Genomic DNA, 55,363 nt, shown 5'->3' with positions numbered 1-55,363 from the left:
GCACCGAGCCCCCGAGGGTGAAGCGTACGTAGAATTTCATACGCCTCTTGGTGAACGGGATTATCACTTACAAATGGTGTTTGTGTTTTTGATTCTAGATGGTTGGCAGGATGGAATCCGAGCGATTGGAGTGTTTCTGGAGATAAAAATCCATCGTCATCGAGGTTTTCAATTAAAAGTTCGAGATATTCGCGCACCTCACCATCGACGTCTGTCAATTGTTCTTGTAACAATTCCTGAAAAGAGGGCGGCTGTGCGATGGCGGCAAGGTAGGCCTGCGAATCCGTTCCTGAGGAAGCGGTGTGGTCTTTTGGCGAAGAGCCATCAGTATATGTATAGTCTTGAGGCGTTTCAGAGGGCGAATCAGAAACGCGCTCGAGTAGGGGATTTTGAGCGATCTCGCGATCGACCCATTGCTCCAACTCAGGGGCGGAGAGCTGCAACACCTTGAGCGACTGTAGCATCGCAGGCGAGGCCTGTTGTGTTTGCGTCTGCTGTAACTCGTGGTGTAGCGACATGTGCCCTCCAGGATGGATTTCCTTTAATGCGATACGATACCGATACGATCGGTTCCGACGAAAGCTTGGAGCACTTCGGGCAGCAACACCGTTCCATCTGCCTGGAGATTGTTTTCTAAAATTGCAGCGAGAACACGAGGTACGGCGAGACCAGATCCATTGAGGGTATGTACAAAGAGTGATTTTCCGGTAGCCCGTTCGCGGAATTTAATCCCGGCGCGACGTGCTTGGAAATCGGTAAAATTACTGCAGCTTGAGACTTCGAGCCAGTGTTTTTGCCCACTGGCCCAGACTTCGAGATCGTACTGTTTGCTGTGCGGAAATCCGATGTCCCCGGTACAAATCGATAACACGCGGTAGGGGAGTTGGAGTTTTTGTAAAAGTCCCTCGGCGTCATGGCGAAGTTTTTCGAGTTCCTCGAAGCTTTGATCGGGGTGCGTCCACTTCACGAGTTCGACTTTATCGAATTGGTGTAGGCGGTTGAGGCCGCGAACATCCTTGCCCCAACTTCCCGCTTCGCGACGAAAACACGGTGTATACCCACAACGATATATCGGAAGATCGGATTCGTCAAAAATCTCGTCACGGAAAAAATTCGTTACCGGGACCTCGGCCGTCGGGATCATATAAAAATCCTCGACCTCGGCATGGTACATCTGTCCCTCTTTATCGGGGAGTTGTCCCGTAGCTGTCGCGCTTTCGGCGTTCACCATAATCGGTGTCATGAACTCGGTGTAGCCATTCTTTTTCGCCTCATTGAGAAAAAACGTTACTAGGGCACGAACGACACGGGCGACGTCGCCGACGTAAAATGGGAAACCTGCACCGGTGACCTTAGCACCGCGTGGAAAGTCGATGAATTTCGAAAACCAGGGAATGTCATAATGGGGGACCGCGTATGGAGAAACCGCTTTTGGATCACCCCAAGTCGCAATGGTGACATTATCTTTTTCATTTTTACCGATGGGAACCGATTCATGGGGGACATTGGGGATCGCGAGATAAAGGGTCTTCCACTGTTGTTCAATCGCCATTAGCTCTGTTTCGAGTTGCTTCACCTCATCCGAAAGCTTTTTAAGTTCCTGAATCTTATTTTGAAATTCCGGCGACTTTTTATCGAGCTGTTTAATCTCGTCACTATGCGCATTTTGGTTCGACTTCAACGTTTCGATACGCGTAATCAACTGACGACGCTGTTCGTCGATGGCAAGAAAAGCATCGATATCGCACGCGAACTTTTTTTTCGCGATCCCGCTTTTAACCGCCTCACGGTGCTCACGGATCCATTTTAAATCTAACATGCTTTATTCCTCTGAAAAATTTTTAAGGGTCTTTTTACTCTTAACGCCCAGTTTCTGCAACTCATCGCACTGCGATAATAGACCGCCGCGACCGTTGATTTTGGGTAAGACCGCGCTCTCAAACTGCTCATGAACGCGATGAAAGAGCCCGTAAAGCGAGCGCAACTCATCCAACAGCCCGCAAAATTTATCATAGAGCCGACCGCCGCGCTCCGCAATCTCCTGGGCATTGAGATTTTGTTTTTCGACCTGCCAGATCGCTTGGATTAACCGTAGTGTCAAAAATAAGGTCGATGGATAAACGATAATCACGTTTTTCTGTCGTGCGTACTCCGCGATTTTCTGAGTCCCTTGATGGCTCGCAAGCGCGGCCGTATAGGCGCCTTCGATGGGGATGAACATCAACAAAAACGGGCAAATATCGATCGCATTTTGGATATTGTGATACTTTGCGACCTCATCGATATGTTTTTGAAGCGAATGGATATGCAGTGCTAACTGGCGTTCTCGTTCTTGAGAATCTTCGGCGTTAACCATGCGTTCGTAGGCCGAAAGAGACACCTTAGCATCGATCAAAATCCACTGCGATTTGGGAAGTTTAACGAGAAAATCGGGCTTCGCCGCGCCCTCCTCGAGGTGTAGATTAAGACCCTTCCCTTGTTTAATATAGTCACCGTGTTCTTCAGAGAGCCCCGCTTGTTCCAGGAGGTTTTCGAGCTGTACCTCTCCCCAATCGCCCTGCGTTTTAGAATTACTCCGTAGGGCATTGGTGAGTTGCGTTGTTTCCGTATGCATTTTTTCGAGATTTGACAACAGCGATTGCAAATGGGTTGAGAGCTCGATACGAGACTTTGTCTCGGGCGAAAAGATTTCGTTTTTGAAAGCGGTAAACTCCTGTTGGAGATCGGCGACGAGATGGCCCACTTCTTTCTGCGTCTCTTCGGAAAACTTTTGGCGCTTAGCCTCGAGAATTTCCTGTGAAAGTTTAGAGAGTTCGAGCTTCATCTGTGCGCGGTGGTTTTCGATCTCATCCCGCGCGGTCGTTAATGCGACTTTTTCCGCTAATAGCTGCTGATACCGCTCAAAGAGCTCCGTAAATTCCCGCTGTTTTTGTTGAAATTGTGCCTCCAGAACCGCCAATTTCCCCTCGATAACTGATTTCGCCGCGAGTACATCATTATATCGCCGCCGGAGCTCCTCTACCGTCTTCAACAAGATTTCCTCTCGACCATACGCCCACAACGCGACCACCACCAGCAAACTTCCGCAAATAAGACCCAGGGCGATCATCATCTAATAGGCAAGCGATGTGCCCTAGGATTCCAATCCCAAAATCGTATCCCAGTGACAAACGTTCTTCTGCTTTGGCAGGTGATTATGAGCAGCATAATCGAGCAAAAAAGTCTTGCAAATTGATAAAATGTATGATTCCCTGCCGGTGATTTTTTCGAAAAGGAAAAATATGATGAAGAAACAGAATATTATAAAAATGATCGCGATGACGCTGTTTGCGAGCGTTCCATTCGTACTCAGCGCAAGCGGACCCGAAGTGGGGGATGTCTCGGATCAAGCGAGTTTCAATGAAACTGATGATAGGCAAAATCTCATAGAAGAGTTGAACGCAATACTGGGTGAAAACATACAGAAGTTCTATGATGTCGCAATAATCGTCACCGATACGTCTGACCAATATGCATTTAATGTGAATTCAGCGGCAGGCTCGATACGGGATACTTATTGCCAATTGCGAAATGTAATGGGGGATGGGTTTACGATCAATGGGGAGAATTCCAAAAAGATTCGTGCTTTAATTGATGCATTGAGTAGCAGAGAGGGGTTGACAGAAGAGCAAAAAGAGTTGTTAGGGGAGAAGCTTGATTTGTTGGAAGAAAGCTATCTCAAGGAGCACGGGACGGAGTTAAGTCCCAGGGAGATTGAGGAAGCTCCGAATGCTTTAGTGCAAGTCAATAATAAAGAAGAGTGGACAGCGTTCCTCATGAAGCGTGTGAAGAAGTTTTTAGAGTTTGTTTTGATACATCCTGATATATGTGAAGATAATGATGTAATTAAAGTTCGCAAGGAAGGGTGCCATGACGTTAGGGATCCAATATTTTGGACTATCCGTACGGCGGAAAAGCTTGGTATTGCATTTGATGAAAGTGCCTTAGGAGGACTGTATAATAGAATGCAAAGATTGTCCACACGAGGTGATTTATCGGAGAATCAAAGAACGTGCATAAGCAATTGCTATGTGGACCTCAAAAAAGCAATAAGGGATGACAATGACTCCGTAGATGATACAGAAGACGCGCGTGAAGAGCTGAGCACTCTTTTTGAGGAGTTTGGAGGAAAGTTTTTGAAATCCGCTGTTTCCCAATCTCATTGGTACGAAGATGTGCGTCAGAAACTGCTCAGTACTTTAGATATAGCACAGCGAAAGGGAGTTGAGATTGAAGACGGAAGTTTTCGAACATTCTTTAAGCGTTGTTTCAAGGTGTTCAATTATTTAGATCGACCAAAGTTTGTTTTCACGGCGGGGACTACCTTAAAGATCCTAAAAAGTGATATCCGAGAAATGCTGGATGCTATTTCTGAAGATCAGAGCCTGAGACTAGGTGATGATTATACGAAAATCCGAGATTTGTGTCCGGAATCGTGAGATATGCCCACTATCGTGAGGCTTAATCGGTATCGATAGAATATAGTTTTTTACGACTATCAATCACGGCATCCATTCGAGGATGTTGTTTTTATTTTATGGTATTTATTGAAAATGGAAGAGGAAATTTTTTTCATGACGTTGAGTTGGGTGTGAGTTAAAATTTTTTTCAAAAAAGTTCTTGCAATCTGACAAAATGGCTGCTTAGCTACCGAACGATATGAAAAACAGGGTTTTAAAAGAAATCACTTTATCAGTTTTGACAATAATGGCGAGTTTCCCTATTGTTGAAGCCAGCGGTGTCAATTCTGAGGGACAGATCCCATTAGTAAAGGTCAGAGATCGGAATAGTAGTAGGGCCCGTATGTCTGAGAAGAACCGTCAAAGCGCTTCGATCCGGAAAAATCATTCCTCAAAGCGTGTCCTTGATATTCAGTGGTGCATTCAGCAGCTCGAGGAGCCACAACGGAAAACAATGCAAGAAACGTTGGAGAAAATATATTTCGTGCTGCTTTTGGCGCCAGAAGTTGATAGCGAAAGCGCGATGAAGATTTTCGATGCACTCCCTCAAGCGTACAAGTGTATTCCTTACAATAGACGTTGGGAAGCGAGCACGATCGTTCTGAAAATTGGGAGGATTATAACCGCTAAAATCCAAAATCCAGAAGATCAACAGAGCGCTGAGGAAAAATCAGATGCGTTGCTCTGGACTGTCTTATCGAGTCCGATGTACGGTGACGGGAAAAATTCTCGGAAAAACACGCCAGGCTCGTGCAATGAGAAAAAGCTGTGTATCTAAGGCCTCTGAAATTTGAGAGGTAACTTCTGATATTCAGTACTCCATTGGGCACTCTCAATGGAGTGCCTCTGGTGTATTTTGAAGAAAAGGTCCGTGATTTTTTTAGCATCTTTGTAACGTCGATATAAATTTGAATGATTTTTCGAAAAAGATCTTGCTTTTTAGGAAAAACACTGATTGCCTACGGACAATAATGAGTCAGAAAGTCTTACGAAAGATTGCGGCAGTCGTAGTTGCGCTCATAGGAATGATTTGCGATGCAGACGCAGGCGGTGGAAGTCGCAAGAAGTCCGCGGGCGTTAAGCCCAGCGCGAGTTGCGCAACTAGAAGGGGAGATAGAAAGGGAAATCCCCGGACAGCTTCGGAGCGCGATCGCGAGGTTAGCCCCTTAGGTCAGAGCCTCGGGCGATTAGAAAACGCGCAGCCGGGAGAAATATTAGAGGCAATGAAGAATACGCATAATGTACTTATATCAATGTGTAAATCTAAAATCAAAATGGAAAGCGTAGATCTGTGGCGTATGTTCGATGTGTTGGCTCAAGTTTTTCCCCATATTAGCCGACGAGGACTGGAGCGCTACAACGCCGTTGGAGTTATTTCAGATATTGAAAGAACCGTTGTACCCAAACTTGCGACTATATCTCAGGTTCGGGATAAAGCTAAACAAAAGGTAGACAATTTGTCTTGGGTTATTGGGCGCAGCTATATCCCGATGCCGAAGCAATTTCGGAAACCTGAAGATCCCAAAAGAGCTCGCGAACAGGAAGAACGCGCGCACGAGAATCTTCTCAGAAAGGTCCAATGGCGTTCTTTTGTAGCCGATGAAAAAGCTTCACCGACTACGACTCAGAAGAAGGCGACTATTCAAACAAAAACAACCCCAAAGCCACCAAAACCTCGGAGTTCAAACAAAAAGTCTTAACAGAATATCGATCTCGTTTTTACTTTTTGAGAATTTTTTTGAGCTGATCGAATGCCTTTGGAAGTCGGGCGATACAGGCGAATTGTTTGAGAGCACTTTTGAAGTCTGTTGCCGGAGAGCCGAGCAATTTAGAATCTTTTTCTGTGTCTTGCGCGACACCAGACTGTGCGCCGATTTGGGTGCCATCGGCGATATGAAGATGGCCTGCGATGCCGACCTGGCCTCCAACAACGACGTGGTCGCCGAGTGTTGTGCTGCCGGCAATTCCAACTTGAGAAACGATGACGCAGTGTTTCCCGATTTTGACATTATGGGCGATTTGAACGAGGTTGTCAATCTTCGTGCCTTGACCGATAATCGTTGAGGCGAAGCGCGCACGGTCGATTGTTGTGTTAGCGCCAATGTCGGTATCATCTTCGCAGATCACGTTGCCGATTTGTGGAATTTTTTCCCACTTTCCAGCAATGGGTGCAAAACCAAAGCCATCGGATCCGATGACGGCACCCGAGTGGATCGTAACGCGTTTACCGAGAACAGTATCGGGCATGATGCTTACATTTGGAAATAGTCGCGAGTGTTCATTGATCATAGTTCTCTCGCCGATGAAGCAACCTGCACCAATTGTGACATGACTGCCAATATGAACTTCGGCTTCGACAACAACGTTAGGACCGATTGCAACGTCTTCTCCGAGAATTGCCGTTGGATGAATCACCGCCGTCGGATGAATCCCAGGTTCGTGTTTCGAGCTTTGAAGTTCCAATGCGTGACAAATTTTTGCAAGCGCTACGGAAGCATCCTGGCAGAAGAGGACTCGTTGATCTTTTTTCGGCGTATAGGCAAAGCTTGCAGGCAGTAATAAAACTGAGGCACATGATGTTTCGACTTCGTGGGCATATTTCGGATTGCCGAGAAATGATAGTTCACCAGGTTGGGCCTCGGAGAGTCCGGCGATTGCCGTAATTTTGCCATCAAACAAACCGTCGGTGCGGATTGGGTTTACAATTGCCTCGATTTCTGGGATGGATAACGAGAAACGCATCCGGAGAGCTTTCCGGTACGGTATCGTTTGTCAAGCGGATTGCCTGATTTATTCATGTGTGGCGATGAGCGATAGAAGTTCCCCTACGGCATCGGCTTCAGCAATATTTGTCTTCACACACTGTCCATGGGCGTAAAGGTTGACATGACCGGGGCCAGCGCCAACGCAACCAAAGTCCGCGTCCGCGAGCTCGCCAAGTCCGTTGACAACGCAACCCATAATGGCAATTTTAATCCCTTGAAGCGTTGCTGTTTGTGCTTTGAGTTCGCTTAAAACACGTTGGATATCGAAAGAAGTCCTGCTACAGCTCGGACATGCGATATATTCCGTTTGTGAAATACGTCGTTGTGTCGCCTGGAGAATATCGTAAGCAACCGCGATTTCTTGAACCGGATCTTCGGTTAAGGAGACGCGTAATGTGTCACCGATTCCATCCAACAGTAAGCCGCCAATCCCGATCGCCCCCTTGATTCGGCCCATAACGCCATTGCCCGCTTCGGTGACACCGAGATGGAATGGAAAGTCGTAATCCGTTGCATCCAGCTTTTCAACCAGCTGACGAATAATGGTCACGGTCATCGGAACGTTACTGGCTTTAAACGACAGAACGATGTTCTGAAAATCAATTTCGTGCGCGGCTTCTAGAAAGGGCAAAAAACTCTGATAAACCGTCTCAGGGGAGTGTCCCCATTGGGCGATCAGCGTGCGATCAATCGATCCCCAATTAGCCCCCAGTCTTATTGCTTTTGCTTCCTGTTTTGCTCGAGTAAATAATTTTTTAAGAACATCGCGATTCGGATGAAAATTACCAGGATTGATTCGTACTTTGTCGACAAAGGGGAGGCAAGCGAGGGCGATAGTCGGGGAAAAGTGAACATCGGCGACCAATGGAATGTTGGCGGATCGCTTGCGAATTTCAGCTAATGCCTTAACTGAATTTAGGTTTGGAACCGCAATGCGAACAATCTCGCATCCCGCGTCAACTAACTGGTGAATTTGGCGGACTGTAGCTGCAACATCTTCCGTTGGCGTATTGGTCATCGATTGGACGAGGATCGGATTGTTTTCTCCAATCACAAAATTCCCAATTCGAACCGGACGTGTCACCCGACGTTGCATAAAAATAATAAAGGCGCGTGGAATCCTCCGGCAAGCGCAATATTACCGTTGACTAGCCGGGAAACTTCGCACGCTCAAGTGGGTAAGTTCCTGTAGTTCAATGGATAGAACATCGGTCTCCGGAACCGAAAATTCGAGTTCGAGTCTCGGCAGGAACGCCAGGAATTTTTGTTTTACCTGTGTGGGAATTATCGCACGGTCGCCATATGGAGCAAACGGTCTACATCAAGACGTACGGCTGTCAGATGAATGAACGTGAGTCGGAAGCGCTAGCGGCTGTCTTACGGCAAGCGGGGTATCAACTCGTCGATCGGGAGACCGATGCGGCTATTATTTTACTGAATACTTGTAGTGTTCGCGAGCAGTCGGAGCTCAAGGCCATTGGGAAATCGAATCTCCTTGGGCGTACAGCACGTGCGCCGGTGATTGGGATTTTAGGTTGTATGGCACAAAACTTAGGTGCTTCCTTATTGAAGAAAATTCCTCAAGTACGTTTAATTGTGGGGCCGAGTAATATCGCAAAGGTTCCGGAGCTCTTAGCGGAACTAAAGCGTCATCCGGAGCAACGCTTTGTCGAAACGGATTATGGCGAGATTGATGCGGTATTTGTACAAGCCCACGATCCGGAGCACGTTCCCATATCGGCGTATGTTTCGATTATGCAGGGGTGTAATATGCATTGCGCGTACTGCATTGTGCCGAAAACACGTGGGCCAGAGCGGTACCGTCCGAAGGAGGAGATTCTTCAGGAAATTCGATGGCTTGCGGAGCGTGGGGCAAAGGAGGTGACGCTTTTGGGGCAGATTGTCAATCATTACGGTGGATCTGTTGGACGTGGGAAAAGTCCGTTTGTACAGCTCTTAGAAGGTGTACAGGAAATTGCGGGAATTGAGCGCATTCGTTTTACGTCGCCGCATCCACAGGGTTTTCGCGAGGACCTGATCGATGCCTATCGGGATCTTTCGAAGCTTTGTCCTTACGTACATCTACCACTACAGAGTGGTTCGGATAAAATTCTCCGTACGATGCGACGGCCGTATACGCAGCGTTCATTTTTAGCGATTGTTGAGGCGTTGCGAGAACGCGTTCCGACGATTTCGATTTCGACGGATATTATTGTTGGGTTTCCCGGGGAGACCAAGGAAGATTTTCAGCAAACCTGTGAGACCTTCGATGCAGTGCGTTTCGATATGGCCTATCTCTTTAAGTACAGTATTCGTCCTGGGACAGTTGCGGAAACCCTCAAGGATCAAGTGGAGCAAAGTGTTAAAGAGGCACGACACCAAATTTTACAGCAAAAGCTCGAACAATATTCCCGCGCGTACCACCGGGCGATGGTGGGTAAAACTTATCAAGTGCTCGTTGAAAAGCCGGCACGCCGGGGGCAAGATCGTCTCGAAGGGCGGACGCCTGAACATAAAAAGGTCATTTTTGAGGGGCCTCAAGCACTCATAGGCCAGGTTATACCGGTCCAAATTACGAGTGCTTCGATTTCGACGCTCGAAGGAATTATTCCTGAAGCGGTTTAAGCGTAGGATAAAGAATGGTATCGCGGATGCTTTCTGCACCGGTGAGGAGAATGACCAGGCGATCGATGCCGATTCCCATACCGCCAGCGGGTGGCATACCGTATTCGAGAGCGGTCAAGAAATCATTATCGAGATTTTGCTGTTCTTCGCCGACTTGGGCTTCAAACATTTCTCGCTGCACAAAGGGATCGTTTTGTTCTGAGTATGCCGGCGCAATTTCTTGGCCGTTGATACACAATTCAAATACGTTTAAAAACCGTGGATCCTGTGGGTTAAGTTTTGCGAGCGGGCAGAGTTCTCGGGGAATTTGCAGAACGAATGTCGGGTTGATGAGATTGGGTTCGACGAGTTTGCTGTAGACGGCGTTTGTGACTTCAAAATCTTCTGCTTCAGGTGAAACTTCGATAGCCCGTTCCGCACAGATGGCGAGCTTCTCTTCTCGTGATTTTGAGAACCAATTGGGGTCGTTGAGCGCATCCATAACGAGATCGCAATAATTGGCTTGCTTCCACTCCCCGTCGAGATCGATTTGTAGACCGTCGTAACGCGTGATCACCCGGGAACCGAGCACCGTATCACAGAGATGAAGGATGAGACTTTTGACGAGTTCCATCATCCCCAAATGATCGGAATAGGCCTGATAGAGTTCGAGCATGGTAAACTCGGGGTTGTGTCGGCGTGACAGACCTTCATTGCGAAACATTCGACCCATCTCAAATACGCGATCGAAGCCAGCTACGAGCATACGTTTCAAGTACAGTTCTGGTGCGATTCTTAAATAAAAGTCGTGATCGAGCGCATTCATATGTGTCATAAACGGTTTAGCCGCAGCACCCCCTGCGATTGCACTGAGCATCGGGGTTTCGACTTCTACAAAGTCACGGTTCCAGAGAAATTCCCGAATTTTTTGAACGATTTTCGTACGTTGAAAGGCACGTTTCCGCGATTCTGGATTGACGATGAGATCGAGATAGCGCTGGCGATAAATCTGATCATCATTGACGAGTCCATGCCATTTTTCGGGAAGAGGTCGGAGTGATTTACTGACGAGCGTATAGGATTTTGCGCGAACGGTAATTTCACCTGTGTTGGTTTTAAAAAGAGGACCTGTTACACCAATGATATCCCCAATATCGAGCTTTTTGAATGATTGATAGGCGGCTTCACCCAGATCATTTTGTGAAACATAGACCTGTACCAACCCATCTCGATCGAGTAACTTAGTGAATGTCGCTTTCCCCATCGCTCGAAAAACAACAATCCTCCCCGCAACAGAAAATAGTTTTTCAGAGCCTTCTTCATAGGATTGAAGTACCTGGGCACTTGTCGCGTCTTGCGTACAGTTCTGCTGAAAAGGATCGTAGCCGTCGGCGCGCAGCTGGGATAATTTGTGTTTGCGAACGGCATAAACGTCGCTCGTATGGGTAATTTCATTGGGTTCGCTCATGACCGACGTCTTTACTTGAAAAATTCTCTACCGAGTAAAGCAAATTGCATTGCGTTCTCTAGGGAAAGCGTAAGCTGAGTTGTGATGGGCCAAAAGGGAAGGCGACGTGCATTTACATTGATTGAGATCGTTTTTGTGATTTCGATCCTCGGCGTCCTGATAGCGCTTGCGTTACCAGGCTTTCAGTCGATTCGTACCAAAGCACGTAAGACGCAGGACATGGCGAATTTAAAAAAGATCGCCGAAGCCTGGCAGATATTTTCGGAAAGCCGGGGGATGATGCCGCCGTACACGGGGTGTAACGATCGGGTAGAGTTCGCGGCGATTTTAGCGGGGCTTGATGGCTCGAAGCGCGGGAGTATTTTAAACGACGCTAATGTGTATTGTTCCTCGGGGGATAAGTATGCTTCGCCGTTGACTTCGGATATCATTGGTTATGTCGATGTCCAAGGAAATGAATACTATGCGCGGCCTTGGGAGCGAGTCGATAATGCGCTCTGTACCAACCACAATGAGGTATTGAGCTATGGCCTTATTCAGGGCGTGAATCCGAATCGTCCGCGGGAAACTCTACCAATTGCTTTTACGCGAGGTCTCAAGGAAAATGGTCTCTGGGATGCAAAGTATGGAGTGTATGGCTCCGAGGGCGGATTTGTTGCCTATGCCGACGGACATGTGACGTGGTACGATGGCAACCAACCGGTATCATTTTTACGCCCCGATCAGAGCGATTATACCCACAACCTGCGCGAGCTTTTTGATTCCGACGTATGGATTAGCTGCGGAAGCGGGGATTTTAGATCGATTGTCGGTGAGGATCAGTCACCCCTCATATTATCAGCATCGGGGACCGGTGCGCGCTGGCGTGCCGGCAATTAGCGTCTCAAGAATACAGTTTCAGCGGTGATCGAATTTTCAAAATAAAGTTGTCTTTGAAAATAAAGTTTGTATCGCGCTAGAGACTGTAACGCCGATGAGCCGCCATGCCTAACGCTATTCACAGCCACGCCGCCGCCCGAAAACTCGCGCAGTATTCGCTCGAGGAGCTGATGGTTTTTGCGGACGGTGCGCTCGATCAGATTGATCCGATCAAGCTTTCCAATACATCGCCCTACGAGGTCGGGTGTTTTCTCGAACGTCTTTCGCCAGAGGACCAGCAGTTTTTACTCAAAAAACTCTCATCGTCGGATGCATCGGAAGTCTTAGCGGAAATGATGCCATGCGACTCCGCAGAAATTCTGACGGAGATGCGGGATCATCGGGCGGTTAAAATCCTTCAAGAATTAGAGCCTGACGATGCGGTTGATCTTTTACTGAACGTCGAAATTAAAGATCGCGAACGCCTCCTCAGTAAATTACCCAAGGACTTTGCCGATACCATCCGCGACCTGATGTGTTATGATCCCAATACCGCAGGTGGGGTCATGACGCCTTATGTGACGACGATTCGGGATACGATGACGGTTGACGATGCGATCCAGTATGTGCGGCGGGAAAAGAATGAGACGGAAAATACGGACCAGCTTTTTGTTGTCGATCAACACCGGTGTCTCGTCGGCAGTACAACCGTTCGAAATCTCATTTGGGCGAAATCTCAACAGCGCGTTGCCGATATTATGGAGCGCGATATTCCGGGAATTTGTAAGCCTGATGAATCGAAGCAGGACGTTGCGCTCGCGATGACCGAGAGTCACGCACAGATTCTACCTGTTGTGGACAATCAGGGGCGCCTTCTCGGTATTATTACTCACGACGACGTTATTGATATTCTCCATGAAGCTGCGACCTCAGATATGCAAAAGCTCTGTGGTGCGGGTGGTGACGAACATGTAACGGATAGCGTTTGGTACAGTGTAACGAAACGGGCTCCCTGGCTCATTGCGAATCTCTTTTTATCCCTCGTGAGTACGGGAATTATTTCGGATTTTTCAGATCGGATTGCCGAAGCAGCGCTCTTGGCGGCCTTTTTAAATCTTGTGACGGTTCTGAGCGATAATGCAGGTTCTCAATCGTTAGCGGTTTCCATCCGAGCGCTTGCCTTAGGGGAACTCTTACCTTCGGATATTAAACAAATTTACGCTAAGGAGGCGATTAAGGGTCTCTTAAATGGTATTATCATTGGAGCGGTTGCAGCGATTGTAGCAGTGATTTGGACGAAAGACGGGATGATGGGGTTACTCGTCTTTTTAGCACTCGTCATTACAGTTGTTTTTGCCGGTATTTTAGGCGCTTTTGTTCCAATTGCGCTGAAAAAGCTCAAGCTCGACCCGGCTAATAGTTCTGCGATTATTTTAACCGCGCTTGTTGAACCGGTGACGATTCTCATCTTCCTCTGGCTCGGAACGCGTCTAGTTTGTCCGCCTGCAGCTTAGGCGTTACGTTTATGCAGTGCGTTTTTTAAAAACTGCTTCATCGTATCGAGATCGGGATTGGATAACTGAGGAGCGATTTTTTTAATTTCTTTAACCGGTAAATCCCACCAACGATATTCCAGTAATAGTTGAATCAGTTCATCGTCAAAGCGCTTCCGAATCTCCCGTGCGGGATTTCCGCCGACAATGGTATAAGGTGGTACATGGCGTGTTACCGTGCTGTTGAGACCAATAATCGCACCATCCCCAATATGAACACCTGGTAGAATCGTAACATTTTGCCCAATCCAAACATCATTACCCACAATTGTATCACCTTTGTAGGGAAAGTTATCGGGTGCAGGCGGTTGTTGTTCCCATTCCGGAAAAATAAAAAAGGGAAATGTCGAAACAGCGTTCATCTGGTGGTTCGCACTGTTCATCACAAACTCAATTCCTTGGCCAAGTTGGCAGAATTTTCCGATAATTAGTCGATCAGTTGAAAAGTCGTAGTGGTGTGTGACGTGTTGCTCGAAATCCGGGTCGCTAAAATACGTAAAATCTCCAACAATAATTTTGGGATTCCGAATCGTCGGTTGGACGTGAACGACATTGTGTACGTTGGGAATAGGGTAAATCTGAGTCGAATCCGGCATGGGGCGAGTACGAAAAAGCGGATTATTTTCGCAAGGATTTTTTCGGGAAAAGGTTTGACAAGCGGTGCGATCGACCTAGGTTGGCGGCGTTCATCACGAATGAAAACGACTTTGGTCCAAAATGAAGCAGTACAGCAACGCGCATGGAGAATCGTCGATGCGTCTGGGGTCGTACTCGGTAAGCTCGCGGTAAAGGTTGCGGATGCCCTACGCGGTAAAGATAAGCCCACCTTTACGCCGCATGTCGATACGGGCGATTTCGTCGTTGTTGTCAATGCCGACAAAGTCAAGCTAACGGGTAAAAAAGAGACGCAAAAACAATATATGTTTTACTCGCAGTATCTCGGTAATGAACGCTATGAGAGTGTCGAAAAGATGCGTGCGCATCGTCCCGAATTTATTATCGAGCATGCGGTTAAAGGTATGCTACAGCGGAATCGTCTTGCACGTGCTATGATACGTAAGTTAAAAGTTTATGCGGGATCCGAGCATCCGCATGCGGCTCAGCAACCCAAGCCAATGATCATCGAATAACCATGGAGCAGATTGTAGAGTTTTTAGGAACAGGACGTCGGAAGACGGCCGTTGCACGTGTACGTCTTTCACCGGGAACGGGTCGAATTTCCATTAACGAGAAAGAATTTAGTGATTACTGTGCCCAAGACGAAGTTCAGAAGATTGCACTCTCTCCACTCCATACGGCCAGTATGGCGGGGAAGGTTGATATTCGTGTCAATGTCTTTGGGGGTGGTGTTTTAGGCCAAGCGGGCGCGATTCGTCTTGGTGTTGCGCGTGCGCTTTGTGTGATGGACCTCAACTTCCGTTCTTCCCTAAAGAAAGCAGGTCACTTAACACGAGATGGTCGTAAAAAAGAGCGTAAGAAACCGGGACAGCCGGGGGCGCGCAAACGTTTCCAGTTCTCGAAGCGCTAGGAATTTCCATAAGAATCTTTTTCATGGTGCAGAGGGGTGCTCTTCGGGGCGCCTCTTTTTTATGGTGGACGCGCCAGTCGATTTTGGTTACGCATAATTCATGCGAAAGATCGGTTTACTGTTCCCTGGCCAGGGAACGCAGTGTATCGGGATGGGGCAATCGCTCTGTGAACATGACCCGTGGGTTCGTGAACGCTATGCCGAAGCGAGCACGATTTTGGGCTATGATCTCGAAAAACTTTGTGCAGATGGTCCACTCGAACAATTGACGGATAGCCGTTACTGTCAGCCCGCACTCTTTGTGCACGGTTTCGTGGCTGCTAAGGTCCTCCAGTTACTACTCCAAGACACAACGGTTGCCGGTTCTGCGGGACTGAGTATTGGTTCGCTCGTGGCACTTGCCGTAGCGGGCGTCTACGATTTCGCGACCGGTGTCTGTATCGCACAAAAACGTGGAGCGCTCATCCAAGAGGCGTGTGAACGCACATGTGGCGGCATGGCCTCCATCTTGGGAGTATCGGTCGACCAAGTTCAGGCACTTTGCCAAGCCACCGGTGTTGAAATGTCCAATGTCAATTGCCCCGGACAGATTGTGATTTCCGGCGAAAAAGACCGTGTGGATACTGCCGTTTTACGAGCATCCGAGTTAACCGGAGGACGTGCGATTCCTCTTAACGTTGCAGGAGCATTCCATAGTTCGCTGATGGCATCTGCGTGTCCGCCCTTTAAGGAATTTCTCGAGCCGCTAGAATTTAATCCCATGCAATGGCCCGTGATCAGTAATGTAACAGGGCAGGTTATTGAGGACGTGTCACATATAAAATCCCTACTGGTCCAACAGATTGTATCGCCCGTGTTGTGGTGGCAATGCATGCAGACCGCGGCTTCTCTAGGCGTTTTAGAGTTCTATCAATGTGGTCCCGGCAAGACATTGATCGGCATGGCAAAGCGAATCGATCCGAATTTAATCGTTCGGCCCTTCGGGGATTATGACGATTGGAATGGATAAGACACCACGTATAATCGTTGCACCTCATTCGGGATTTTGTGCCGGTGTGCATGCCGCTATTGCCAAAGTGCAGGCTCTCTTACACAAAATCCCTAAAAAACGCATCTTTCTGGAGGGCGAGTTGGTCCATAACACAGCCGTCAATGAAGATCTTTTTCGACAAGGTGTTCAAGTGTTACCGCAGATATGTGGCGAACTCCATGCGGACGACGTTGTTGTGATTCGGGCGCATGGCATTACACAGAAACGCCGAGAACAACTGTGTCATTTAGGCTGTCAAATCGTCGATGCGACCTGTCCATTTGTCCAAAACATCGTCCATGAAATTGTCGCACGCCCGGACCATCACATTCTTTTTCTCGGCGACCCGAATCATGCTGAGGTGATCGGTGTGACAAGTTTCGCTAAAAACATCACGGTTTGTAGCGATATCCAAACATTATCGGCTATCGATTTAAAGGAAGGGCAACGCTATGCTTTGCTCTGTCAATCGACGTTTGATCCACAGTTATTCGGGGAAGCAGCGTTACTATGTCGTCAAAAATCCACGGATATCGAAATCGTAAACACCATCTGTCCAGCGACAAAATTGCGCCAACAAGGGTTGCAGTCGCTCTATGCCTGCGATGCGGCGGTTGTAATTGGTGGTCGACATTCAGCCAATACGCGACGTTTATTTGAAAATCTTCAGCATCATGTCGCACAGCTGTGGTGGGTCGAGTCGCCGGATGAAATTGAGGGTATCCGTTGGAATTTGTACAAAAATATTGGCATTGCTGCGGGCGCTTCGACGCCATCGGAACAAATACAGATGGTCCACGAAAAGATTTTAAAATCACTTGACGACGTCGTAAAAATCGAAAAAGTCCCCCTTCACAGTTAAACATTATCCTAGGCCGTGGGCGCTCAAAGGCGTCGGGGGTACGGAGTTTTTTTAGAATATGAACGTTACGATTAATGATTTATTCGAGGCGGGGGTCCATTTAGGGCACCAGAAGCGGCGGTGGAATTCGAAGTCAAAGAACTTTATTTATGACCATCGCGGGGGTATTTCGATTATTGACCTCGAAAAGACACATAAATTACTCGGCGAGGCGTGTGCGTTTCTCGAGACCTTAGCAAGCAAGGGGCAAAAGGTTTTATTCGTCGCAACAAAAAAGCAGGCGCAAGAGGTTGTACGCGAAATTGCGACATCGTTAGAAATGCCGTTTTGTGTGAATCGCTGGCTTGGTGGATGTCTGACGAATTTCGAAACCGTTCGTCGGAGTCTCAATAAATATCGTCGATTTTTAGCGATGGAAGCCGATGGAACGTTAGCGACAATGTTAAAAAAAGAGGCATCTGTAATCCGACATCAAATGGTACGGATGCACCGCGGTTTCGAAGGTATGCTCGATGTAAACGAGTTACCTGATGCGCTCTTTGTGGTCGATGTCAATTATGAGGATATCGCGGTAGCGGAGGCGCACCGCCTGAATATTCCTGTTATCGCGATGGTCGATACCAATTCTGATCCGTCGATGGTCACGCATGTGATCCCTTCAAACGACGATTCGGTTAAATCGATTCGGCTTATTCTCGACACCATTGCGGAGGCGATTCGCGCAGGCCAATCTACCTATGAGAGTAAGCAATCAGAAGCAAAGAAGCGGAAAAAAATCGTATCGGAAGAGACATCACCGGGCAACGTATCGATGGATGCCAGCTTAGCGCGTGCGGCGGAAAAGATCGAGGAGCCGGAAGCCGCAAAGGAAGTAGAAAAATAATCAAAGAGTTCAAAAATGGTAGAAGTAACGGCAAAGATGGTGAGTGACTTGCGTTCTAGTACTGGCGCAGGTTTTGTAGATTGCAAACAGGCGCTTGTTGAAGCGAACGGTGACTTTGAGGAGGCGGTAACGATTCTCAAGAAAAAGGGCATTGCGACAGCGGCTAAAAAGGCAGGTCGTGAAGCAACTGAAGGAATTATCGAGTCTTATATTCATGCAGGAGGTCGTATCGGTGTTTTATTAGAGCTCCGCTGTGAGACGGATTTTGTCGCCAAGAATTCTGAGTTCCAGAGCCTCGCAAAGGATATTTGCATGCACATTGCGGCTTCGAGTCCGTTATATGTAAGCCGCGAAGAAGTACCGTCAGAGATTCTCGACAAAGAACGTGAAATTGCAGCGGCACAAGCAGCGGGTAAACCGCAGAATGCGATCGATCGCATCGTCGAAGGAAAATTGGATAAGTGGTTTCAACAGGTTTGTTTACTGGAGCAACCCTTCATTAAAGACCAAGACAAAACCGTTCAAGAGACGATTGCTTCGTTGGTTGCGGTCATTGGAGAAAATATCCAGGTCGGTCGCTTTACGCGTTTTCAGATTGGCGAGTAGCAAGCAATTGAAAAACATTTTGTCCGGAGTTCGCAAGACCTCCGGATTTTTCGTGTTTGTCTTTCGCCCCGTGTGCTTTAAGAAAAATCTATGAGCTTACTAGAAGCGTTGCGCCAACGATCGATTGTGGTTGCCGATACTGGAGATCTCGACGCGATCCGCCAGTTTCAGCCGCGTGATGCGACAACCAATCCTTCAATTATTTTAAAATCTGTTTTATCGCGACCGGAGTTACTCAAACATATCGGATCTGTTGCTCGAAATGATCCGCGTGTTTTAAGGGCGGTTGATGAATTATTGGTCACGATTGGTGGCGAGATTTTAGAGATTATCCCCGGACGAGTTTCAACGGAGGTCGATGCGCATTTATCTTTTGATACAGAGGCAACGGTTGCGCGCGCACAACATTTAATGGAACTTTACGAGCAACACGGCATCGATCGATCACGTGTCTTGATTAAAATCGCTGCAACTTGGGAAGGTATCCGGGCAGCGGAAATACTGGAGCAACAGGGAATCCACTGTAACATGACGTTGATTTTTGCTCTCGAACAAGCCGTAGCATGCGCAGAGGCCGGAGTAACGCTGATTTCGCCCTTTGTTGGACGGATTTTAGATTGGTACCAGTTGCACGATCCCGATCAAAAAGAGGATCCTGGGGTTGCTTCCGTTCGGCAGATTTATCAATACTACAAGCATTTTGGTTACAAGACGGAGGTGATGGCGGCTAGTTTCCGTAATATCGATGAAATTACCGCTTTGTCCGGGTGTGATTTGTTGACGATTAGCCCGAAATTTTTACAAGAGTTGTCGCAGATGGAGGGAAATCTGTCGGATATTTCAAAAAACACGGGTGCGCTATCGAAAATCCACCTCACGGAAAGCGAATTCCGCCTGCGTATGAATGAAAATGCGATGGCGACGGAAAAGTTATCGGAGGGGATTCGGAAGTTTTGTACGGATATTCGGACGCTGGAGGACCTCGTTGCAAAGGCATGATAGAAACAGAGAGATTTGAGGGCGCGGCACGCTTTTTCGAGGCCTGTCGTGCTTTAAAAAATAAACGTGTTGGGATTTTAGGCCACCTCAGACCTGACGGCGATTGTCTTGGTGCCCAGATTTTATTGCATGAGGTGTTGGAAGGTTGTGGCGCTGTCCCATTATTGGGTCTATCGGATGATTATATTGCCGAAAATCTCCGCTGGCTTACAGAAGATCTAACGTTTATGCGTCCTGAAGATATGTGTGCGGACGCGTATGTTTTTGTGGACTGCGGTGCGAAGTCGCGCGGCGGAGATTTCGCCAAAAAGATACGTTCTGTTGTGCTATCGGTGGATCACCATATTTCGGGAGAGGCTTTTGCAAAAGAAAATTTTCTGTTCCCCGAAGCATCGGCGACGTGCGAGATTTTAGCCGATTTTTGTGACCAGCAGCATTGGGAATTGCCTCCACGTGTGGCCCAAGCGCTTTATGTCGGCATTGTCACCGATACGGGAAAGTTCAGCTACGCTTCGACGACAGCGCTCACACTTTATCTTGCGTCGCGATTGGCGTCTGCGGGCGCGGATCCGCATGAAATTTTTGTTCGTATTTACCAGAATGAGCCACGAGCAAAGTTCGCACTGCTGCAGCGTTTCTTAGCATCGATGCGCTTTTATCTCGATGGAACGGTGTGTACCGGTAACATCACCGAGGAGGATTACTGTGCGACGGGAACGACGGCCGATGATACCGAAGGGTTTGTCAATTACCCCCGTTCTATTGCGGGAGTGCGGATTGCGATCATTGCTTATACGCGCGAGGGGAGGACGCGTTTTAGTCTTCGAACCGATGAGCCCGAATTGCGGTTAGACATCTTAGCAGGAGAATTTCATGGGGGCGGACATGCTTGTGCGGCGGCCTTTACAGTGAATAGCACGTATGATGACTTCGAAAAAGTTTTTATAAATGCGTTGCAACGGCACTTGGAATTGTTCTCTAAGAGCGGCGCATGAATGGCATTTTACTTGTCGACAAACCGGAAGGCTGGACGTCACATGATGTTGTAGCAAAAATGCGCCACCATCTTGGCGTTAAAAAAATTGGCCATGCCGGGACGTTGGATCCCCTCGCGACGGGCCTTCTAATTTTACTGGTAGGGAATGCGACCAAAATTTCGCAATACGTGACCAACCAGGATAAACGCTACACGGGGACGTTTTGTTTAGGTGTTACAACGGATACTTATGATGCTGAGGGGGAGGTCATTGAGACACGCGAGGTCGATGTTACGGATGAGGCCATCACGGCTACAGCAGAAACGTTTTTAGGGGAGCAGCAACAATTACCGCCGATGTTTTCCGCTAAGAAGTGTCATGGAAAACCGCTTTATTTACTAGCGCGACAAGGACATGAAGTTGAGCGTAAGCCCTGTTCCGTTCGCATTGATGAATTTGAGATTACCAAAATTGCGTTGCCGCATGTTGCATTTGATATCCTCTGTTCGAAAGGCACTTATGTACGGACTTTAGCGCATGATTTCGGGAAAAAACTCGGTTGCGGCGCGTACCTTTTGCAGTTACGGCGGACGCAGACGGGAAATTTTTCGATTGATCAGGCAACGTCGCTCACGGAACTATTGGAACTCGACCGAATATCGATTGAGCCACTGCTTTTGCCGATTACGGATATTTTGTAATGCGGCATTTGCGGACAGCAGGCGATGAACGGGTCATCGATGAACCCATCGTACTGGCGATTGGTGCATTTGATGGGATCCACCTGGGGCATCAGGCGGTCATCCGAGCCGCCAAGAATGTTGCCGAGGAATTGGGGGCGCATTCAGCTGTTTATACGTTTACACCGCATCCGTCCGTCATTGTTGGCCGACCGAAAACGATGATTTTGACGCCGGAACAAAAAAAGGAGCGCATTATGCTCACTGGGGTCGATTTTTTGATCGAGCAGCAGTTCGATATGGCTTTTAGTCAGACGCCGGCAGATCAGTTTCTTGCATTATTAAGAAAAAAATTCCCCAAGATCTGTGGAGTTTCTGTTGGAGAGGATTTTCACTTTGGTGCAGGTAATTATGGTAGTGCCTACGCTTTGCGGCAAAATGCAGTGGAGATGACGGTCCATATTCAGTCATTTATCATGATGGATGGACAACGCGTCAGTAGCTCGGCGATCCGTGAAAGTCTCCAGGCGGGGCAGGTCGAAAAAGCGAACCGTATGTTGGGATATTCGATAAGCGTTGCCAAAGCCAATAAGGGGCGTTTGTTTTAAAAAAATGGCGATCGCGTTTCAAGAAGAGCTCAATGCCGAGCAATACGAGGCCGTTATTTCTAGAAGTCCGACAAACCTCATTTTGGCTGGTGCCGGTACCGGGAAAACGCGTACGTTGACTTATCGCGTAGCGTGGTTGCTCTCACAGGGCGTTGCTCCTGAAAATATCCTTTTATTGACGTTTACCAATAAAGCGGCCCGGGAAATGCTCCAGCGTGTCGAAGCGCTAACGGGCGTTGAAAGTGTCCTTTTTTATGGTGGGACATTTCATCATATTTGCCAACGGCTGTTGAGGAGGCATCTCGAGCATCCGAATTTTGCAATCCTGGATGAGGACGACGCGCTCGCACTTTTTAATGAAGCGATTCGTGATGTCGCGCCGGAGTTTTCGAAGAACAAAAATAACCCGACGGGCCGCGTACTCTTTGAAATCGTCAGCTATGCCCGTAATTCGATGCGTTCCATCAACTATGTCATTGAAGAGCGCCATCCGTATATGATCGATCACGCCGGTGTTTTAAACCAGTTCGTTGACCGTTACCAAGCGATTAAAGAAGAGCAGAACGTATTCGATTACGACGATCTCCTATGTCGGTTTGTGCAGATTTTGAACGACGATCCCGAGATCGCGATGCAGTATAGCCATCAATTTCAGCATATTCTTGTCGATGAGTACCAGGATACAAATCCGATTCAGCTCAAGATGGTCGATTTAATGGCGCGCGACGAACAACTGTTTGCGGTTGGCGATGATGCGCAATGCATTTATACCTGGCGTGGGGCGGATATTCGCAGCATCACGGAATTTTCTAAAAAATATCGCCAGACGAAAGTCACCAAAATCCAAACCAATTACCGCAGTACGCCGGAAATTTTAGCGCTTGCCAACGAGATTCCAGTTTCAGAAAAATTCGAATACACCAAAATTCTCCGTTCGACGAAAGCGAGTTTTCATCGGCCTTGGCTCGTTTCGGTGCTTGATGCACGTCAACAAGCGAGCTTTATTATTAAACGCATTATGGGTTTACAAGGGGAGGGCTATTCACTTTCCGACATTGCGGTGCTTTACCGTGCGCACTACCAGTCGATGGAGCTTCAGATAGAGCTTTCGAGAAACAACATTCCTTACACAATTACGAGCGGTATACGCTTTTTCGAGCAAGCGCATGTGAAAGACGTTTTAGCGTTTTTGCGCTTTGTAGTGAATCCTAATGACGCGCGTGCTTTTATCCGTTTATTGTGTCGATTCCCACGTGTAGGCGAAAAGACTGCCGAGCGGCTTTTATGGACGTTCCATGCTCGGGCCGAAGCGACAAAGAAAAACATCTTTGAGCTTTTTGATGATGCTGAGGTAATTGCTAAAATACCGCCGACAGCGCTCGAATTTTGGTGGCCGCTACGGAGGGTTTTAACGGGCCTCTACCAGGGATCGACGGCATTTCGTCCCGATGATCCACCCGCTCCCTTACCCGAAGATCTCTTTGTGTATGCTGCGCAAAAAAATGAAGTCAAAGCGCCAATCGTCGAACCCTTTGAGAACATCGGTCAGATGATCGATTTTATCTTAGATGGGGAATATATGGATTATCTCCAAAAGACGTATTCGAATTGGCAGACGCGGTGTGATGATCTTTCGGGGTTTTCGGTCTTTTGTAATAAATTTCAGGATCTATCGGAACTCATTCAACAGGTAACGCTCTTACAGTCCGAATCTAATGAGACGGGTGAGGAGGCACTGCCAACGCTTCGATTAAGTACGATTCACCAGGCGAAGGGGCTTGAGTTTGGGGCGGTTTTTGTGCTCAATCTTAATGAAAATAGCTTTCCACTTAAACGTTCTATTGAGGCAGATGACCTCGGCGAAGAGCGGCGATTATTTTATGTAGCGGTGACGCGTGCGAAACGAGAGCTTTATCTATGCGTTCCCAGTCAAGTGGTTGTGGATCAGAAGAAAACACGCTTTCCGATTCCGCTGCAACAAAGCCGTTTCTTAAATGAAGTGAGCCACAAGACCTACGAGGTTTTAGAAATTACACGTCCACGTGTATGGTCGGGGCGACCGGGTTCGAACCGATGACCTCATGTACCCAAAACATGCGCTCTGCCAGGCTGAGCTACGCCCCGTTGTCGCGGTAACCAATTGAATCCGAAGAAAATGGCAATCTTAAACTCGTTCGAGTGATTCGATACGATTCACGTAGTGCCCTTGTTCGTTTTGCTGGAGATAGGGATCGCGTTGATCGAGTGAGGGGATTGTAAAGGGCGCTCGGTCAACTTGTTCTTCGTCGATGAAATCAATGGGGTCGAGATCATCAAAGATGAGCGCCATCCGACGCGGTTGCGGATCAAAAAGTCCACTCAGATCTCCGATTTTATGCTTCGAGAGACGTTGGATCGTCAATGGATAGCATTTTTTCTTCTTACACTGATCCATCAGGGCTTGGACAACGTTTTTCAAAAAAACTTCTGATTCGTCGATGAGGAGGAGATCCGCAAAATGAGCCATCGCATCGCAGAGATTGCTGTGTATATTTTCAAAGAAGGGTGCATCGAGGACAGAAATGCTTCGGAGTACGTCAAACCCATACCGTTGATGGAATCGGAAGAGTGCATGCATCTGTTCCGCTAAGTGCGCTTCCGCGGAGACTAGAAATGTTACCGGTGTTTCACCGTCTTGTGGAAAATCGTCCCAGGGGAAAAAGTTCAGCTCCGTATTGTTTTGTTGAAAATCATCTATATTGGCAACATGGAGTAGGGGCGGTAGGTTGAGGATTTCTAAAAGATCGGTGAGTGTGGTCGCCCAGTGGTGCCCGTGTGTATTGAGGAGGAAGATGTAGCACTTAACGTTTCCCATGGTGTTGAAGCCAGTCTGAAGTCGAACTGATCATGTAGTCGAGATCGGGGTATTGCAAGTGCCAATTGAGCTCACGTTGCGCACGGTAGGTGTCGATGCGTGTCGGTGCATGATTGTTGGGAACTTTTTTGACTTCAGCGAGAGATTGATGCAGAACGGTCGCTACCTTTTCAAGAAACTCCGGGCAGGGAGTGACGTCTGGAGCAGTGATATTGTAAATGCTGTGCTCTTTATGATTGAGTGAAGCAAGTGCGAGCATGATCGCTTGAACGACATCTTCCACGTGCACAAATGCATACGGGCGATCGTAAATCGGTTTTGATTGAAAGAGACGACTCAAGAGGGGATGACCTAAAGCACTTGCGGGGGCCATCGGATTGGCTCCTAAAACATCGCCGAGCCGGAGAATAACATACCGTAATCCGTGGGCTTCGGCAAATGCGGAAATCATCGATTCGGCCGCGTATTTGACCTTGCCAAAGGTTGTCGAGGGATAGGGTGTTAGATCTTCTCGGGCGCGTATGTGTGCGGAAGGTGCATAGACTTGAGTCGTTGAGAGATAGACAAATTTTTTGACGTTCTTTTCGGCAGCCGCGGCGAGTAAAAACAGCAGTCCAAAGAGATCGTTGCTGTAGAGCTTCGCGGGATCTTGAGCCCAGTTGGGAAAGTCGTTGGAGCCGGAGGCATAGAGGATACATTCAATACCATGGTCCTGAAAAATTTGTTTCAGAAGAAATTGATTTCCTGCATCCCCGCGGTATGTTTTTTCAAATAAGGTTAGATCGGAAATTGGAAAAAAATCGATCCCAAAGAGCGTATGTTCTGCGGAACGTAGCCGCTTTGCACAGTGTGTAGCAATATAGCCTGCGGCGCCCGTCATTAAAATGTTCATCCGGTAGCCTTATCTAGTCATTTTTAAAAAAAGATCAATGGAACTGAAAATAATCGACAGGGCGTACGATTTCAGAATACATCGGTGTAAGAAAAAAGATTGACCCGGGGACGGAAGATTTACAGATTCAGCGCCTAGGGAGCGATGTCTCTTCGGGCGACGCGGTTCCGTTAGCCCTTGTAGCTCAGTTGGTAGAGCGCATCCTTGGTAAGGATGAGGTCGGCGGTTCAAGTCCGCTCGGGGGCTCCATCGCAACTTTTATTTAAGGATTATTCATGGCAAAAGAAACATTCGAGAGAAAGAAGCCTCACGTTAATGTGGGAACGATTGGTCACGTCGACCACGGTAAATCGACCTTGACGACCGCAATCCTCAAAGTGCAATCCGATAAGGGACTCGCGGAATTTAAGTCCTATGCGGATGTGACTAAAGGAGGTACCGTCCGTGACTCTACAAAAACGGTTACGATCGCGGTATCACACGTCGAGTACGAAACGGATAAGCGGCACTATGCCCACGTCGACTGCCCAGGACACGCAGACTTCGTTAAAAATATGATTACCGGTGCGGCCCAGATGGATGGTGCGATCCTCGTTGTCAGTGCTGCAGATGGTCCGATGCCGCAGACCCGCGAGCATATCCTTTTAGCCCGTCAGGTTGGAGTCCCGAAATTGGTCGTATTTTTAAATAAGGTCGACCTGCTCGATGATTCGGAACTCCTCGACCTCGTCGAAATGGAAATCCGTGACCTTTTGAACAAATACGAATATGACGGAGACAATATCACCGTTATTCGTGGTTCTGCACTGGCAGCCCTAGAAGGTAAGCCGGAAGGGGTAGCTGCAATTGGTCAGCTTCTCGATGCTTTAGATTCCGAGATTCCGGAACCTCAACGCGATGTGGATAAACCATTCTTAATGTCCGTTGAAGACGTCTTTTCCATTACCGGTCGTGGTACGGTTGCAACAGGTCGTATCGAGCGTGGAACAATTAAGGTTGGTGAAGAAGTTGAAATCGTCGGTCTTGGTGAAACGAAAAAGACAACCTGTACCGGTGTTGAAATGTTCCGTAAGCTCCTCGATGAAGGGCGTGCAGGCGATAACGTCGGACTCCTTCTTCGTGGCTTAGAGAAAAAAGAAGTCGAGCGTGGTCAGGTGATTGCCAAACCGAAAAGTATTACACCGCACTTCAAGGCGAAAGCTGAAATTTACGTTCTCACGAAAGAGGAAGGTGGCCGTAAGACTCCATTTTTCAGCGGATACCGTCCTCAGTTCTTCTTCGGAACAGCAGATGTAACGGGTGTGACAACGCTTCCGGAAGGCCGTGAAATGGTGATGCCAGGCGATAACCTCAACCTAACGATCGATCTCCAAAAGACGATCGCGATGGAAAAGGGGCAACGTTTTGCAATCCGTGAAGGTGGTCATACGATTGGTGCTGGCCGTATTACCGAAATTATTGAGTAACGTAAAAATAATTGACACGAGATTTAAAAGGTGCCTTTTAATGAACCGTGCTAGGGGAATAGCTCAATTTGGCAGAGCAGTGGTCTCCAAAACCAAAGGTTGGGGGTTCGAGTCCCTCTTCCCCTGCCAGGTATAGCGATGAAGAATCCGTTTAGAAAGTTAGGGGTGTTTTTCGGGGAGGTCGTCGGCGAACTTCGTAAAGCGACGTGGCCGACCCCGAAGGAGTGCCGTCACTATGTCGCCGTCGTTCTTATTGGAATGGCGCTCTTAGGGAGTTACGTTGCGATGGTCGATTTTTCGCTTATCCAGGTGGTCGATCTCTTCAGTAACTGGATGCGCGGAGCGCTTGGATGATTGGTGTTGATGGGGAATATCCGAGGTTTAGGAGGTAGTGAGTGGTCATAGCGACGATGCAGGATTCCCGGTGGTACGCGCTTCAGGTTTATTCGAACCAGGAAGCGAAGGTCAAGCTGTACCTTGATAAGTTTGCCGAGCATGAGGGAGTTGCAATCGAAGAAGTACTCGTTCCCTCGGAAAAGGTCATCGAAATCAAGAACGGGAAAAAATATCATCGGACAAAAAAGTTCTACCCGGGCTACGTCTTTATCAAGATGAAGCTCTATGATGACCACGATCAGCTGTTACAGTCACAGTGGTACTTTGTTCGCAATGCACAGGGGGTCTTGAACTTTGTAGGGGGCGATAAACCTGTTCCATTACGTGAGGACGAGGTTAAGCGAATTTTAGCGCAAGCGAAGGCGGCAGAAACCGCGGCGCCGGTCCGTCGAGTTGCATTTGAAGTTGGGGATAAGGTTAAAATTACCGATGGTCCGTTTAAGGACTCGGTCGGTGCGATTACGGAGATTGATTTAGAAGCGGGAAAGATGCAGGTTTCGGTATCGCTATTTGGACGGGATACGCCGATTGAATTAGAATTTTGGCAGGCAGAAAGGGTTGTTGAGTAAAAAACTATGGCAAAAAAGGTCGTTAAGCAAATTAAGTTACAGTTACCTGCGGGAGTGGCAAATCCGGCACCTCCGGTAGGCCCGGCACTCGGTGCGGCCGGTGTAAACATCATGGGCTTCTGTAAGGAATTTAACGCAAAAACCAAAGATATGGCGGGTATGGTCATTCCCGCGGTGATCTCGGTGTATGCGGATCGCTCATTTTCATTCATTTTAAAATCACCGCCGGCGTCGGTCCTCTTACAAAAAGCAGCGGGTGTTGCTAAGGGTTCCGGTGTTCCGAATCGGAATAAAATCGGTAAGGTGACGCGTAAACAGCTCGAAGAAATCGTCGAAGTCAAGAAGGCCGATCTCAATGTCGAAGATGTTGACGCTGCGCGCCGGATGATCGAAGGAACCGCCCGGAGTATGGGAATTGAGGTCGTCGCGTAAAACGCTTGACAAGCACCAGAATTGCGGTAGCGGTAGACGGTAATTTGTTTATGAAAAAACGAAGCAAGCGTCAGAGACAAGGGCAGGAGGTCGCTGATTTAAGTCAGTACTTTTCTGTAGAAAATGCCGTTGCACTGCTCGAAAAAATGCCGAAGGCTCGTTTTGATGAGACGGTGGAGCTCTCGTTCCATCTCGGGGTTGATCCGAAGCAGAGTGACCAGATGGTCCGCGGGGTTGTTAGTCTTCCGAACGGTAGTGGAAAAAAAGTACGTGTTCTCGTATTTACCGAAAAGCCAGAAGAGGCCCTTTCGGCTGGAGCAGACTTTGCAGGTCTCGAAGATCTAATCGAAAAAATCCAGGGCGGTTGGCTCGACTTTGATGTCGCGATTTCCACCACCTCAGCGATGAAGCAAGCGCGCAATGTCGCGCGTATTCTCGGTCCTCGTGGGATTATGCCGAATCCGAAATCCGGAACGGTTTCTGACGACGTCGTCAGTGTAATCCATGAAGTGAAGGCTGGACGCGTTGAGTTCAAGATGGATAAGACAGGCAGCATGTCGGTAGTAGTCGGTAAGCGTTCGTTTGATGCGCCTAAGTTAACCGAAAATATCCGCGTTGCGGTCGATGCGATCCTAAAAGCGAAACCAGCAAGTGTTTCCGGTAATTTTGTGAAAAGTGCGGTCTTGACGGCGACAATGTCTCCGGGTATTAAGTTAGAACCGTCGGTTTATAGCGCTGCATAGGGAGGAAAAGATGAGAGCGGAAAAAGCATTTTTAGTCGAAGAGGTTTCGAGTCACCTTGGGAGGTCCGATTACGTCTACTTGGCGAATTTCACCGGTGTGACAGTAGCTGCAATTTCAGCGTTGCGCAAAGATCTCGCGAAGGATGGTGCCGAGTGCCATATCGTTAAAAATAACATTTTAAAGATCGCACTTCAGGAAAGCGGCTGTGAGGCGTTGGACGCTGCTTGCTTCGAGGGGCATACAGCGATTATCACTGGGGGTGAAAACCCATCGGGCGTCGCAAAAACGCTGTTCCAGTTCGCCAAGGGCAACGACGATAAGATGCCGGTCAAAGGCGGTGCATTGTCGAAACACGTCCTATCGGCTGCGGAAATTAAGGCACTCTCCGAGCTTCCGTCACTCGAGGTTCTTCGGGCTCAAGTCCTGGCGCTCTTCAATACGCCGGCGCAGCAGTTGGTTCGGGTACTCAACGCAGTACCTCAGGGGGTCGTCAACGTATTACAGGCAAAGGCGCAAAAGGAATAATTTTCTTACGAGAGAGGGATTTAGGAGTTTGTGCTCTTAAATGGCTACGGTTAGCCGCTAAGTTCGTCTCAGGAGGATAAAAAATGGCAGAAATTACAAAAGATCAGGTTATCGAGTGGTTAAGTAAGCAGTCTGTTTTAGAGATTGCGGGGCTCGTCAAAGAGCTTGAAGAGAAATGGGGCGTCAGTGCGAGTGCACCGGTCGCGGCAGTTGCGATGCCGGCAGGTGGTGGTGCGGCCGAAGCGAAAGAGGAGAAGACCGAGTTTGACGTCGTTCTTTCCGCAGCGGGCGATAATAAGATCAACGTCATCAAAGAGGTTCGTGCGATTACCGGCCTAGGCTTAAAGGAGGCAAAAGACCTCGTCGATGGTGCGCCCAAGACCGTCAAGGAAGCCGTTTCGAAGACGGAAGCCGAGGAGATGAAAAAGAAACTCGAAGCGGCCGGCGCCAAAGTGGAACTCAAGTAGTCACGGTGTTCCCCTAAAGAGAGAAGCTACAGTTTTGTGGGACGTCATGTCCTGCAGAGCTGTTTTGTTGTTATATGAAGAGATTACATTTCGTTATTTTTTGCGTGTATGGCTGATAGAATTAACTTCGGTAAGTTGGCAGAGGTCGTAAGTCCGCCCAATTTCATAGAAAATCAGATCAATTCTTTTAAGGAGTTTTTACAGAGTGGTGTCGCTGTTGGAAACCGGAAAAACGTCGGGATCGAGAGCGTATTTCGGGACTTTTTCCCCGTTGAGAGCTACGACGGAAAGTGCCGACTGGAGTATGTCTCCTACCGCATGGGCGAGCCTCGACATAACGAAGACTTTTGTGTCCGCGATGGGACGACCTATGGTGCATCGCTCTACGTGACCCTTCGACTATGCGAAGAAGGTGAGATGCGCGAGGAGGAAATCTACTTTGGCGAACTACCGGTTATGGGCAGCCGTGGATCCTTTGTTATCAATGGTGCTGAACGCGTCGTTGTCAGCCAGCTCCATCGCTCTCCAGGGATTAACTTCGAAGAGACGATACACGCCAGTGGAAAATCACTTCATGCTTTTCGTATTATTCCAGACCGCGGGACGTGGTTAGAAGTCCAGTTCGACCAGAGTGATTTGCTGTATGTTTATCTTGACCGTCGCCGTCGCCGCCGTAAATTTTTATTAACGACCTTACTCCGCGCGTTTGGTAATAGCTCCGACCACGATGTCCTTCGTTTGTTTTACCGAATTGAGAATAAAAAGGTCAGTGCCCTTTACTCGGCTGCCAACTTGGCAAATTACATTTTGATCGACGATGTTGTTGATGCAAAAGAAGGTGTTGTGCTTGCGCGCGCGCATGAGGTTTTATCTAAAGGACTCCTCCAGGCCTTTGAGGGAGCAGGTATCGAAAAGATTGAAGTCGTAAATGTCGAGATTGATGACGGCTTGATTGTTCGGACGCTTAAAAAAGATCCTACCAAAAATACCGAGGACGCGTTGCGGGAAATTTATAAGCGTCTCCGACCTGGAGAACCGGTGACGGCTAATAACGCCGCCGGTATGATGTCGAGACTCTTCTTAGAGCGGAAACGCTACGATTTGGGGCGCGTCGGGCGGAAGAAATTAAACCAAAAACTTGGGCTCAATAAAGATCTCGAGGATCGTTTAATTGATACTGCAGATATCGTGGCCGCGACGAAGTACCTGTGTCGGCTACGGAAGGGTGAGGAGGTCGTCGATGATATCGATCACCTCGGTAACCGTCGCGTACGTAATGTTGGTGAACTCTTGGTAAACCAGTGTCGCGCGGGATTGAGCCGAATGGAACGGCTGATCCGTGAACGTATGGCGCTCTTTGATAACAGTGTCGATACGATTGTGCCGCAGAAGCTCGTCAATCCCAAGATCTTTATGGCGGCAGTTCGGGATTTCTTTGCCCGAAGCCAACTCTCACAGTTCATGGATCAGATCAATCCGCTTTCGGAACTCGCCCACAAGCGTCGTCTATCGGCATTGGGCCCTGGAGGTCTGAGCCGGGAGCGCGCGGGATTTGAGGTCCGCGATGTGCACATGTCGCATTATGGTCGGATCTGCCCGATCGAGACTCCGGAAGGTCCCAATATCGGTCTCATTAACTCGTTAAGTATTTTTGCGCGTGTCAACGAATTTGGTTTCATAGAGACGCCGTACCGTGTGGTTAAAAAAGGGAAGGTAACGGACGAGGTCGTATATCTTGACGCGACGGACGAAGCGGGGCATATTATTGCCCAAGCAAACTCGGAGATGGACAAAAATGGCCATCTGTTAGGACTCGTTGCCGCTCGTCAACGCGATATGATTCTCGAGGTCGAACCCGAGAAGGTGGATTACATGGATGTGTCGCCGAAGCAGGTCATTTCCGTAGCGGCGGGTCTGATTCCGTTCCTAGAGCACGATGATACCTCACGGGCGTTGATGGGATCGAACATGCAACGTCAGGGGGTTCCGTTATTGTCGCCAGAGGCTCCATTTGTTGGGACTGGTCTCGAGCGGAAAGCTGCGGTTGATTCAAAAAGCGTTGTATCGTCACTCAGCGAAGGTGTTGTGGCATCGGTGGATGCGACGCGGATCGTGGTCACGCCTGATGGGACATTGCCTAAAAAGTTCGACGCTAAGGGGAATCCCAACGCCGGGATTTTTGTTTATAATTTGCGTAAATTTATCCGTTCGAACGCGGCGACGTGCTTTAATCAGCGGCCAATTGTTCAAAAGGGACAAAAGGTCCAGATCGGGGACCCATTAGCGGATGGCGCAGGAACAGATCAGGGCGAGCTTGCGTTGGGAAGAAACGTATTGGTCGCATTCATGCCGTGGAATGGGTACAACTTCCAAGACGCAATCATTTTAAGTGACCGCCTCGTGAAGGAGGATGTCTTTACCTCAGTTCACATCGAAGAGTTCGAGGTGATCGCACGCGATACGAAGCTTGGAGCGGAAGAGATTACCCGTGATATCCCGAATGTCGGCGATGAGGCGCTGAAGAATTTGAACCGCGATGGGATTATTCGTATTGGTGCGGAGGTCAAAGCGGGTGATATTCTTGTCGGAAAGATTACACCCAAAAGCGAAACCGATCTCGCCCCAGAAGAGAAACTATTGCGGGCGATCTTTGGGGAAAAAGCGGCCGACGTTAAAGATACGTCGTTGCTCGTCCCACCGGGGTGCGAGGGGATCGTGATGGACGTCAAGTTTTCGAGCAATATTGATCACGAAAAGGAAGAAGCTTCGGAGTCCGATATCCGTCGTCGCGTTAAGAAGGCGAATGAGGAGTTTCGGGGTCAGCTTGAGCGCTTACAGGACGATCTTACGGAATCGCTATCGAGCATTTTGTTGGGGGAAAAGATCCCGCTCGACATTTCGAATAGCGATAGTGGCGAAGTGATCATTCCGGCGAATCGGAAAATCACCAAGACCTTATTACGGCGAATCGCGGCATGTTTTGATACGCTTTCGATTCCGGCGTCACCGGTCAAAAACCGAATTTTAGAGATCGTCGACGCATACCGCCAAAAATTTATCGATTTGGAGAACGAGCGTGTTCAGAAGATCGAAGCCATCGAGGCTGGCGATATCGGTGAGAGCGGCATTATTAAAAACGTCAAAGTTTATATCGCCAATAAACGAAAGATCCACGTCGGTGATAAGATGGCGGGACGTCACGGTAACAAGGGTGTTGTTTCAAAGGTTGTTCACCGCGAGGATATGCCATTTTTACCGGATGGGACACCAGTTGATGTTATTTTGAACCCATTGGGTGTTCCGAGCCGTATGAATGTCGGACAGGTTTTGGAGACACACCTCGGTTGGGTGTGCCAAAAGCTCGGTATCAAGATCGCGACACCGGTATTTGACGGTGTTCCAGAATCCGAAGTTCATGCGTATTTGAAAAAAGCCGGGTTACCAGAAAGCGGAAAAACGGTGCTCTACGATGGACGGACAGGAGAACCCTTTGACCAGGAAGTCGTCGTTGGGTGTATGTACATGATGAAGCTCAATCACTTAGTTGCCGATAAGATTCACGCCCGTGCCGTTGGTCCGTACAGTCTCATTACTCAGCAGCCGCTGGGCGGTAAAGCGCAGTATGGTGGGCAGCGACTGGGAGAGATGGAGGTCTGGGCGCTCGAGGCGTACGGTGCGGCGTACACATTGCAAGAAATGCTGACGATCAAATCGGATGATGTCCAAGGTCGTACGAAGGCGTATGAGTCGATCGTTAAGGGTGATAAATCGCTTCAAGCCGGGATGCCGCAGTCGTTTAATGTATTGTTAAAAGAAATCCAGAGCCTCTGTCTCGACATCCGACTCGAGCATGAGGAGGTCGCGGACGCGTAAGGAGATATTTCGATGAGTACCGAAGAAGTTAGGGAGTTTTTGGGTTTTAACCAGGAGAGCGATTTTGATACTGTAGCGATTTCGCTTGCATCGCCCGATGCGATCCGTTCGTGGTCGAAAGGCGAGGTCAAAAATCCGGAGACGATTAATTATCGGACATTTAAGCCGGAACCCGGCGGGTTATTTTGCCAACGAATTTTCGGGCCGGTGAAGGACTACGAGTGCGCTTGCGGAAAATACAAACGCATTAAGTACAAGGGTGTCGTCTGTGACCGTTGTGGCGTTGAAGTAACACTATCTAAAACGCGTCGGGAACACATGGGGCATGTCGAGCTCGCGGTGCCTATTGCGCACATCTGGTTTTTAAAGAGCTTACCCAGCCGTCTGGGGTTGTTTTTGGATATGTCGGTTCGGGATATCGAAAAGGTAGTCTACTATGAGAGCTACATGGTGACCGATCCCGGGATGACGCCGTTGAAAAAGGGGCAGCTTTTGCAAGAAGCGGAGTACGATTTATTGCGCAGCGAATACGGCGATGACGCGTTTATCGCAAAAATGGGAGCGGTTGCGGTTCGTGAGATTTTGTCGGAAATGGACCTCGAGGAGATGGTATACAACATCCAAGAGGAGATGTACGCGACCAACGCCAAGCAGACGAAAAAAAAGCTAGCGAAACGGCTCAAATTGGTCTCTGGTTTTTTGCGTTCGGGATCACGCCCGGAGTGGATGATTCTTGAAGCGCTCCCAATTTTACCGCCAGATTTGCGTCCTCTTGTTCCGCTCGATGGCGGCCGGTTTGCGACGAGCGATCTAAACGACCTCTACCGTCGGGTAATTAACCGCAATAACCGCTTAAAAAGCCTGATGCAGCTCAAGACACCGGATGTCATTATCCATAATGAGATGCGGATGCTCCAGGAAGCGGTCGATGCGCTCTTTGATAATGGACGTCATGGAAAATCCGTCCTCGGTGCTGGCAATCGTCCCTTAAAGTCGCTGGGCGATATGCTAAAAGGAAAACAGGGACGTTTTCGTCAAAATCTGCTCGGAAAGCGCGTCGACTACAGTGGCCGTTCGGTCATCGTTATCGGGCCCGAATTAAAACTACACCAATGTGGTCTTCCGAAAAAGATGGCTCTTGTGCTGTTTGAGCCCTTTATTATCCGGCGTCTTAAGGAGTTAGGTTTTGTCCACACCGTTCGAAGTGCACGGAAGATGATCGAGCGCCAAGACCCCGAAGTATGGGATATTTTAGAAGAAGTAACGCGTGAACATCCGATTCTCCTGAACCGTGCGCCGACGCTACACCGTCTTTCGATCCAGGCCTTTGAACCGATCCTCATCGAAGGAGAAGCAATTCGCCTACATCCGCTCGTTTGTACACCATTTAACGCAGACTTCGATGGTGACCAGATGGCAGTCCATGTACCGTTATCCATAGAAGCTGTGATGGAGTGTAAACTCCTGATGATGGCGACGCATAACATGTTTTCGCCGTCGAGCGGAAAGCCAATTTTGACGCCTTCGCAAGATATTATCTTGGGCATCTACTATCTCACCTACGAGCCCCGTTACGATGATTCCAAGCGCATCCCAATTATGGGAAGTGTCGAGGAAGTCCTTATGGCCGAAGCCCAAGGCGCGGTTACAAAGCATGATTGGATCTATATCGAGAACCCCGATTATGACCGCGAGACACTCTACGGGAATCGCAAGGATCGACTCCTCAAAACGACCGTTGGTCGTGTGATTTTTAATCAGATTTTCCCGAAAGATTTAGGCTTTGTGAATGTCTCTGTCGGAAAGGGTAAACTTGGGGACCTCATCATGGGTACCTACAAGGTAGCTGGACAAAAAGAGGCAGTCGCGATGCTCGATCGACTCAAAAACCTCGGGTTCTATACCGCTATGAAAGCGGGTCTCTCCATCGGAGTCAACGATATGATCGTTCCACCCGAAAAGGACGAGGTGATAGCCGATGCACGTCAAAAAGTCGACGAAGTCGATCGTCAGTTTAAGAAAGGTATTATTACCACAGGTGAACGACATAACAAGATTGTCGATATCTGGACGAATGCCACTGACGAAGTCGCGCAGGTCGTCTTCGATCGCCTGATGAAAAATGAGGGCCGCGATTACATCAACCCGGTTTACTTGATGATGGATTCTGGCGCCCGCGGTAACCGGCAGCAGGTCCGTCAGCTCTGTGGTATGCGTGGTCTCATGGCAACACCATCCGGCGAAATCATCGAGCGACCGATTCTCTCCTCGTTCCGTGAGGGTTTATCGGTTCTGGAGTACTTTATTTCAACACACGGTGCACGTAAAGGACTTGCCGATACCGCGCTCAAAACGGCCGATGCGGGATACATGACACGTAAGCTTTGTGATGTTGCGATGGATTGTATCGTAGAATGTGAAGATGATGGCAATCGAAATGGTATTTGGAAACAGGCGATCATGGATGGCGATTCCGAGGTTGTGAGTTTGCAGGAACGCATTGCCGGGCGCTGTGCGGCCGAAGATGTTACCAATCCGACCAATCCCGAAGAAAAGTTTGTTTGTAGCGGTGAACTCATTACACCAGCAATTGCCCAAAAGATCGAAGAAGCGGGGATCGAACGTGTTAAAGTTCTGTCACCATTAACCGGGATGAATAATAACGGTATCCCTGCAGTGGCATACGGAATTGATCCAGCGACAAACCAGATGGTCGCTCCGGGATCGGCCGTCGGAATTATCGCTGCACAATCAATTGGGGAACCAGGAACACAGCTAACGCTTCGAACTTTCCACGTCGGTGGTGTTGCGAATAAGTTCCTGAAAGCTCCAGAGCATCGTGCCAAGGCGGATGGTGTTCTCCATCAAGAAGGATTGAAGCTTGTTCGAACAGCTGAGGGTGCGAGTATTGTACTCAATCGGACCGGGCGGTTGATTTTATCGGATCAGCGGGGGCAGGAGATTGAAAGTTACGGAATTGTTCCAGGAACCGTTCTGTTGCAAGAGGATGGTGTGAGTGTCAAGAAAGACGACCTTATTGCGGCTTGGGATCCACATAATGTGCCGATTATCGCGGAGTTTTCCGGGCGTATCCAATTTAAAGATATCATCTCTGGCATTACGGTGAAGCGTGATATCGATGAAGCCAGCGGGCGTATTACGACAGTGGTCATTGAACACAAGGAAGAGCTTGTACCGACCATTGAGATTGTCGACGATGAGGGCAAAGTAACCGCAGCTTATCAGATTCCGACGGGGGCGCAGGTACTGGTTGAAGAAGGGAATCAGATCCTTGGAGGGTCGCTATTGGCGAAAACACCGAGATCAGCTTCTAAGACGCAGGATATTACCGGTGGTTTGCCGCGGGTAGCGGAGCTGTTTGAAGCACGTCGACCGAAAGAAGCCGCGGAGATGGCAAAGATCGATGGGGTTGTTTCGTTCGGCGGAATGATCCGTAATAAGAAGCGTGTCTGGGTGACCGATACCGAAACAGGGCATCGCGAGGAACATCTGATTCCGCATGGGACAAATCTTGTGGTCCATGAAGGTGATTTCGTGAATCGCGGGCAGAACCTGACGGAAGGTGCGGCCGATCCGCATGAGATTCTCAATATCTTGGGAGCTTCGGCAGTCCAGGAATACCTGATTTCTGAGGTTCAGAAGGTCTATCGGATGCAGGGCGTGACAATTAACGATAAACATATCGAGCTGGTGGTCGCACGGATGCTGAGAAAGGTCCGCGTAACGGATCCTGGGGATTCAGATTTCTTCTGGGGTGAGCAGATCGAAAAAGATGAGTTTTACGCCAAGAACCGGGAGATTATCGAGGCCGGCGGTAAGGCAGCGGATGCGGAACCGGTGCTGTTGGGGATTACGAAATCTTCGCTAGAGACCGAAAGCTTTATTTCGGCGGCTTCCTTCCAGGAGACGACACGTGTTTTGACGGATGCGGCAACCTTGGGGAAGGTCGATGAACTGCGTGGGTTTAAAGAGAACGTCATTATGGGACATTTGATTCCGGCGGGCAGTGGTTTGCCGACGTATCGGCGTCTCAAAGTGCAGCCAGTGGAACTTGCCGAGACGCCTGAGGCAGAAGCACCTGAGATCAGTGCGATTGATACCATGGAAGTGGTGATGTCGACGTATTGATGTTCCGGTATTCAGTGTAAAAGAAGAGTGGATGATGGATTTTTCACGTTATCTTAAAGATTATCCAGATGCGGAAGGCCGGTTTGGCAATTACGGGGGCGCTTATCTGCCCTCAGAGTTGGTGCCGGCGTTTCAGGATATCACTAAGGCTTATTGGACGGTCAGTCAATCGTCACAGTTTATCAGCGAGTTGCGCCGAATTCAGAAAGAGTTTCAGGGTCGGCCGACACCGGTTTATCATTGCGAGCGGTTGTCGAAGAAACTCGGATTGGGACAGATTTATCTCAAGCGAGAGGATCTTAACCATACCGGGGCACATAAGCTGAATCACTGTATCGGTGAAAGTTTGTTGGCGAAGTTTTTAGGCAAAAAACGTGTTATCGCAGAAACGGGGGCCGGACAGCATGGGGTGGCCATGGCGACGGCAGCAGCGTTCTTTGGTTTGGAGTGTACGATCTACATGGGAGAGGTCGATATCGAGAAACAGGCGCCAAATGTTGCCCGGATGAAGGTCTTGGGTGCCGAGGTCGTTCCGGTGACGGCAGGGCTCAAAACGCTGAAAGAGGCGGTTGATGCGGCATTTGAGGATTATCTTAAAAACTATAGAGAGACGATCTATTGTATCGGTTCAGCAGTGGGGCCGCATCCGTTCCCGATGATCGTGCGCGATTTTCAGCGGGTTGTTGGGGTGGAAGCTCGGGAGCAGTTTTTAGAGATGACTGGGACACTGCCAGATGTTGTCGTAGCCTGTGTAGGCGGCGGGAGTAATTCGATTGGGATGTTTGAGGCTTTTTTAGGGGATCCGGTTGAAATCGTTGGCGTTGAGCCATTGGGGCGTGGTGAGCAGATGGGGGATCATGCGGCGTCGATGCGTTACGGTTCGGAGGGTGTGATGCATGGATTTAACAGTATTATGCTCAAAGATCCCAAGGGCAATCCGGCGCCGGTGTATTCCATTGCAAGTGGGCTCGATTATCCATCCGTTGGTCCCGAGCATGCCTTTTTACACGATATAGGACGGGTGCAGTATGATACAGTGAGCGATGAAGAGGCAGTCGATGCGTTTTTTAAATTGTCACGCTATGAGGGAATTATTCCAGCACTTGAAAGTGCACATGCCGTTGCCTATGCGATGCGTCGTGTCAAAGATATGGATCATGGATCGATTCTGGTCAATCTAAGTGGTAGGGGAGATAAAGATCTCGATTATGTGATTGAGCATTATGGGTTCGGAGAACGTTATCGAGATTTCCCGGTACAGAAGTAAAAAATCAGTGGTTAATAGAATTTTTAAATAAAAACTTGATTTAGGGCCCGTGACTTATAGTTTGACGAGAAACTGAACGTTGTTTTTGAATGCCTACCATTAATCAGTTAGTTAAGTCGCCGCGTGTAAACGTCCGTGGAAAATCGAAGGCGCCGGCGTTACGTAAAAATCCATTTCGGCGGGGAGTCTGTATTCAGGTGATGACCCGTACGCCTAAGAAACCGAATTCAGCGATTCGTAAAGTTGCGAAAGTCCGGTTAACCAGTGGTTTTGAAGTCATTGCATACATTCCCGACGAAGGGCATAGTCTTCAAGAGCACAGCATTGTACTGGTACGAGGTGGGCGTGTGAAGGACCTTCCGGGTGTACGGTATCACATTGTACGCGGTGCGCTCGACTGTTCGGGTGTTGAAAAACGGCGTCGGAGTCGTTCGAAGTACGGGGTAAAACGGCCGAAAGGGGCAAAGAAATAGAAAAGAATTATGTCGCGACGTCGTAGAGCAGAGAAGCGGGAATTTGCGAAGGACCCCCGGTTTAACAGTTCACTCATCGGGCAGCTCGTAAATATTGTCATGGAGCGTGGAAAACGTTCACTTGCGTGTTCGATTGTCTATGGTGCTTTAGAGCATGCGAGTGAGGAGCTTGCCAAGGGAGATCCGATTGAAATTTTACTTGGTGTTTTAGAAAATGCCCGGCCGAAGGTTGAGGTAAAGAGCCGTCGTGTTGGCGGTGCGACTTACCAGGTACCGGTTGAGGTTCCGTACGTTCGTCAACAGAGTCTTGTCTTCCGTTGGCTCGTGGAGTCGGCGAAATCCCGTAAGGGGAAGGCGATGCGGGAAGCACTGGGGCAAGAGATTGTTGATGCCTATAATAATACGGGTAATGTCGTAAAAAAGAAGGCCGAGATGCACCGGATGGCGCAAGCGAACCGGGCATTTGCGCACTTCGTATGGTAAGGGATTAGGGAAATGGCGAACGAGAAAATTTCTTCAGCGAATGCGTCGACGCGTAAGGCTCCGCTCGAGTACACGCGTAACATCGGGATTGCAGCCCACATTGATGCTGGAAAGACAACGACTACCGAGCGCATTTTGTATTATGCTGGTGTTGTCCATAAGATGGGTGAAGTCCATGAAGGAACGGCTGTAACCGACTGGATGGAGCAGGAGCGTGAACGTGGTATTACGATTACTTCCGCTGCCATTAGCTGTGGATGGAGGACGAGTGTTGGGCCTTTTAAAGGCATCAATCACCAAATTAATTTAATTGATACACCAGGGCACGTCGATTTTACCGCTGAGGTAGAACGTTCGCTGCGTGTCTTAGATGGCGCCGTTGGGGTATTTTGTGCAGTTGCCGGCGTACAACCACAGTCCGAGACTGTTTGGCGCCAAATGGATAAGTACCGCGTTCCACGCATTGCGTTCATCAATAAGATGGATCGCACGGGCGCGAACTTTTTAGGTGCGATCGAAGATATCCGCACAAAGCTCGGTAAAAACGCACATCCGCTTTATCTCAACATCGGTGCGGAAGATAATTTTGATGGGCTCGTTGATCTAATCGAGAGGCGGGCCTTTATTTATGACAAGACCGATGTCCTTGGGGAGCGCTTCCATACGGTTGAGATTCCGGAGGAGTATAAGGAGCAAGCTGAGAAATATCGTGAGTCGCTCATAGAAGCGCTCGCCGATTACGACGATCATCTTGCCGAAAAATACCTCGGAGGTGAGGAAATTACATCTGATGAAATTCGATCAGCGGTTCGTAAGGCGACGCTTTCGCTCGACTTTGTTGGTGTTATTCCCGGGAGTGCCTTTAAGAAGCGCGGTGTTCAGATGCTGCTCGATGCGGTCGTAGATTATCTGCCATCACCCCTCGACTTACCGCCGACTAAGGCCTACGCGGATGATGGCGGAGAAATTGATATTCGTCCTGATGATAGCGCAAAAATGACGGCGCTCGGGTTTAAGTTAATGAGCGACCCGTACGTCGGAAAGCTCGTGTTCTGTCGCGTTTACAGTGGGCAGCTGAAAAAAGGCGATACGGTTTATAATCCAAGAACGCGTAAGACGGAACGTGTCAGCCGCTTAATGATCATGAAGGCCGATGCTCGCGAGGACATCGAAGTGGCTTATTCAGGCGATATTTGTGCAATTATCGGTGTCAAAGGTATCGCAACTGGGGATACTCTTTGTGATCGTTCCTTTAATGGTGTCCTTGAGCCACCGACCTTCCCAGAACCTGTTATTAGTATGTCGATCGAGCCGAAGTCGAAAGCCGATCAAGAAAAGCTAGCGCTCGGGCTTCAGAGTCTTTCCGAAGAAGACCCAACGTTCAAAGTGACGTCAAATCCGGAAACCGGCCAGACCCTTATTTCGGGAATGGGTGAGTTGCACTTAGATATTATCCGCGATCGTCTGTTCCGGGAATTTAATGTTGATGCGACTGCGGGACGTCCACAAATTGCTTATCGTGAAACGATCACAAAAGAAGCGACCGGTGAAGGAAAGTTCATTCGTCAGTCCGGTGGTCGTGGTCAGTATGGTCATGCAGTAATTAAAATGGAGCCGGTGAAGCGCGGAGAGGGGACTTCTGTGCTCAACGAAATCGTCGGTGGTGTTATTCCTAAAGAGTATATCAAGCCGACCCAAGACGGAATTTTTGAGGGTTCGACCAATGGTGTTGTCGCGGGATATCCAGTGGTTGATTTTTGCGCACATATCGTTGATGGAAGTTTCCATGAAGTCGATTCCTCGGAAATGGCCTTTAAAATGGCCGGTATCTTTGCGTTCAAGGATGCGATGAAAAAAGCCGGACCGATTTTGTTGGAGCCGATCATGAAGGTCGAGGTCTCGACACCAGAAGAGTATCAGGGTGATGTGATTGGTGATCTCAATCGCCGTCGCGGACAGATTCAAAGCATGGAGACGAAAGGAGCACTTGCCAACATCACGGCATTTGTTCCGTTGGAGATGATGTTCGGATATGCGACGGATGTGCGTTCGTTGACGAAAGGGCGTGCAAGCTATTCGATGGAGCCCTCGCATTTCGAGCAGGTTCCATCAAACTTGTTGCAGCAGATTGTCGAGAGCGCAAGTCGTGGCGCCGCGCGGTCGTAATTTAGAAAAAAGTGTTCGTATGGCACAGAGAATTAGAATTAAGTTGAGGAGTTTTGATTACCGTCTCGTTGATCAGTCGGCGGTGGAGATTGTCGATACGGCGAAGCGTTCAGGTGCACGTGTCGTTGGGCCTGTTCCGTTGCCGACGCGACGTGAACGTTTTACGGTGAATCGTTCGCCTCATATTCATAAAAAATCGATGGATCAGTTCGAGCTCCAGGAGCACGATCGCCTCATTGACATACACGATCCAACGGCGGACACGGTTGATTCGCTGCGGCGCTTGAATCTGCCAGCAGGGGTCGACATTATGATTAATGTTTGATTTTAAAATATTGTTGACAGAGGGTTTTTGTTGAGAAGAAACGGTAAGGCTAATGCAGGTGCGACGGAGGTCGCATTTGCCGCTTAGAGTCATGAGAGATCATCGATTAGTATTAGGGAAAAAGGTCGGAATGACGCAGGTTTTTACGGAGGGGCGTTGCCTTGTTCCGGTTACGGTTGTAGAAGTATTGCCGAGTGTTATTTCGCAGATTCGAACACCAGAGCGTGATGGCTATAGTGCCATTCAGCTCGCGTACGGTGAACGGAAAGTGAAGAATTTATCCAAAGGTGTTCTGGGTCACTTGAAGTTATCTGCTAAGGAGTCCTGCGAGGGTTTGAAGGAGTTTCGTGTTGACGATGTTAGCGGGTATGAGTTAGGTGCCTCCATAGATAGTTCAATTTTTTCGGTCGGTGAGCTTATCGATGTGATTGGACAGACGAAGGGGCACGGTTTTCAAGGTGTCATGAAGCGCCATGGATTTAGTGGCGGTCCTGCAGGCCACGGTTCGATGTTTCATCGTCGCGGTGGTTCTTATGGATGTCGTGAGTGGCCAGGAAAAGTCTGGAAGGGGCGTAAGATGCCAGGACACGATGGTAGCGCGATGCGGACGGTGCAAAATTTAGAGATCGTTGATATTGTGCCGGATCGCAATGTTGTGTTGGTTCAAGGAAGTTTGCCGGGGTATAACGGTGGACTTGTTGTGTTGCGTAAGGCCGCAAAGGCGAAACAGGAGGCTGGAAAGTGAAATTGAAAGTCTACAGTCAGACAGGAGCTTTTTTAGAGGATCGCGAATATAATGTTCCAGTTTTCGAGGGCGATCACGGTGTTGCGGCGTTGAAATTTACGATCGATGCTTTGTTGGCGAACATGCGTCAGGGGAATGCATCGACGAAGACGCGTTCTGATGTAAGTGGTGGTGGTAAGAAGCCGTTTCGTCAGAAAGGGACGGGTAATGCTCGAGAGGGCTCGAGTCGGAGTCCGTTGATGCCGGGTGGCGGTGTTGTTTTTGGTCCACATCCCCGTTCGTATCGCAAGAAGGTAAATAAGAAGGTGCGGCGTTTGGCATTAGCACGTTCGCTATACGATTGCTCGGAGGAGATGCTTTTGTCGGTTGTGGAGAATTTTGCTCCAGGTCTTAAGAAAACACGTGATTTTGCTGTCTTTTTGAAAAAAATATTCCCGACGGGAAATGTGCTACTGGTGGATTCTGTCTTTAATGAGGATCTGTTGGTGTCAGCGCGGAACTTGGAGCGTGTGTATATGATTGACGCGGCATCCGTGAATGCGCTCGATTTGAAGCGCTATGATCATCTGTTGGTAAGTGAGTCTGGTTTTGGTCAGTTATTGAAGCGCGTGAGGTAAGATCATGGATCAGAAATTGATTAAGGGAATTTGTTATACGGAGAAGTCGACGAGCCTTGGCGCAGCGGCGAATCAGTACGTTTTTGATGTCGATGTGCAGAGTTCTAAGGAGGAAATTGCAGCGGCGGTCAGTACGTTTTTTAAGGTCTCTGTTTTGAAGGTAAATACCCTGCGGCGTGATGGTAAGTTGCGGAGAAATCGAATGAAGCGTGGTGTTTACGGAGTGACACCTCGACGGAAGATCGCTATTGTGACGCTCAAGGCGGGTGAAAAGATCGAAATTGTTTAAGGTAGAAGGGCGGTAGAGAATGGCAGTTACACAGCGTAAGCCCGGAACACCGGGGCAGAGGTTTTTAGCACTGAATCGTAGAGAGCTTTGGCAAGGGGCGCCGGAGTCGTCGCTCATCGTGCGGATGCATCAGAGTCGTGGGCGAAATTGCTACGGGCGCATCACATCACGTCGTCGTGGTGGTGGTCATAAGCAGGCGATCCGTGTTGTTGATTTTGCACGCAATAAATTTGATATTTCGGCTAAAGTGAGCCGAATTGAGTATGACCCTAACCGTTCAGCGGATCTAGCCTTGCTCTGTTATGCGGATGGTGAAAAGCGCTATATTTTGGCGCCGCGGGGCCTTAAGATTGGCGATGAGGTGGTCAGTTTGAATGAACGGCCGAAGGATTTTGCGGTGGGGATGTCTCTGCCGTTGCGGTTGATCCCAGCAGGTGTATTTGTCCACTGTGTGGAAATTGAACCCGGACATGGCGCTGCAATTGCGCGTGGTGCTGGCGTTGGGGTTCAGATTGTTGCATTTGATAATGGCTACGTGACGGTGAAGATGCCGAGTGGCGAAATCCGTCTGTTGAATCCGAAGTGTCGCGCGACGATTGGTCAGGTTGGTAATAGTGATCACGCGAAACAGTCTCTTGGAAAAGCGGGACGGACGCGTTGGTTGGGGCGTCGTCCTCGAGTGCGTGGTGTTGTGATGAATCCTGTCGATCACCCGATGGGTGGTGGTGAAGGGCGAACTTCGGGTGGCGGTCATCCGGTATCGCCGTGGGGGCAGCTCGCGAAGGGCTACCCGACGCGGAAGCGTTCGCAAAAGTCGAATCGTATGATTTTAATTCGTAGGAACGGTAAGAAGGTAAAGAGGGGCTAGTGTATGGCGCGTTCTGCTAAAAAAGGTTTTTTTGTCGATCCGAGCTTAATGGATAAGGTGGATGCCGCGCAAGCCGCGAGTAGCCGTAAGCCGATCAAGACATGGTCACGTCGTTCGACGATCGGTCCAGAGTTTGTAGGGCTTAATTTTCAGGTCCATAACGGGAAGACATTTACAGAGGTGTACGTAACGGAGAACATGGTCGGGCATAAGCTCGGGGAGTTTTCGCCGACGCGTACGTTTAAGGGGCATAGTCCGCATACGCAGAAGTAATATGGAATTTAGAGCATTAACGAAATTTGTTCGCATGTCGGATAAGAAGGTCCGCGAGGTGACGCGTGTTTTACGGGGGCGGAAAGCGGATGAGGCAGTTCAGATGTTAAAGTTTGTTCCGCGGAAGTCGGCACGTCTCGTCGAAAAAACTTTATCGAGCGCGATTGCCAATGCGGAATGTCAGGGAATTCGCAAAGAAGCGTTGACGATTAAGGCAGCGGTCACGGAGCAAGGGGTTTCGTTTCGTCGGTTTATACCGGCGTCGCGTGGATCAGCGCATCCAATTCGTAAGCGTACGAGCCATATTCGGATTGTGCTCACCGACAATTTAAGCTAGAGACGTATGGGACAGAAGGTTAATCCGATTGGTTTTCGTTTATCGGTTCGTCGCAATTGGCGTTCGCGCTGGTATGCGACAAAACAGGCCTATCCGTTATTTTTAAAAGAGGATTACGAGATTCGTTCCTTTTTACGGCGTCGCTTACCGGCGGCATCGTTTTCGGATGTCTTTATTGAGCGGGCGGGAGAGCGCGTCCGGATTAAGATTTATACCTCTCGGCCTGGTGTAATTATTGGTCGAAAAGGACAAGATCTGGATAATCTATGTGCCGCATTGAAGAAGACGATTGGTCGTGAGGTGATTGTTGATATTCAGGAGATTCGGAAGCCGGATTTAGTGGCACAGCTCGTTTCGGAGGGAATTGCTTTACAGTTAGAGCGACGGATCTCGTTCCGCAGAGCAATGAAGAAAGCCATCCAGTCGGCGATGAGTCTTGGAGCGGATGGAATTCGTATCCAGTGTGCGGGACGTCTCGGTGGTGCGGAGATCGCGCGTTCGGAATCTCAACGTGCGGGCCGCGTGCCGTTGCATACCCTCAAGGAAAACATCGATTATGGTTTTTCAGAGGCCAATACGGTTTATGGGAAAATTGGTGTGAAGTGCTGGGTGTGCCGCAATGATAGTCTTAAGGTGTAGGAAGAGAGTGAGCAATGAGTAAGTTATCTCCGGCGCGGACGAAGTACCGCAAAGTACAAAAGGGGCGTAATCGAGGAAACGCTCGTGGTGGTGATTTTTTAGCGTTTGGCGACTGTGGTATTCAGACCTTAGATCGTGGATGTCTTTCAGCTTCTCAGATTGAGGCTGCTCGTATCGCGATTTCTCGGCATCTCAAGAGAAAGGGAAAGCTGTGGGTCCGTGTTTTTCCGCATACGCCAGTTACTAAGAAACCTGCCGAAACGCGTATGGGAAAAGGCAAGGGTGCTGTAGAATATTGGGGCGCAGAAATTAAACCTGGGATGATTTTGTTTGAGCTCGCCGGTGTTTCGGTGACGCTTGCGCGGGAGGCATTTCGTTTAGCGGATTTTAAGTTACCTTTCCGGTGCCGCTTTATTAGTCGTGAGGAGTTGGAGGCTTACTAATGGAAGATTTAGCGAGTGGAACTGTACAGGAGCTTTTAGAGGAATTGCATTCGATTGAACGGCAGTTATTAGAGCTGTCGTTGAAAAAATGTGCTGGGCTTTTACAGAAACCGCACGTTGTTTCAGATCTTCGACGTCAGGGTGCTCGAATTCGTACTTTTTTGGGACAAAAGACTTGCAAAGCGTCTGATAACCAAAAGGTTGCATAACTATGGAGACGCGGAAATTTCGAAAAAGTTTACAGGGCGTCGTGACCGGAAAGTCGGGCGATAAGAGCCTGAAGGTGGTGTATTTTTATAAGATTCCGCATGCCCTCTATCGGAAAGAGGTTCGCCGGAAGACGGTACTCCATGTACATGACGAGAAAAATGAGTGCCTCGTCGGGGATAAGGTCGAGATTATGGAGACACGTCCATTGAGCAAGATGAAGCGCTGGCGAGTACTGCGCGTCATTGAGCGTATGCCGGTATCGAAGTAGGAGGACATATGTTGCAGCAACAAAGTATTTTAGATGTCGCGGACAATACGGGTGCAAAAAAAGCGATGATGATCCGTCGCCTTGGTCAAAACACGCGCACCGCAGGTATCGGGGATGTGATTATCGCCTCGATTCGTCAGAGTGCGCCGGAGGCAGCCGTCAAAAAAGGCAGTGTTGTCCGTGCTGTGATTGTCCGTACAGCGGCTCCGATTGCACGTGAAGACGGAAGTTATCTCCGCTTTGACAATAATGCGTGTGTCGTTATTGATGATAAAGGTAATCCAAAGGGAAGTCGTATATTTGGGCCGATTGCGCGTGAATTACGGCAGAAAAATTTTATGAAGATCATTTCCTTAGCACCGGAGGTCTTATGAAGTATAAACTTAAGCGGAATGATGAGGTTGTTGTAATTTCCGGCCAGCATAAAGGTGAACGGGGAAAGGTCTTGGAGGTGTTGCGTGAAGCCTGTCGTGTAGTTGTTGAAGGCGTTGCGTTGCGGAAACATTATTTAAAGAAGGATCAAAATCATCCGGAGGGCGGAGAGGTTGAGCGTGAGAGCAGTTTGCATTATTCGAATGTGATGCTTGCGTCTCGATATGACCGTAAGCGGAAGTAAACTAAGGAGTTCCGGGGCGTGAAAAGCGGTAATCTCGGGATATAAGAAAACATGAAACAATCAGTCTTAAAAGAGTGCTACTTGTCGTCAGTCGTTAAGGATTTGACGGACCTTTATCACTATAAGAATCGACATTTGGTTCCTTGTTTGGAAAAGATTGTCGTCAATTCGGCGATTGCATCGGACTGGGACAAAGGGTTTATTGCAGATGTGGAAAAAGACATTGCTGCGATTTGCTGCCAAAAGCCAATTGTCGTTCGAGCTAAAAAGAGCATTTCGAACTTTAAACTTCGTAAGGGGATGCCGAATGGCATTAAAGTGACGCTTCGAGGTAATGCGATGTACGAGTTTTTCTATCGCTTGGTTTCGATTGCGCTCCCGGCGGTTCGCGATTTTCGGGGTGTATCGAATAAGTTTGACGGCAGCGGAAATTATACGCTTGGCATCGTCGATCATACAATTTTTCCTGAGGTAACGGTAGATAAGGAACGCCGTTTGATTGGAATGGACATTACTTTTGTAACATCTGCGAAAACGGATGCAGAGGGTCGCGATCTTTTGCGTCTCCTGGGTGTGCCGTTCCGTAAAAAAAGTGCGTAAGAAGGCAGCGTTATGGCAAAGACATCGGTCATTGAAAGAAATAAGAAGCGGCAAGCGATGGTCGCAAAGTACGCAGAACAGCGTAAGGAGTTGAAGAAAATTTTGAGAAATCCGGCAACTTCTGATGAAGATTTTTGGGCGGCAAGTCGTAAACTCGCGACCCTTCCTCGGAATTCTTCGGCGGTGCGCGTACGGAATCGTTGTTCAATTACAGGGCGCGGTCGGGCGTATTTCGGTCGGTTTGGAGTGTCGCGTATTCAGTTAAGGGAGTTGGTCTCATTTGGTCAGATCCCAGGAGTTATTAAGGCGTCGTGGTAAAATGGATGCAATAGGCGATTTTTTAACGGTTATCCGAAATGCGAGTGCAGCGCGTAAACGCTGCTGTTCGGTTACCTCTTCAAATATGCGCAAGCGTGTTGCGGAGGTATTGAAGCGGAATGGCTATATTAAGGATTACGGTGTCGAAGAAGTCCGTCCAGGAGTCAAGTCGTTGCATGTCGATTTAAAGTACGTGAAAGGCACTCCAGCGATTTCAGGATTAGTGCGGTGTAGCCGTCCAGGACGTCGTTTATACTGCGATTGTAACTCGATCCCCAAGGTCTTTAATAATCTCGGAATGTGTATTTTAACAACGCCACGTGGGGTACTGTCGGGACGCGATGCGCTTCAAAGCCATGTTGGCGGTGAATTATTGTGTAAGGTTTGGTAAGCATGAGTCGTATTGGAAAGTTGCCGGTTGAGATTCCATCGTCTGTGAAAGTAAATTTGACAGGGAATCATGTCGAGGTTTCCGGACCTCATGGAAGCCTTAAGCAGGACTTTGGTGAAGGAGTTGTATTATCGCTTGTAGATGGCTCATTGACCGTTGCGCCAAAAGATCAATCGCCGCACGCGAATGCGATGCATGGAACAGTTCGCTCGATTATTCATAACATGGTAACGGGTGTTCAAACGCCTTATCAAAAGGATCTCGAGATTCAGGGAGTTGGTTTTAAGGCAGCTCTCAAGGGAAGTGTTTTGGATCTTTCGCTCGGGTACTCTCATCCGGTGAATTATGCAATCCCGGAGGGAATTAGTGTTACTATTAAGGATGGAACGCAGATCAATATTAAGGGTGCCGACAAAGCCTTAGTCGGTAAGGTTGCGGCGGAAATCAAACGCTTTTACCCGGTGGAGCCCTATAAAGGTAAAGGTGTTCGTATCGCAGGCGAGCATGTCCGTCGGAAGGAAGGTAAGAAATCGGCGAAGTAGGGAGGTAGTTTATGAATTTAGATCATAAAAAGTGTGTGCAGTTACGTCGGCGTTTACGGATTCGCAAAAATGTTTTAGGTTCTGCGGAGCGTCCTCGATTGTCATTGCACTTCAGTGAGAAGCATATTTACGCGCAGTGCATTGATGACACTTGTGGCCGGACGCTTGTTTATTTGTCGACACAGTCAAAGAATACAGCGCATAAGTCGAATGTTGCGGGGGCGACTGAGTTTGGAAAAGCGTTTGGCGATGCCGCGATTAAGGCGGGCGTTCAAGCGGTTGTATTTGACCGTGGCATCAAGCGGTATCACGGTAAGGTGAAGGCATTTGCTGATTCTGCTCGCAGCGTGGGGGTACAGTTTTAATGAGTGGTACAAATTTGAAGTCGAATCGGCGGACACGTAACAACAACCGTCAGAGCGAGCCCTCAGATGAGGCCAATCGCTTAACTGATCGGGTCGTGTTTATCAATCGTTGTGCAAAGGTTGTAAAAGGAGGGCGTCGCTTTGGGTTTTCAGCGCTTGTTGTGGTAGGCGATGGTGCTGGGCGTGTTGGGATTGGTCTCGGTAAGGCAAAGGAGACCCCGGATGCGGTAAAAAAAGCCGTTGAGCACGCCAAGAAAGAATTGCGTAGTTATGCCCTTGCGGGACATACCATTCCTCACGAAGTGACCGGTTCATTTGATGGCGGTTTGGTGATGTTACGTCCCGCAGCTCCGGGAACGGGCGTTGTTGCGGGTGGTGGTGTTCGATTAGTTTTAGAGTCGTTGGGCGTGTCCGATGTGCTGTCCAAATCGATGGGTTCGAACAATCCATTTGCGATGGTTGGGGCGACTTTAGATGCTCTCAAAAAATTACGCCGTTACAGCGATGCGATGGGCTTACGCCACGCGTCAGCGGATGAAGAATAGGAGTTTGTTGTGAAACTACATGATTTAGTCAAAGTTGGTGCCAATCGTGCAACGAAGCGCCGTGGTCGTGGACAGGCGTCGGGTGTTGGTGGAACATCGGGTCGTGGGCACAAGGGCGGTAAGGCCCGTTCGGGGTATTCGCCAGCACCTTGTTGCTCGGGGCTGCCATACTATCGCCGTTTGCCAAAACGTGGCTTTAAAAATGGAGCGTTTGGGCAGGATTTTGTTGCGATCAATATCGACACATTGGCACGGTTAGATTGTGCTGAAATTACACGAGAAGTGTTGGTTGAACGTGGTGTTGTGCGTACGAGTGAGTCATTGATTAAGGTGTTGGGACGGGGAGAGATTACGAAAGCTATCAGAGTTATTGCTGATCAGTTTTCGGAGGCGGCGCGTCGGAAGATTGAGGCAGCCGGCGGTACCATCGAGGCATTGGCGGTGCGTTAATTCATGTTTTCAGCATTTATCAATTGTTTGAAAATCCAGGAGCTGCGTAATAAGGTCATTATTACGCTGGCGCTGTTATTTGTAGCGCGGATCGGTGCAAGTATTCCGCTGCCGGGGTTGGATCCGAAGCCGCTTCATGACTTCTTTGCAAGCCAACAGGCATCCGGTGGGAGTCTTGTGGGCATGTATAACATGTTCACGGGAGGGGCCTTTTTAAAAGGGGCCATTTTCGGTCTTGGCGTAATGCCATACATTAGTGCTTCAATTATTCTGCAGTTGCTGGTGGCGGTGATGCCAGGGCTCGCGCGCGTACAACGTGAGCAGGACGGGCGTCAGCGGATCATGCAATATACACGCTATCTGACGCTTTTGATCTGTCTGATTCAGGGTATTTTATTAGTTTTAGCGCTTTCAAATTATCCAGAGAAAATTTTCCCGGGGTTCAATCAGGCAGTCTACGGGGATATCGTTGTAATGAATCATGGTTGGTTCTTGTTCAATTCGACGATTATTCTTTCAGCTGGAACGATGATTCTGACTTGGTTAGGTGACCGCATCACGCAGTTGGGTGTTGGGAATGGTGTTTCGCTCTTAATTACTGTTGGTATTTTGTCTTCGCTGCCGGGAGCGGTGATGCAACTCATTAAGATGTTTCATAGCCCTGTTGGCGCGGATTCAGGAAGTTTGGGTAATGGCCATCTTTTCTTGATGGCAGTCTTATTGGTCGTTGTGATTTATGGCATGGTGGCCGTGACGCAGGCGAATCGAAAAATTTCGGTTCAATACGCACGACGTGTTGTCGGACGCGGGAAAATGATGGGGGGGCAGGTTTCATTTTTGCCATTAAAGGTCAATTACGCAGGCGTTATGCCAGTTATCTTTGCGAGTACATTGATTATGTTCCCGCAGCAGATTTTCACTTATATTGCGGGTGCGTGGAATATTCCTTTTTGTGCACAAATCGCGAATGCGCTGATGCACGGATCGACAGTTTTCTACATTGTTTACGGTCTATTGATCCTCTGTTTCAGTTACTTTTGGGTGTCCATTATGTTTAAACCTCAGCAGATCGCAGAGGATCTGAAAAAGAGCGGTGGCTATATCCCGGGTGTCCGACCTGGTAGTGATACAGCGGCATTTTTGGACTTTTCGATGACACGTTTGACGTTGGCGGGGGCTATTTTCTTAACCATCGTTGCGTTGTTGCCGGATCTGATTTCTATTTATTGCGGCATCCCGTACACGATTTCCATGTTTTTCGGAGGGACCGGAACATTGATTACGGTTGGCGTACTGCTCGATACGATGCGCCAAATGGAGGTGCAGCTCATTGAGCGCAATTATGACGGGTTCCTTCAAAAAGGGAAAATGCGGTCACGTGGCAAAAAGGATTCTGTCGGAATAGCAGATGTCGTCGATTCCTGCCGGACGATGAAGGTTGTGTTCGTCGCTTTGGGGATTGCCCTGGTGATTGGCCTGATTGCTTGGGCATTGAAGTAGCCTCATCATGATTCCGATAAAATCGATTGAGGAAATTCAAAAAATGCGACGAGCGGGTGAGGTGTCCGCGCGTGTACTTGCCGAGGTCTGTGAAAAAGTCGCTCCGGGTGTTTCGACGCAAGATCTTGACGATTACACGAAGCAGGCCATGGACCGTCACGGTGCTGTCAGTTCAAGCTATGGTTTTCGTTCGGGAAAGCGTGTGTTTCCAGGGTACGGTTGCCTCTCGGTCAATGAGGAAATCGTCCATGGAATCCCTTCGAAGCGAAAAATTTTAAAAGAAGGCGATATTGTCAGTATCGATCTCGCTATGAGCGTCGATGGCTATTGTGGAGATAATACTCGAACCGTGTTGGTTGGTGCGGTGCCAGAGGAAGTTGCGCGTTTAGTCTCAGTGACGCAAGCTGCGCTGTTTGCGGGAATCGCGGCGGCGTTGCCAGGAAATACCGTTGGGCATATTTCTTCGGCGATTCAAAAAGTAGCGGATATTAATCACCTTGGGGTTGTGCGAGAACTGGTGGGACATGGGATTGGTCGAGCGATGCATGAGGATCCGCAGGTACCGAATTACGGCAGCTCCGGGAAAGGTCCGGTATTAAAGCCGGGAATGACATTAGCGATTGAGCCGATGTTTACGCAGGGGAGCCCTAAAATTGCTGTTGATGCCGATGGTTGGACGATCCGTACGGCGGATCATCGAATGGCAGCTCATTGGGAGCATACAATTTTGATTACGGAGAATGCTCCGGAGGTCTTGACTTTACCTCAAAAATGATTTCAGAACATTTTAGCAGAGAAAAACTATGCCGCGTTTGATAGGAGTTGACATCCCGAATAATAAGAAGTTGCCGTACGCGTTGCGCTACATTTATGGCATTGGGCCGTGTCGTGCGGATCTCATCGTCGAGCAGACAGGGCTTGATTCCAATATGCGCGCTCAAGATCTCACGGAAGAAAATATGAACCAGATTACAGCCGTTGTTATTGAAAATGGCTGGAAGGTTGAAGGAGATTTACGGCGCGAGATTGCATCGAATTTAAAGCGTCTCCAAGCGATTAAGTGTTATCGTGGGATCCGTCACTACCGCGGGTTACCGGTTCGGGGGCAAAGGACCTCGACCAATGCGCGTACTCGGAAGGGCGCACGGAAGACGATTGGTGTCGTAAGAAAGAAGTAAAATGGCAGACGAAGAATCGCTAGTATTAACGGAAGAGTCGGTAATTCCTGAAAAGAAGGAATCCGTTCAAGATATCCTCAGTGAGGGCGAAACCGAGACAAAGATCCGGAAGGCGAAGAACAGTAAGAATATTTCGCATGGGGTATGTAGCATTTTAGCAACTTTCAATAATACAAAGGTATGCTTTACAGACCTTCAGGGGAATGTTGTTTCCTGGTCAAGTTCTGGTCGGTGTAATTTTCGTGGTTCACGGAAGTCGACTGCATATGCGGCACAAGTTGTTACTCAGGAGGCCGGGCGTGTAGCGTTGTCGCACGGATTTAAGGAAGTTGAGGTAAAAGTAAAGGGGCCAGGAATGGGGCGTGATTCGGCGATTCGGGCCTTACAGACGCTCGGGTTAACCGTCAATTCGATTACGGACTTAACACCGGTTCCACATAATGGTTGTCGTCCCCGGAAACGTCGTAGAATCTAATTTTTTTGAGAAGAGAAAGCTATGTCTCGTTATACAGGTCCTAAAGCTAGAATTAATCGGCGTTTTGGCTGTGAAATTTTCCCCTCATGTAAAGCGGTTGAGCGGAAGCCGTACTGTCCGGGGATCCACGGTCCACGCCTCCGTCGGAAGGTTTCGGAATACGGGACCGGTCTCAATGAGAAGCAGAAATTACGCTACATGTATGGGTTAACGGAGAAGCAGTTCCGTCTTACCTTTGATCGGGCTAAGGCAAAACGCGGCGTAACGAGTGAGCAATTTTTACGTCTTTTAGAGATGCGCCTGGATAGTGTTGTCTATCTCTTAGGTTTGGCGCGAACTCGTCGGGCGGCGCGTCAGTTTGTCAACCACGGACACGTTTTAGTGAATGGCCAAAAAGTAGATATTCCGAGCTATAACTGTACAGCCGGGGATACGATTGAGGTCTGTGAGGGGACGTCGTCAAAACGGTGTGCGGTGCAGAGTGTTGAAGATTGCCGTTATCGGGCAGTACCTGCGTGGATGACCTTTGACGAAGATGCATTATCCGGAAAGGTTGAGCGCGATCCGATTGCCGAGGAGCTCGAACAAAAAATTAATGCGCAGCTCATCGTTGAGTTCTATAGCCGTTAGTCGTTATGGTCAGACGTTTAGGAAAATTTGAGTTGCCGCGGAAGATGGTGCGGATTGAAGAAA

Annotated in this window: 65 protein-coding genes and 4 tRNA genes (2 of these 69 cut by a window edge); 59 read left to right on the top strand and 10 right to left on the bottom strand. The window is 48.8% G+C overall.

The window, feature by feature from the left end; genetic code table 11:
- The 3 genes in view from rpoN to rmuC are tightly spaced (at most 23 nt apart) and all read right to left on the bottom strand, a layout consistent with a single transcriptional unit that may run on beyond the window.
- A protein-coding gene (rpoN, locus tag LW808_001635; GenBank protein UPA28750.1) for an RNA polymerase factor sigma-54 crosses the window boundary here: on the bottom strand, window positions 1–518 show its start. The gene continues 811 nt to the left of window position 1, outside the view; the window shows 518 of its 1,329 coding nt (coding positions 1–518); it begins with the start codon at window positions 516–518; its stop codon lies beyond the left edge, outside the window.
- 23 nt (window positions 519–541) lie between these two features.
- Window positions 542–1,819 (bottom strand): serine--tRNA ligase, encoded by a 1,278-nt coding sequence (gene serS, locus LW808_001630; GenBank protein ID UPA28749.1) that lies wholly within the window; start codon window positions 1,817–1,819, stop codon window positions 542–544.
- Window positions 1,820–1,822: 3 nt separating this feature from the next.
- Window positions 1,823–3,112: a DNA recombination protein RmuC gene (rmuC, locus tag LW808_001625; GenBank protein ID UPA28748.1), complete on the bottom strand. Its 1,290-nt coding sequence runs from the start codon at window positions 3,110–3,112 to the stop codon at window positions 1,823–1,825.
- A 127-nt stretch (window positions 3,113–3,239) separates the two neighbouring features.
- On the opposite strand from rmuC, the gene LW808_001620 reads away from it, so the two are divergent.
- The 3 genes from LW808_001620 to LW808_001610 all read left to right on the top strand — a co-directional run bounded on the left by LW808_001620 (window position 3,240) and on the right by LW808_001610 (window position 6,199).
- Entirely contained in the window at window positions 3,240–4,478 is a 1,239-nt protein-coding gene (locus LW808_001620; GenBank protein ID UPA28747.1) for a hypothetical protein, read from the top strand.
- A gap of 220 nt (window positions 4,479–4,698) precedes the next feature.
- Entirely contained in the window at window positions 4,699–5,277 is a 579-nt protein-coding gene (locus LW808_001615) for a hypothetical protein (GenBank protein UPA28746.1), read from the top strand.
- Window positions 5,278–5,470: 193 nt separating this feature from the next.
- Window positions 5,471–6,199, top strand: coding sequence for a hypothetical protein (locus LW808_001610; GenBank protein ID UPA28745.1), 729 nt, complete (start codon window positions 5,471–5,473; stop codon window positions 6,197–6,199).
- Window positions 6,200–6,218: 19 nt separating this feature from the next.
- On the opposite strand, the gene lpxD is transcribed toward LW808_001610, so the two are convergent.
- Both lpxD and ispG read right to left on the bottom strand, forming a co-directional pair.
- Complete coding sequence (lpxD, locus tag LW808_001605) at window positions 6,219–7,241, bottom strand: UDP-3-O-(3-hydroxymyristoyl)glucosamine N-acyltransferase (protein UPA28744.1); 1,023 nt, start codon at window positions 7,239–7,241, stop codon at window positions 6,219–6,221.
- A 48-nt stretch (window positions 7,242–7,289) separates the two neighbouring features.
- A complete protein-coding gene (ispG, locus tag LW808_001600) occupies window positions 7,290–8,360 on the bottom strand; it encodes a (E)-4-hydroxy-3-methylbut-2-enyl-diphosphate synthase (protein ID UPA28743.1) in 1,071 nt (356 codons plus the stop codon).
- Window positions 8,361–8,446: 86 nt separating this feature from the next.
- Here ispG and LW808_001595 point away from each other — a divergent pair.
- Window positions 8,447–8,521 (top strand) — tRNA-Arg (locus LW808_001595).
- Window positions 8,522–8,566: 45 nt separating this feature from the next.
- Entirely contained in the window at window positions 8,567–9,889 is a 1,323-nt protein-coding gene (gene miaB / locus LW808_001590) for a tRNA (N6-isopentenyl adenosine(37)-C2)-methylthiotransferase MiaB (protein ID UPA28742.1), read from the top strand.
- Here miaB and lysS read toward each other — a convergent pair.
- Window positions 9,870–11,336 (bottom strand): lysine--tRNA ligase, encoded by a 1,467-nt coding sequence (gene lysS / locus LW808_001585; protein ID UPA28741.1) that lies wholly within the window; start codon window positions 11,334–11,336, stop codon window positions 9,870–9,872. The two genes, miaB and lysS, sit on opposite strands and share 20 nt — an antisense overlap.
- A gap of 84 nt (window positions 11,337–11,420) precedes the next feature.
- Between lysS and LW808_001580 the strand changes: the two genes are divergently transcribed.
- Both LW808_001580 and mgtE read left to right on the top strand, forming a co-directional pair.
- Entirely contained in the window at window positions 11,421–12,215 is a 795-nt protein-coding gene (locus LW808_001580; GenBank protein UPA28838.1) for a type II secretion system GspH family protein, read from the top strand.
- Between the two features lie 104 nt (window positions 12,216–12,319).
- Entirely contained in the window at window positions 12,320–13,708 is a 1,389-nt protein-coding gene (gene mgtE, locus LW808_001575; protein ID UPA28740.1) for a magnesium transporter, read from the top strand.
- Here mgtE and LW808_001570 read toward each other — a convergent pair.
- Entirely contained in the window at window positions 13,705–14,343 is a 639-nt protein-coding gene (locus LW808_001570; GenBank protein UPA28739.1) for a CatB-related O-acetyltransferase, read from the bottom strand. The genes mgtE and LW808_001570 overlap by 4 nt on opposite strands.
- Window positions 14,344–14,442: 99 nt before the next feature.
- On the opposite strand from LW808_001570, the gene rplM reads away from it, so the two are divergent.
- The 11 genes from rplM (at window position 14,443) to LW808_001515 (ending at window position 23,997) form a co-directional block, all read left to right on the top strand.
- Window positions 14,443–14,877, top strand: coding sequence for a 50S ribosomal protein L13 (gene rplM, locus LW808_001565; GenBank protein ID UPA28738.1), 435 nt, complete (start codon window positions 14,443–14,445; stop codon window positions 14,875–14,877).
- Window positions 14,878–14,879: 2 nt separating this feature from the next.
- Window positions 14,880–15,275 (top strand): 30S ribosomal protein S9, encoded by a 396-nt coding sequence (gene rpsI, locus LW808_001560; protein UPA28737.1) that lies wholly within the window; start codon window positions 14,880–14,882, stop codon window positions 15,273–15,275.
- Window positions 15,276–15,375: 100 nt separating this feature from the next.
- Window positions 15,376–16,284 carry an ACP S-malonyltransferase gene (fabD, locus tag LW808_001555; protein ID UPA28736.1) on the top strand — a complete coding sequence of 303 codons (909 nt, stop codon included), beginning with the start codon at window positions 15,376–15,378 and terminating at the stop codon, window positions 16,282–16,284.
- Window positions 16,265–17,167 (top strand): 4-hydroxy-3-methylbut-2-enyl diphosphate reductase, encoded by a 903-nt coding sequence (ispH, locus tag LW808_001550; protein UPA28735.1) that lies wholly within the window; start codon window positions 16,265–16,267, stop codon window positions 17,165–17,167. Before fabD ends, ispH begins: the two co-directional genes overlap by 20 nt.
- A gap of 58 nt (window positions 17,168–17,225) precedes the next feature.
- A complete protein-coding gene (gene rpsB, locus LW808_001545) occupies window positions 17,226–18,050 on the top strand; it encodes a 30S ribosomal protein S2 (GenBank protein UPA28734.1) in 825 nt (274 codons plus the stop codon).
- A 15-nt stretch (window positions 18,051–18,065) separates the two neighbouring features.
- Window positions 18,066–18,656 (top strand): translation elongation factor Ts, encoded by a 591-nt coding sequence (gene tsf, locus LW808_001540; GenBank protein ID UPA28733.1) that lies wholly within the window; start codon window positions 18,066–18,068, stop codon window positions 18,654–18,656.
- A 90-nt stretch (window positions 18,657–18,746) separates the two neighbouring features.
- Window positions 18,747–19,655, top strand: coding sequence for a transaldolase (tal, locus tag LW808_001535; protein UPA28732.1), 909 nt, complete (start codon window positions 18,747–18,749; stop codon window positions 19,653–19,655).
- Window positions 19,652–20,650, top strand: coding sequence for a bifunctional oligoribonuclease/PAP phosphatase NrnA (locus tag LW808_001530; protein ID UPA28731.1), 999 nt, complete (start codon window positions 19,652–19,654; stop codon window positions 20,648–20,650). The genes tal and LW808_001530 overlap by 4 nt, the downstream gene beginning before the upstream one ends.
- Window positions 20,647–21,333: a tRNA pseudouridine(55) synthase TruB gene (gene truB, locus LW808_001525; protein UPA28730.1), complete on the top strand. Its 687-nt coding sequence runs from the start codon at window positions 20,647–20,649 to the stop codon at window positions 21,331–21,333. Before LW808_001530 ends, truB begins: the two co-directional genes overlap by 4 nt.
- Complete coding sequence (locus tag LW808_001520) at window positions 21,333–21,920, top strand: adenylyltransferase/cytidyltransferase family protein (protein UPA28729.1); 588 nt, start codon at window positions 21,333–21,335, stop codon at window positions 21,918–21,920. Before truB ends, LW808_001520 begins: the two co-directional genes overlap by 1 nt.
- A gap of 4 nt (window positions 21,921–21,924) precedes the next feature.
- Window positions 21,925–23,997: an ATP-dependent helicase gene (locus LW808_001515; protein UPA28728.1), complete on the top strand. Its 2,073-nt coding sequence runs from the start codon at window positions 21,925–21,927 to the stop codon at window positions 23,995–23,997.
- Here the strand turns inward: LW808_001515 and LW808_001510 are convergent.
- From LW808_001510 to LW808_001500, 3 genes are all read right to left on the bottom strand, one after another.
- A tRNA-Pro gene (locus LW808_001510) sits at window positions 23,968–24,044 on the bottom strand. The two genes, LW808_001515 and LW808_001510, sit on opposite strands and share 30 nt — an antisense overlap.
- 40 nt (window positions 24,045–24,084) lie before the next feature.
- Window positions 24,085–24,774, bottom strand: a complete 690-nt coding sequence (locus LW808_001505) for a hypothetical protein (protein ID UPA28727.1) — start codon at window positions 24,772–24,774, stop codon at window positions 24,085–24,087.
- Complete coding sequence (locus LW808_001500) at window positions 24,761–25,666, bottom strand: NAD(P)-dependent oxidoreductase (protein ID UPA28726.1); 906 nt, start codon at window positions 25,664–25,666, stop codon at window positions 24,761–24,763. Before LW808_001500 ends, LW808_001505 begins: the two co-directional genes overlap by 14 nt.
- A 173-nt stretch (window positions 25,667–25,839) precedes the next feature.
- Here LW808_001500 and LW808_001495 point away from each other — a divergent pair.
- The 41 genes from LW808_001495 to LW808_001295 all read left to right on the top strand — a co-directional run.
- A tRNA-Thr gene (locus LW808_001495) sits at window positions 25,840–25,915 on the top strand.
- A gap of 26 nt (window positions 25,916–25,941) precedes the next feature.
- A complete protein-coding gene (gene tuf / locus LW808_001490; GenBank protein ID UPA28725.1) occupies window positions 25,942–27,132 on the top strand; it encodes an elongation factor Tu in 1,191 nt (396 codons plus the stop codon).
- A 52-nt stretch (window positions 27,133–27,184) separates the two neighbouring features.
- Window positions 27,185–27,261, top strand: a tRNA-Trp gene (locus LW808_001485).
- Window positions 27,262–27,270: 9 nt separating this feature from the next.
- A complete protein-coding gene (secE, locus tag LW808_001480) occupies window positions 27,271–27,486 on the top strand; it encodes a preprotein translocase subunit SecE (GenBank protein UPA28724.1) in 216 nt (71 codons plus the stop codon).
- A gap of 56 nt (window positions 27,487–27,542) precedes the next feature.
- Window positions 27,543–28,097: a transcription termination/antitermination protein NusG gene (gene nusG, locus LW808_001475; protein ID UPA28723.1), complete on the top strand. Its 555-nt coding sequence runs from the start codon at window positions 27,543–27,545 to the stop codon at window positions 28,095–28,097.
- 6 nt (window positions 28,098–28,103) lie between these two features.
- Window positions 28,104–28,529, top strand: coding sequence for a 50S ribosomal protein L11 (rplK, locus tag LW808_001470; protein UPA28722.1), 426 nt, complete (start codon window positions 28,104–28,106; stop codon window positions 28,527–28,529).
- 50 nt (window positions 28,530–28,579) lie between these two features.
- Window positions 28,580–29,272, top strand: a complete 693-nt coding sequence (gene rplA, locus LW808_001465; GenBank protein ID UPA28721.1) for a 50S ribosomal protein L1 — start codon at window positions 28,580–28,582, stop codon at window positions 29,270–29,272.
- 10 nt (window positions 29,273–29,282) lie between these two features.
- The gene (gene rplJ, locus LW808_001460; GenBank protein ID UPA28720.1) at window positions 29,283–29,798 is read left to right on the top strand and encodes a 50S ribosomal protein L10; all 516 of its coding nucleotides are present in this window, start codon (window positions 29,283–29,285) and stop codon (window positions 29,796–29,798) included.
- A gap of 83 nt (window positions 29,799–29,881) precedes the next feature.
- Window positions 29,882–30,265, top strand: a complete 384-nt coding sequence (gene rplL / locus LW808_001455) for a 50S ribosomal protein L7/L12 (GenBank protein UPA28719.1) — start codon at window positions 29,882–29,884, stop codon at window positions 30,263–30,265.
- Window positions 30,266–30,373: 108 nt separating this feature from the next.
- Window positions 30,374–34,138, top strand: a complete 3,765-nt coding sequence (rpoB, locus tag LW808_001450; GenBank protein UPA28718.1) for a DNA-directed RNA polymerase subunit beta — start codon at window positions 30,374–30,376, stop codon at window positions 34,136–34,138.
- A 12-nt stretch (window positions 34,139–34,150) separates the two neighbouring features.
- Window positions 34,151–38,287, top strand: coding sequence for a DNA-directed RNA polymerase subunit beta' (gene rpoC, locus LW808_001445; protein UPA28717.1), 4,137 nt, complete (start codon window positions 34,151–34,153; stop codon window positions 38,285–38,287).
- A gap of 34 nt (window positions 38,288–38,321) precedes the next feature.
- On the top strand, window positions 38,322–39,554 hold the full coding sequence (trpB, locus tag LW808_001440) for a tryptophan synthase subunit beta (GenBank protein ID UPA28837.1): 1,233 nt from the start codon (window positions 38,322–38,324) through the stop codon (window positions 39,552–39,554).
- A gap of 89 nt (window positions 39,555–39,643) precedes the next feature.
- A complete protein-coding gene (rpsL, locus tag LW808_001435; protein UPA28716.1) occupies window positions 39,644–40,027 on the top strand; it encodes a 30S ribosomal protein S12 in 384 nt (127 codons plus the stop codon).
- Between the two features lie 9 nt (window positions 40,028–40,036).
- Complete coding sequence (rpsG, locus tag LW808_001430) at window positions 40,037–40,510, top strand: 30S ribosomal protein S7 (protein UPA28715.1); 474 nt, start codon at window positions 40,037–40,039, stop codon at window positions 40,508–40,510.
- Window positions 40,511–40,522: 12 nt separating this feature from the next.
- Complete coding sequence (gene fusA / locus LW808_001425; GenBank protein UPA28714.1) at window positions 40,523–42,676, top strand: elongation factor G; 2,154 nt, start codon at window positions 40,523–40,525, stop codon at window positions 42,674–42,676.
- Window positions 42,677–42,695: 19 nt separating this feature from the next.
- Window positions 42,696–43,001, top strand: coding sequence for a 30S ribosomal protein S10 (rpsJ, locus tag LW808_001420; GenBank protein ID UPA28713.1), 306 nt, complete (start codon window positions 42,696–42,698; stop codon window positions 42,999–43,001).
- A 91-nt stretch (window positions 43,002–43,092) separates the two neighbouring features.
- Window positions 43,093–43,746, top strand: a complete 654-nt coding sequence (gene rplC, locus LW808_001415; GenBank protein UPA28712.1) for a 50S ribosomal protein L3 — start codon at window positions 43,093–43,095, stop codon at window positions 43,744–43,746.
- Window positions 43,743–44,363 carry a 50S ribosomal protein L4 gene (rplD, locus tag LW808_001410; protein UPA28711.1) on the top strand — a complete coding sequence of 207 codons (621 nt, stop codon included), beginning with the start codon at window positions 43,743–43,745 and terminating at the stop codon, window positions 44,361–44,363. Before rplC ends, rplD begins: the two co-directional genes overlap by 4 nt.
- Before the next feature lie 4 nt (window positions 44,364–44,367).
- Window positions 44,368–44,652, top strand: coding sequence for a 50S ribosomal protein L23 (locus LW808_001405; GenBank protein ID UPA28710.1), 285 nt, complete (start codon window positions 44,368–44,370; stop codon window positions 44,650–44,652).
- A 19-nt stretch (window positions 44,653–44,671) separates the two neighbouring features.
- Window positions 44,672–45,520: a 50S ribosomal protein L2 gene (gene rplB, locus LW808_001400; protein ID UPA28709.1), complete on the top strand. Its 849-nt coding sequence runs from the start codon at window positions 44,672–44,674 to the stop codon at window positions 45,518–45,520.
- A gap of 3 nt (window positions 45,521–45,523) precedes the next feature.
- On the top strand, window positions 45,524–45,793 hold the full coding sequence (rpsS, locus tag LW808_001395) for a 30S ribosomal protein S19 (GenBank protein UPA28708.1): 270 nt from the start codon (window positions 45,524–45,526) through the stop codon (window positions 45,791–45,793).
- Between the two features lies 1 nt (window position 45,794).
- Window positions 45,795–46,130 (top strand): 50S ribosomal protein L22, encoded by a 336-nt coding sequence (gene rplV, locus LW808_001390; GenBank protein ID UPA28707.1) that lies wholly within the window; start codon window positions 45,795–45,797, stop codon window positions 46,128–46,130.
- A gap of 6 nt (window positions 46,131–46,136) precedes the next feature.
- Complete coding sequence (gene rpsC / locus LW808_001385) at window positions 46,137–46,769, top strand: 30S ribosomal protein S3 (protein ID UPA28706.1); 633 nt, start codon at window positions 46,137–46,139, stop codon at window positions 46,767–46,769.
- Between the two features lie 14 nt (window positions 46,770–46,783).
- Window positions 46,784–47,212, top strand: a complete 429-nt coding sequence (gene rplP, locus LW808_001380; protein UPA28705.1) for a 50S ribosomal protein L16 — start codon at window positions 46,784–46,786, stop codon at window positions 47,210–47,212.
- Entirely contained in the window at window positions 47,212–47,421 is a 210-nt protein-coding gene (gene rpmC, locus LW808_001375) for a 50S ribosomal protein L29 (GenBank protein UPA28704.1), read from the top strand. Before rplP ends, rpmC begins: the two co-directional genes overlap by 1 nt.
- A 2-nt stretch (window positions 47,422–47,423) precedes the next feature.
- On the top strand, window positions 47,424–47,690 hold the full coding sequence (gene rpsQ / locus LW808_001370; GenBank protein ID UPA28703.1) for a 30S ribosomal protein S17: 267 nt from the start codon (window positions 47,424–47,426) through the stop codon (window positions 47,688–47,690).
- An 8-nt stretch (window positions 47,691–47,698) separates the two neighbouring features.
- Window positions 47,699–48,064: a 50S ribosomal protein L14 gene (gene rplN, locus LW808_001365; GenBank protein UPA28702.1), complete on the top strand. Its 366-nt coding sequence runs from the start codon at window positions 47,699–47,701 to the stop codon at window positions 48,062–48,064.
- Entirely contained in the window at window positions 48,061–48,306 is a 246-nt protein-coding gene (gene rplX, locus LW808_001360) for a 50S ribosomal protein L24 (protein ID UPA28701.1), read from the top strand. Before rplN ends, rplX begins: the two co-directional genes overlap by 4 nt.
- A gap of 51 nt (window positions 48,307–48,357) precedes the next feature.
- Complete coding sequence (gene rplE / locus LW808_001355) at window positions 48,358–48,906, top strand: 50S ribosomal protein L5 (protein ID UPA28700.1); 549 nt, start codon at window positions 48,358–48,360, stop codon at window positions 48,904–48,906.
- Window positions 48,907–48,918: 12 nt separating this feature from the next.
- Complete coding sequence (gene rpsN, locus LW808_001350) at window positions 48,919–49,224, top strand: 30S ribosomal protein S14 (protein UPA28699.1); 306 nt, start codon at window positions 48,919–48,921, stop codon at window positions 49,222–49,224.
- Window position 49,225: 1 nt separating this feature from the next.
- Window positions 49,226–49,615, top strand: a complete 390-nt coding sequence (rpsH, locus tag LW808_001345) for a 30S ribosomal protein S8 (GenBank protein UPA28698.1) — start codon at window positions 49,226–49,228, stop codon at window positions 49,613–49,615.
- Window positions 49,616–49,617: 2 nt separating this feature from the next.
- Window positions 49,618–50,157: a 50S ribosomal protein L6 gene (gene rplF, locus LW808_001340; protein UPA28697.1), complete on the top strand. Its 540-nt coding sequence runs from the start codon at window positions 49,618–49,620 to the stop codon at window positions 50,155–50,157.
- An 11-nt stretch (window positions 50,158–50,168) separates the two neighbouring features.
- Window positions 50,169–50,522, top strand: coding sequence for a 50S ribosomal protein L18 (rplR, locus tag LW808_001335; protein ID UPA28696.1), 354 nt, complete (start codon window positions 50,169–50,171; stop codon window positions 50,520–50,522).
- Window positions 50,522–51,067 (top strand): 30S ribosomal protein S5, encoded by a 546-nt coding sequence (gene rpsE / locus LW808_001330; protein UPA28695.1) that lies wholly within the window; start codon window positions 50,522–50,524, stop codon window positions 51,065–51,067. Before rplR ends, rpsE begins: the two co-directional genes overlap by 1 nt.
- Before the next feature lie 9 nt (window positions 51,068–51,076).
- Window positions 51,077–51,517: a 50S ribosomal protein L15 gene (gene rplO / locus LW808_001325; protein ID UPA28694.1), complete on the top strand. Its 441-nt coding sequence runs from the start codon at window positions 51,077–51,079 to the stop codon at window positions 51,515–51,517.
- A gap of 3 nt (window positions 51,518–51,520) precedes the next feature.
- Window positions 51,521–53,017, top strand: coding sequence for a preprotein translocase subunit SecY (gene secY, locus LW808_001320; GenBank protein ID UPA28693.1), 1,497 nt, complete (start codon window positions 51,521–51,523; stop codon window positions 53,015–53,017).
- 7 nt (window positions 53,018–53,024) lie between these two features.
- Window positions 53,025–53,792 carry a type I methionyl aminopeptidase gene (gene map, locus LW808_001315; protein UPA28692.1) on the top strand — a complete coding sequence of 256 codons (768 nt, stop codon included), beginning with the start codon at window positions 53,025–53,027 and terminating at the stop codon, window positions 53,790–53,792.
- Window positions 53,793–53,820: 28 nt separating this feature from the next.
- On the top strand, window positions 53,821–54,195 hold the full coding sequence (gene rpsM / locus LW808_001310; GenBank protein ID UPA28691.1) for a 30S ribosomal protein S13: 375 nt from the start codon (window positions 53,821–53,823) through the stop codon (window positions 54,193–54,195).
- 1 nt (window position 54,196) lies between these two features.
- Window positions 54,197–54,670, top strand: a complete 474-nt coding sequence (gene rpsK, locus LW808_001305; protein ID UPA28690.1) for a 30S ribosomal protein S11 — start codon at window positions 54,197–54,199, stop codon at window positions 54,668–54,670.
- A 21-nt stretch (window positions 54,671–54,691) separates the two neighbouring features.
- Window positions 54,692–55,300: a 30S ribosomal protein S4 gene (gene rpsD / locus LW808_001300; protein ID UPA28689.1), complete on the top strand. Its 609-nt coding sequence runs from the start codon at window positions 54,692–54,694 to the stop codon at window positions 55,298–55,300.
- Between the two features lie 5 nt (window positions 55,301–55,305).
- Window positions 55,306–55,363 carry the beginning of a DNA-directed RNA polymerase subunit alpha gene (locus LW808_001295; protein ID UPA28688.1) on the top strand. The gene runs 929 nt beyond the window's last position, so 58 of the gene's 987 nt are visible here — the first part of the coding sequence; the start codon lies at window positions 55,306–55,308; the stop codon falls past the right edge of the window.

Source organism: Verrucomicrobiota bacterium, assembly GCA_021294815.2.
Taxonomy (GTDB): domain Bacteria; phylum Verrucomicrobiota; class Verrucomicrobiia; order Opitutales; family LL51; genus LL51.
The sequence above is the reverse complement of the archived record's forward strand: the minus strand, read 5'-3'. Positions and strand labels throughout refer to the sequence as shown.

What these genes read in the sequence shown, in the direction of transcription:
- lpxD (UPA28744.1), bottom strand. Translation starts at nt 7,241, where the DNA reads ATGCGTTTCTCGTTATCCATCCCAGAAATCGAGGCAATTGTAAACCCA.
- secE (UPA28724.1), top strand. Translation starts at nt 27,271, where the DNA reads ATGAAGAATCCGTTTAGAAAGTTAGGGGTGTTTTTCGGGGAGGTCGTC.
- rpsB (UPA28734.1), top strand. Translation starts at nt 17,226, where the DNA reads ATGAACGTTACGATTAATGATTTATTCGAGGCGGGGGTCCATTTAGGG.
- LW808_001610 (UPA28745.1), top strand. Translation starts at nt 5,471, where the DNA reads ATGAGTCAGAAAGTCTTACGAAAGATTGCGGCAGTCGTAGTTGCGCTC.
- rpsM (UPA28691.1), top strand. Translation starts at nt 53,821, where the DNA reads ATGCCGCGTTTGATAGGAGTTGACATCCCGAATAATAAGAAGTTGCCG.
- LW808_001500 (UPA28726.1), bottom strand. Translation starts at nt 25,666, where the DNA reads ATGAACATTTTAATGACGGGCGCCGCAGGCTATATTGCTACACACTGT.
- tal (UPA28732.1), top strand. Translation starts at nt 18,747, where the DNA reads ATGAGCTTACTAGAAGCGTTGCGCCAACGATCGATTGTGGTTGCCGAT.
- trpB (UPA28837.1), top strand. Translation starts at nt 38,322, where the DNA reads ATGGATTTTTCACGTTATCTTAAAGATTATCCAGATGCGGAAGGCCGG.
- secY (UPA28693.1), top strand. Translation starts at nt 51,521, where the DNA reads ATGTTTTCAGCATTTATCAATTGTTTGAAAATCCAGGAGCTGCGTAAT.
- fabD (UPA28736.1), top strand. Translation starts at nt 15,376, where the DNA reads ATGCGAAAGATCGGTTTACTGTTCCCTGGCCAGGGAACGCAGTGTATC.
- rplR (UPA28696.1), top strand. Translation starts at nt 50,169, where the DNA reads ATGAATTTAGATCATAAAAAGTGTGTGCAGTTACGTCGGCGTTTACGG.
- ispH (UPA28735.1), top strand. Translation starts at nt 16,265, where the DNA reads ATGACGATTGGAATGGATAAGACACCACGTATAATCGTTGCACCTCAT.
- rpsI (UPA28737.1), top strand. Translation starts at nt 14,880, where the DNA reads ATGGAGCAGATTGTAGAGTTTTTAGGAACAGGACGTCGGAAGACGGCC.
- tsf (UPA28733.1), top strand. Translation starts at nt 18,066, where the DNA reads ATGGTAGAAGTAACGGCAAAGATGGTGAGTGACTTGCGTTCTAGTACT.
- rpsC (UPA28706.1), top strand. Translation starts at nt 46,137, where the DNA reads ATGGGACAGAAGGTTAATCCGATTGGTTTTCGTTTATCGGTTCGTCGC.
- rplP (UPA28705.1), top strand. Translation starts at nt 46,784, where the DNA reads ATGAGTAAGTTATCTCCGGCGCGGACGAAGTACCGCAAAGTACAAAAG.
- rpsL (UPA28716.1), top strand. Translation starts at nt 39,644, where the DNA reads ATGCCTACCATTAATCAGTTAGTTAAGTCGCCGCGTGTAAACGTCCGT.
- rpsE (UPA28695.1), top strand. Translation starts at nt 50,522, where the DNA reads ATGAGTGGTACAAATTTGAAGTCGAATCGGCGGACACGTAACAACAAC.
- rplK (UPA28722.1), top strand. Translation starts at nt 28,104, where the DNA reads ATGGCAAAAAAGGTCGTTAAGCAAATTAAGTTACAGTTACCTGCGGGA.
- map (UPA28692.1), top strand. Translation starts at nt 53,025, where the DNA reads ATGATTCCGATAAAATCGATTGAGGAAATTCAAAAAATGCGACGAGCG.
- LW808_001530 (UPA28731.1), top strand. Translation starts at nt 19,652, where the DNA reads ATGATAGAAACAGAGAGATTTGAGGGCGCGGCACGCTTTTTCGAGGCC.
- rpsD (UPA28689.1), top strand. Translation starts at nt 54,692, where the DNA reads ATGTCTCGTTATACAGGTCCTAAAGCTAGAATTAATCGGCGTTTTGGC.
- mgtE (UPA28740.1), top strand. Translation starts at nt 12,320, where the DNA reads ATGCCTAACGCTATTCACAGCCACGCCGCCGCCCGAAAACTCGCGCAG.
- rmuC (UPA28748.1), bottom strand. Translation starts at nt 3,112, where the DNA reads ATGATGATCGCCCTGGGTCTTATTTGCGGAAGTTTGCTGGTGGTGGTC.
- rpsK (UPA28690.1), top strand. Translation starts at nt 54,197, where the DNA reads ATGGCAGACGAAGAATCGCTAGTATTAACGGAAGAGTCGGTAATTCCT.
- rplJ (UPA28720.1), top strand. Translation starts at nt 29,283, where the DNA reads ATGAGAGCGGAAAAAGCATTTTTAGTCGAAGAGGTTTCGAGTCACCTT.
- rplE (UPA28700.1), top strand. Translation starts at nt 48,358, where the DNA reads ATGAAACAATCAGTCTTAAAAGAGTGCTACTTGTCGTCAGTCGTTAAG.
- truB (UPA28730.1), top strand. Translation starts at nt 20,647, where the DNA reads ATGAATGGCATTTTACTTGTCGACAAACCGGAAGGCTGGACGTCACAT.
- nusG (UPA28723.1), top strand. Translation starts at nt 27,543, where the DNA reads ATGCAGGATTCCCGGTGGTACGCGCTTCAGGTTTATTCGAACCAGGAA.
- rplV (UPA28707.1), top strand. Translation starts at nt 45,795, where the DNA reads ATGGAATTTAGAGCATTAACGAAATTTGTTCGCATGTCGGATAAGAAG.
- LW808_001615 (UPA28746.1), top strand. Translation starts at nt 4,699, where the DNA reads ATGAAAAACAGGGTTTTAAAAGAAATCACTTTATCAGTTTTGACAATA.
- rplA (UPA28721.1), top strand. Translation starts at nt 28,580, where the DNA reads ATGAAAAAACGAAGCAAGCGTCAGAGACAAGGGCAGGAGGTCGCTGAT.
- rpmC (UPA28704.1), top strand. Translation starts at nt 47,212, where the DNA reads ATGGAAGATTTAGCGAGTGGAACTGTACAGGAGCTTTTAGAGGAATTG.
- LW808_001515 (UPA28728.1), top strand. Translation starts at nt 21,925, where the DNA reads ATGGCGATCGCGTTTCAAGAAGAGCTCAATGCCGAGCAATACGAGGCC.
- LW808_001405 (UPA28710.1), top strand. Translation starts at nt 44,368, where the DNA reads ATGGATCAGAAATTGATTAAGGGAATTTGTTATACGGAGAAGTCGACG.
- serS (UPA28749.1), bottom strand. Translation starts at nt 1,819, where the DNA reads ATGTTAGATTTAAAATGGATCCGTGAGCACCGTGAGGCGGTTAAAAGC.
- LW808_001580 (UPA28838.1), top strand. Translation starts at nt 11,421, where the DNA reads ATGGGCCAAAAGGGAAGGCGACGTGCATTTACATTGATTGAGATCGTT.
- rplM (UPA28738.1), top strand. Translation starts at nt 14,443, where the DNA reads ATGAAAACGACTTTGGTCCAAAATGAAGCAGTACAGCAACGCGCATGG.
- fusA (UPA28714.1), top strand. Translation starts at nt 40,523, where the DNA reads ATGGCGAACGAGAAAATTTCTTCAGCGAATGCGTCGACGCGTAAGGCT.
- ispG (UPA28743.1), bottom strand. Translation starts at nt 8,360, where the DNA reads ATGCAACGTCGGGTGACACGTCCGGTTCGAATTGGGAATTTTGTGATT.
- miaB (UPA28742.1), top strand. Translation starts at nt 8,567, where the DNA reads ATGGAGCAAACGGTCTACATCAAGACGTACGGCTGTCAGATGAATGAA.
- rpoC (UPA28717.1), top strand. Translation starts at nt 34,151, where the DNA reads ATGAGTACCGAAGAAGTTAGGGAGTTTTTGGGTTTTAACCAGGAGAGC.
- rpsH (UPA28698.1), top strand. Translation starts at nt 49,226, where the DNA reads ATGGATGCAATAGGCGATTTTTTAACGGTTATCCGAAATGCGAGTGCA.
- rplF (UPA28697.1), top strand. Translation starts at nt 49,618, where the DNA reads ATGAGTCGTATTGGAAAGTTGCCGGTTGAGATTCCATCGTCTGTGAAA.
- rplX (UPA28701.1), top strand. Translation starts at nt 48,061, where the DNA reads ATGAAGTATAAACTTAAGCGGAATGATGAGGTTGTTGTAATTTCCGGC.
- rpsG (UPA28715.1), top strand. Translation starts at nt 40,037, where the DNA reads ATGTCGCGACGTCGTAGAGCAGAGAAGCGGGAATTTGCGAAGGACCCC.
- LW808_001620 (UPA28747.1), top strand. Translation starts at nt 3,240, where the DNA reads ATGTATGATTCCCTGCCGGTGATTTTTTCGAAAAGGAAAAATATGATG.
- rplC (UPA28712.1), top strand. Translation starts at nt 43,093, where the DNA reads ATGAGAGATCATCGATTAGTATTAGGGAAAAAGGTCGGAATGACGCAG.
- rplL (UPA28719.1), top strand. Translation starts at nt 29,882, where the DNA reads ATGGCAGAAATTACAAAAGATCAGGTTATCGAGTGGTTAAGTAAGCAG.
- rpsQ (UPA28703.1), top strand. Translation starts at nt 47,424, where the DNA reads ATGGAGACGCGGAAATTTCGAAAAAGTTTACAGGGCGTCGTGACCGGA.
- LW808_001520 (UPA28729.1), top strand. Translation starts at nt 21,333, where the DNA reads ATGCGGCATTTGCGGACAGCAGGCGATGAACGGGTCATCGATGAACCC.
- rplB (UPA28709.1), top strand. Translation starts at nt 44,672, where the DNA reads ATGGCAGTTACACAGCGTAAGCCCGGAACACCGGGGCAGAGGTTTTTA.
- LW808_001570 (UPA28739.1), bottom strand. Translation starts at nt 14,343, where the DNA reads ATGCCGGATTCGACTCAGATTTACCCTATTCCCAACGTACACAATGTC.
- tuf (UPA28725.1), top strand. Translation starts at nt 25,942, where the DNA reads ATGGCAAAAGAAACATTCGAGAGAAAGAAGCCTCACGTTAATGTGGGA.
- rpsS (UPA28708.1), top strand. Translation starts at nt 45,524, where the DNA reads ATGGCGCGTTCTGCTAAAAAAGGTTTTTTTGTCGATCCGAGCTTAATG.
- rplN (UPA28702.1), top strand. Translation starts at nt 47,699, where the DNA reads ATGTTGCAGCAACAAAGTATTTTAGATGTCGCGGACAATACGGGTGCA.
- LW808_001505 (UPA28727.1), bottom strand. Translation starts at nt 24,774, where the DNA reads ATGGGAAACGTTAAGTGCTACATCTTCCTCCTCAATACACACGGGCAC.
- lysS (UPA28741.1), bottom strand. Translation starts at nt 11,336, where the DNA reads ATGAGCGAACCCAATGAAATTACCCATACGAGCGACGTTTATGCCGTT.
- rpsJ (UPA28713.1), top strand. Translation starts at nt 42,696, where the DNA reads ATGGCACAGAGAATTAGAATTAAGTTGAGGAGTTTTGATTACCGTCTC.
- rpsN (UPA28699.1), top strand. Translation starts at nt 48,919, where the DNA reads ATGGCAAAGACATCGGTCATTGAAAGAAATAAGAAGCGGCAAGCGATG.
- rpoB (UPA28718.1), top strand. Translation starts at nt 30,374, where the DNA reads ATGGCTGATAGAATTAACTTCGGTAAGTTGGCAGAGGTCGTAAGTCCG.